Origin of the sequence: Streptomyces sp. NPDC002580 (assembly GCF_042889485.1) — a bacterium.
Taxonomy (GTDB): Bacteria; Actinomycetota; Actinomycetes; order Streptomycetales; family Streptomycetaceae; genus Streptomyces.
This window is the reverse complement of record NZ_JBIAQZ010000008.1, coordinates 391,661-436,660: the sequence shown is the minus strand read 5'-3', so window position 1 is coordinate 436,660 and position 45,000 is coordinate 391,661. Positions and strand designations below refer to the sequence as shown.

43 protein-coding genes, 1 tRNA gene and 1 riboswitch are annotated in these 45,000 nt (G+C 72.8%); of the genes, 30 read left to right on the top strand and 14 right to left on the bottom strand.

What is annotated here, in order from left to right; genetic code table 11:
• Window positions 1–128 precede the first annotated feature (128 nt).
• Together ACFYW7_RS25785 and ACFYW7_RS25780 are read right to left on the bottom strand one after the other, a co-directional pair.
• Window positions 129–257 (bottom strand): hypothetical protein, encoded by a 129-nt coding sequence (locus ACFYW7_RS25785; RefSeq protein ID WP_389506305.1) that lies wholly within the window; start codon window positions 255–257, stop codon window positions 129–131.
• 221 nt (window positions 258–478) lie between these two features.
• Window positions 479–625, bottom strand: a complete 147-nt coding sequence (locus ACFYW7_RS25780; RefSeq protein ID WP_389506303.1) for a hypothetical protein — start codon at window positions 623–625, stop codon at window positions 479–481.
• Window positions 626–915: 290 nt separating this feature from the next.
• Here ACFYW7_RS25780 and ACFYW7_RS25775 point away from each other — a divergent pair, with 290 nt between their 5' ends.
• The 6 genes from ACFYW7_RS25775 to ACFYW7_RS25750 all read left to right on the top strand — a co-directional run bounded on the left by ACFYW7_RS25775 (window position 916) and on the right by ACFYW7_RS25750 (window position 5,794).
• On the top strand, window positions 916–1,359 hold the full coding sequence (locus ACFYW7_RS25775; protein WP_389506301.1) for a hypothetical protein: 444 nt from the start codon (window positions 916–918) through the stop codon (window positions 1,357–1,359).
• 413 nt (window positions 1,360–1,772) lie between these two features.
• Window positions 1,773–1,949: a hypothetical protein gene (locus ACFYW7_RS25770; RefSeq protein WP_266754985.1), complete on the top strand. Its 177-nt coding sequence runs from the start codon at window positions 1,773–1,775 to the stop codon at window positions 1,947–1,949.
• A 230-nt stretch (window positions 1,950–2,179) separates the two neighbouring features.
• Window positions 2,180–2,545 (top strand): PRC-barrel domain-containing protein, encoded by a 366-nt coding sequence (locus ACFYW7_RS25765; RefSeq protein ID WP_389506298.1) that lies wholly within the window; start codon window positions 2,180–2,182, stop codon window positions 2,543–2,545.
• A 373-nt stretch (window positions 2,546–2,918) separates the two neighbouring features.
• Window positions 2,919–3,842 (top strand): YihY/virulence factor BrkB family protein, encoded by a 924-nt coding sequence (locus tag ACFYW7_RS25760; protein WP_389506296.1) that lies wholly within the window; start codon window positions 2,919–2,921, stop codon window positions 3,840–3,842.
• Between the two features lie 77 nt (window positions 3,843–3,919).
• Window positions 3,920–4,198 carry a GlsB/YeaQ/YmgE family stress response membrane protein gene (locus ACFYW7_RS25755; protein ID WP_389506294.1) on the top strand — a complete coding sequence of 93 codons (279 nt, stop codon included), beginning with the start codon at window positions 3,920–3,922 and terminating at the stop codon, window positions 4,196–4,198.
• Between the two features lie 387 nt (window positions 4,199–4,585).
• Window positions 4,586–5,794: a cysteine desulfurase-like protein gene (locus ACFYW7_RS25750; RefSeq protein WP_389506292.1), complete on the top strand. Its 1,209-nt coding sequence runs from the start codon at window positions 4,586–4,588 to the stop codon at window positions 5,792–5,794.
• Between the two features lie 60 nt (window positions 5,795–5,854).
• Here ACFYW7_RS25750 and ACFYW7_RS25745 read toward each other — a convergent pair whose 3' ends face one another.
• The 4 genes from ACFYW7_RS25745 to ACFYW7_RS25730 form a co-directional block, all read right to left on the bottom strand.
• Complete coding sequence (locus ACFYW7_RS25745; RefSeq protein ID WP_389506469.1) at window positions 5,855–6,907, bottom strand: MerR family transcriptional regulator; 1,053 nt, start codon at window positions 6,905–6,907, stop codon at window positions 5,855–5,857.
• 489 nt (window positions 6,908–7,396) lie between these two features.
• Window positions 7,397–8,284, bottom strand: a complete 888-nt coding sequence (locus tag ACFYW7_RS25740) for an oxygenase MpaB family protein (protein WP_389506291.1) — start codon at window positions 8,282–8,284, stop codon at window positions 7,397–7,399.
• Between the two features lie 254 nt (window positions 8,285–8,538).
• Window positions 8,539–9,489: an ornithine cyclodeaminase family protein gene (locus ACFYW7_RS25735; RefSeq protein ID WP_389506289.1), complete on the bottom strand. Its 951-nt coding sequence runs from the start codon at window positions 9,487–9,489 to the stop codon at window positions 8,539–8,541.
• On the bottom strand, window positions 9,486–10,313 hold the full coding sequence (locus tag ACFYW7_RS25730) for an IclR family transcriptional regulator (protein ID WP_389506287.1): 828 nt from the start codon (window positions 10,311–10,313) through the stop codon (window positions 9,486–9,488). The genes ACFYW7_RS25735 and ACFYW7_RS25730 overlap by 4 nt, the downstream gene beginning before the upstream one ends.
• 122 nt (window positions 10,314–10,435) lie before the next feature.
• On the opposite strand from ACFYW7_RS25730, the gene ACFYW7_RS25725 reads away from it, so the two are divergent.
• From ACFYW7_RS25725 to ACFYW7_RS25715, 3 genes are all read left to right on the top strand, one after another.
• The gene (locus ACFYW7_RS25725; protein WP_389506285.1) at window positions 10,436–11,827 is read left to right on the top strand and encodes an amidohydrolase family protein; all 1,392 of its coding nucleotides are present in this window, start codon (window positions 10,436–10,438) and stop codon (window positions 11,825–11,827) included.
• A complete protein-coding gene (locus ACFYW7_RS25720; protein WP_389506283.1) occupies window positions 11,824–12,903 on the top strand; it encodes a dipeptidase in 1,080 nt (359 codons plus the stop codon). Before ACFYW7_RS25725 ends, ACFYW7_RS25720 begins: the two co-directional genes overlap by 4 nt.
• Before the next feature lie 451 nt (window positions 12,904–13,354).
• Complete coding sequence (locus ACFYW7_RS25715) at window positions 13,355–13,579, top strand: hypothetical protein (RefSeq protein WP_389506281.1); 225 nt, start codon at window positions 13,355–13,357, stop codon at window positions 13,577–13,579.
• A gap of 164 nt (window positions 13,580–13,743) precedes the next feature.
• Here ACFYW7_RS25715 and ACFYW7_RS25710 read toward each other — a convergent pair whose 3' ends face one another.
• A complete protein-coding gene (locus tag ACFYW7_RS25710; protein WP_389506279.1) occupies window positions 13,744–14,424 on the bottom strand; it encodes a hypothetical protein in 681 nt (226 codons plus the stop codon).
• Window positions 14,425–14,715: 291 nt separating this feature from the next.
• On the opposite strand from ACFYW7_RS25710, the gene ACFYW7_RS25705 reads away from it, so the two are divergent.
• Together ACFYW7_RS25705 and ACFYW7_RS25700 are read left to right on the top strand one after the other, a co-directional pair.
• Window positions 14,716–16,065 carry a transaminase gene (locus ACFYW7_RS25705; protein WP_389506277.1) on the top strand — a complete coding sequence of 450 codons (1,350 nt, stop codon included), beginning with the start codon at window positions 14,716–14,718 and terminating at the stop codon, window positions 16,063–16,065.
• 52 nt (window positions 16,066–16,117) lie between these two features.
• Window positions 16,118–16,558: an Lrp/AsnC family transcriptional regulator gene (locus tag ACFYW7_RS25700; RefSeq protein WP_389506275.1), complete on the top strand. Its 441-nt coding sequence runs from the start codon at window positions 16,118–16,120 to the stop codon at window positions 16,556–16,558.
• A 196-nt stretch (window positions 16,559–16,754) separates the two neighbouring features.
• Here the strand turns inward: ACFYW7_RS25700 and ACFYW7_RS25695 are convergent, their stop codons facing one another.
• Window positions 16,755–17,417, bottom strand: coding sequence for a DUF4097 family beta strand repeat-containing protein (locus tag ACFYW7_RS25695; RefSeq protein ID WP_389506273.1), 663 nt, complete (start codon window positions 17,415–17,417; stop codon window positions 16,755–16,757).
• A 223-nt stretch (window positions 17,418–17,640) separates the two neighbouring features.
• Here ACFYW7_RS25695 and ACFYW7_RS25690 point away from each other — a divergent pair, with 223 nt between their 5' ends.
• On the top strand, window positions 17,641–18,381 hold the full coding sequence (locus tag ACFYW7_RS25690) for a helix-turn-helix domain-containing protein (RefSeq protein ID WP_389506467.1): 741 nt from the start codon (window positions 17,641–17,643) through the stop codon (window positions 18,379–18,381).
• A 58-nt stretch (window positions 18,382–18,439) separates the two neighbouring features.
• On the opposite strand, the gene ACFYW7_RS25685 is transcribed toward ACFYW7_RS25690, so the two are convergent.
• Window positions 18,440–20,638, bottom strand: coding sequence for an FUSC family protein (locus tag ACFYW7_RS25685; RefSeq protein WP_389506465.1), 2,199 nt, complete (start codon window positions 20,636–20,638; stop codon window positions 18,440–18,442).
• A gap of 364 nt (window positions 20,639–21,002) precedes the next feature.
• Here ACFYW7_RS25685 and ACFYW7_RS25680 point away from each other — a divergent pair, with 364 nt between their 5' ends.
• Window positions 21,003–21,704 carry a GNAT family N-acetyltransferase gene (locus ACFYW7_RS25680; protein WP_389506271.1) on the top strand — a complete coding sequence of 234 codons (702 nt, stop codon included), beginning with the start codon at window positions 21,003–21,005 and terminating at the stop codon, window positions 21,702–21,704.
• A 286-nt stretch (window positions 21,705–21,990) separates the two neighbouring features.
• On the opposite strand, the gene ACFYW7_RS25675 is transcribed toward ACFYW7_RS25680, so the two are convergent.
• The gene (locus ACFYW7_RS25675) at window positions 21,991–23,445 is read right to left on the bottom strand and encodes an MFS transporter (protein WP_389506269.1); all 1,455 of its coding nucleotides are present in this window, start codon (window positions 23,443–23,445) and stop codon (window positions 21,991–21,993) included.
• Window positions 23,446–23,605: 160 nt separating this feature from the next.
• Here ACFYW7_RS25675 and ACFYW7_RS25670 point away from each other — a divergent pair, with 160 nt between their 5' ends.
• From ACFYW7_RS25670 to ACFYW7_RS25650, 5 genes are all read left to right on the top strand, one after another.
• Window positions 23,606–24,058, top strand: coding sequence for a MarR family winged helix-turn-helix transcriptional regulator (locus tag ACFYW7_RS25670; RefSeq protein WP_389506267.1), 453 nt, complete (start codon window positions 23,606–23,608; stop codon window positions 24,056–24,058).
• Between the two features lie 86 nt (window positions 24,059–24,144).
• The gene (locus tag ACFYW7_RS25665) at window positions 24,145–24,732 is read left to right on the top strand and encodes an exonuclease domain-containing protein (protein ID WP_389506265.1); all 588 of its coding nucleotides are present in this window, start codon (window positions 24,145–24,147) and stop codon (window positions 24,730–24,732) included.
• A 192-nt stretch (window positions 24,733–24,924) separates the two neighbouring features.
• A complete protein-coding gene (locus tag ACFYW7_RS25660; RefSeq protein WP_389506262.1) occupies window positions 24,925–25,623 on the top strand; it encodes a beta-glucanase in 699 nt (232 codons plus the stop codon).
• A 197-nt stretch (window positions 25,624–25,820) separates the two neighbouring features.
• Window positions 25,821–25,997 carry a hypothetical protein gene (locus tag ACFYW7_RS25655; protein ID WP_389506259.1) on the top strand — a complete coding sequence of 59 codons (177 nt, stop codon included), beginning with the start codon at window positions 25,821–25,823 and terminating at the stop codon, window positions 25,995–25,997.
• A 240-nt stretch (window positions 25,998–26,237) separates the two neighbouring features.
• Complete coding sequence (locus ACFYW7_RS25650) at window positions 26,238–26,912, top strand: alpha/beta hydrolase (protein ID WP_389506257.1); 675 nt, start codon at window positions 26,238–26,240, stop codon at window positions 26,910–26,912.
• Here the strand turns inward: ACFYW7_RS25650 and ACFYW7_RS25645 are convergent.
• Window positions 26,909–27,139, bottom strand: coding sequence for a hypothetical protein (locus ACFYW7_RS25645; RefSeq protein ID WP_389506255.1), 231 nt, complete (start codon window positions 27,137–27,139; stop codon window positions 26,909–26,911). The genes ACFYW7_RS25650 and ACFYW7_RS25645 overlap by 4 nt on opposite strands.
• 485 nt (window positions 27,140–27,624) lie before the next feature.
• A riboswitch (cyclic di-AMP (ydaO/yuaA leader) is annotated at window positions 27,625–27,797 on the top strand.
• 8 nt (window positions 27,798–27,805) lie between these two features.
• Here ACFYW7_RS25645 and ACFYW7_RS25640 point away from each other — a divergent pair.
• The gene (locus ACFYW7_RS25640; protein WP_389506253.1) at window positions 27,806–29,593 is read left to right on the top strand and encodes an NlpC/P60 family protein; all 1,788 of its coding nucleotides are present in this window, start codon (window positions 27,806–27,808) and stop codon (window positions 29,591–29,593) included.
• A gap of 97 nt (window positions 29,594–29,690) precedes the next feature.
• On the opposite strand, the gene ACFYW7_RS25635 is transcribed toward ACFYW7_RS25640, so the two are convergent.
• Together ACFYW7_RS25635 and ACFYW7_RS25630 are read right to left on the bottom strand one after the other, a co-directional pair.
• Complete coding sequence (locus ACFYW7_RS25635) at window positions 29,691–30,008, bottom strand: hypothetical protein (protein ID WP_389506251.1); 318 nt, start codon at window positions 30,006–30,008, stop codon at window positions 29,691–29,693.
• A 497-nt stretch (window positions 30,009–30,505) separates the two neighbouring features.
• Window positions 30,506–31,738, bottom strand: coding sequence for a SpoIIE family protein phosphatase (locus ACFYW7_RS25630; protein WP_389506249.1), 1,233 nt, complete (start codon window positions 31,736–31,738; stop codon window positions 30,506–30,508).
• 500 nt (window positions 31,739–32,238) lie between these two features.
• Here ACFYW7_RS25630 and ACFYW7_RS25625 point away from each other — a divergent pair, with 500 nt between their 5' ends.
• From ACFYW7_RS25625 to ACFYW7_RS25610, 4 genes are all read left to right on the top strand, one after another.
• A complete protein-coding gene (locus tag ACFYW7_RS25625) occupies window positions 32,239–34,188 on the top strand; it encodes a DUF1996 domain-containing protein (protein ID WP_389506247.1) in 1,950 nt (649 codons plus the stop codon).
• Between the two features lie 297 nt (window positions 34,189–34,485).
• A complete protein-coding gene (locus tag ACFYW7_RS25620) occupies window positions 34,486–34,917 on the top strand; it encodes a hypothetical protein (protein ID WP_389506245.1) in 432 nt (143 codons plus the stop codon).
• A gap of 294 nt (window positions 34,918–35,211) precedes the next feature.
• Window positions 35,212–35,285, top strand: a tRNA-Met gene (locus tag ACFYW7_RS25615).
• Window positions 35,286–35,373: 88 nt separating this feature from the next.
• Window positions 35,374–35,967, top strand: coding sequence for a uridine kinase (locus ACFYW7_RS25610; RefSeq protein WP_389506243.1), 594 nt, complete (start codon window positions 35,374–35,376; stop codon window positions 35,965–35,967).
• 251 nt (window positions 35,968–36,218) lie between these two features.
• On the opposite strand, the gene ACFYW7_RS25605 is transcribed toward ACFYW7_RS25610, so the two are convergent.
• Complete coding sequence (locus tag ACFYW7_RS25605) at window positions 36,219–36,890, bottom strand: class I SAM-dependent methyltransferase (protein ID WP_389506241.1); 672 nt, start codon at window positions 36,888–36,890, stop codon at window positions 36,219–36,221.
• A 33-nt stretch (window positions 36,891–36,923) separates the two neighbouring features.
• Between ACFYW7_RS25605 and ACFYW7_RS25600 the strand changes: the two genes are divergently transcribed.
• The 7 genes from ACFYW7_RS25600 (at window position 36,924) to ACFYW7_RS25570 (ending at window position 44,964) form a co-directional block, all read left to right on the top strand.
• Window positions 36,924–37,286, top strand: coding sequence for an IclR family transcriptional regulator C-terminal domain-containing protein (locus tag ACFYW7_RS25600; protein WP_389506239.1), 363 nt, complete (start codon window positions 36,924–36,926; stop codon window positions 37,284–37,286).
• Between the two features lie 875 nt (window positions 37,287–38,161).
• The gene (locus tag ACFYW7_RS25595; RefSeq protein ID WP_389506237.1) at window positions 38,162–39,535 is read left to right on the top strand and encodes an MFS transporter; all 1,374 of its coding nucleotides are present in this window, start codon (window positions 38,162–38,164) and stop codon (window positions 39,533–39,535) included.
• Window positions 39,532–41,487, top strand: coding sequence for an alpha/beta fold hydrolase (locus ACFYW7_RS25590; RefSeq protein WP_389506235.1), 1,956 nt, complete (start codon window positions 39,532–39,534; stop codon window positions 41,485–41,487). Before ACFYW7_RS25595 ends, ACFYW7_RS25590 begins: the two co-directional genes overlap by 4 nt.
• A gap of 54 nt (window positions 41,488–41,541) precedes the next feature.
• The gene (locus ACFYW7_RS25585; RefSeq protein WP_389506233.1) at window positions 41,542–41,667 is read left to right on the top strand and encodes a hypothetical protein; all 126 of its coding nucleotides are present in this window, start codon (window positions 41,542–41,544) and stop codon (window positions 41,665–41,667) included.
• 82 nt (window positions 41,668–41,749) lie between these two features.
• Window positions 41,750–43,717 carry a RiPP maturation radical SAM C-methyltransferase gene (locus ACFYW7_RS25580; protein ID WP_389506231.1) on the top strand — a complete coding sequence of 656 codons (1,968 nt, stop codon included), beginning with the start codon at window positions 41,750–41,752 and terminating at the stop codon, window positions 43,715–43,717.
• 74 nt (window positions 43,718–43,791) lie between these two features.
• Window positions 43,792–44,454, top strand: coding sequence for a DUF5825 family protein (locus ACFYW7_RS25575; protein WP_389506229.1), 663 nt, complete (start codon window positions 43,792–43,794; stop codon window positions 44,452–44,454).
• Window positions 44,455–44,511: 57 nt separating this feature from the next.
• Entirely contained in the window at window positions 44,512–44,964 is a 453-nt protein-coding gene (locus ACFYW7_RS25570; protein WP_389506226.1) for a flavodoxin family protein, read from the top strand.
• Window positions 44,965–45,000 lie beyond the last annotated feature (36 nt).

The window sequence follows — 45,000 nt, the reverse complement described above, 5'->3', positions numbered from 1 at the left end:
CGGGGCGGGGGGGGGGGACCTCTCTTGTCCCCGCGGGCGGGGGGTGGGGGGGGGGGCCCCCCCGGGGGGGGGGGCCCCCCCCCCTTCATGCCCGCGGTGAAGGAACAGGAGGCGTTCTGGAGTCCCGCCTACTCCCCACGATGTCGCCAGTACCAGATCAGACCCGCGACGAAGGCGCACAGGAAGAAGAGGGGCAGGATCAGTCCGGGGACGCGGGCCGCCGTCATGACGGAGTTCCGGCGGGAGAACAGACCCATGGGGACGGGGTGTTGGCCATTTTCTTTTCGCTTTCGACGAGCTGCCGGCCATCGGGGCGGGCGACGGCGGAAGGTCCGCCGACGGCCGCGCCCAGGTGGCGAGAGCTCAATGATGGCCGGAAGATCCGTCGGCCGACCCGGCCGGGAGCGCCTGGATCTGTGTGCGAGAACACGGCGGGCCGGGGGCGACACCGTGGCACGGACCGGCACGGGCGCGGGGGTCAGCGACGTCCGCGCAGCCTGCCGAGCAGTCGTCGCGCCTGTGCGCGACGACGCGGGTCCGCCGCCGCGCGCCGTATCACCCCGGCGGCGCGCTGCCCCTGAGGGCTCCTGGCGAAGTACTTGAGGCGCTCGATCAGTCGTGGCATGAAAATCCTTCCGGAGCCGGGTCGAGGAAGTGGGTGACGAGACGGTCTTCCCGCGGGCCCGTCCACCCGCAGGCCCGTCTACCCCACGACCGCGAGGTCAGGCCCGGTACGCACGTCGGGGTCGGGGCCGGGGTCGGTGTGCGGTGTTCAGCGGGTGCTCGCGGAGCGGCCCGGGCAGGGCTCGCCCTCCGGATGACGGCGCCCGCCTATCCTTCGAACGGCTGAACTACCTTGTCGCCGTCCGCTCGTTCTCCTGCTGTGAGCATCGTCGAGGCGGAGATGAGGAATCGATGAGCCGACACCGCAAGAGCCGTAGGCACCGCAAGGTGAACATGACGCCGCGTCCGGTCGGACCGAGGAGATCACCGCGGTCCGCGCAGGAGCAGGCGAGCACCGGTGACACCCGGGTGCCACGGGCCGAGTCCCCGATCCCCGGGCAGAACGCGAACGGGGACGAGGTCGGACTGGTCTCCCGGAGGGTGAACGAGAGCGGTCTGAGCCGCCACGCCGTGCGCACCTGGCAGGGGCTGACGGAAGCCGGTTCGGGCGGAGCCGGGGTCGCCGAACTCATCGCGGCCGTCGGCTTCCAGCGGTCCACCGTGCTCGGGCACCTGAAGGGCCTGGCCGAGCTCGGACTGGCCGAGGACCGCGGGGACGTCTGGGTGGCGAACGGTCCGGTGGAGGACGCGTCGGCACGTCAGGGCGTACGGGTTCCGGCCGGGGTCGGTTCCTAGGGCCTGTGGTCACCTTCCCGTCGTCGCCCGGAGGGCGGCCCCGCGGCGTCGGGTGCGTGCTCTGGGGGTCCCCCCGGCCGAAGGCTGGGGGAGTGCCGGGCGGAGCCCCTCGTACCGGACGCGCTCGGGCTTTCGCCCGGTGCGGCGAGTGGGGTGCCCCCTGCTCGCAGAGCTCGGGGGAGCGTGCGTGGCGTCCCGGGGCAGGCGGGAAGGTGACGGCAGGGCTTGGCGCGGTGGCCGGCGAGGGGCGTCCGCCCGGGTGGGCGGCCCGGGCCGGTGCCCCTCGTGCGCGGGCGGACGCGGGGCGAGGACAGGGCGAAGGCGGTCTCGTCACGCGGGATGGTGTCGGGCCGCCTTCTCGGGGCATTCGGATCCCATCGTTTCGGCATTCCGCCATCCACAAGGGAGACCTCATGCTCGGCATCGCCGCCGCCGTACTGCTGTTCATCGCGTTCCTGATCAACGCCGCCGACATCTCGACGAACGATGTGTTCACCTCGACCAACGTCATGCTCATAGGCCTGGCCCTGCTCGCCCTGCATCTCTCCGGAGTCGGCGGGGGCTGGGCGACCCGGAGCCGTCGACGCTGACGACCGGGCCGGGGCCCGATCGCGCACTCGCCCGGCCGTGTCCGGGGGAGTGCGGTACCAACAGGTCCGCTTCTCGGGGCAGTTCCCCCGAGTGGGCGCCGGATGGCGGGGTATCTGCAGCCCTGACGCGGCACGGTGGCGGATCTCGCCCCGGGGACAACGCTTCCTGTCACCTCCCCGGCACGGGCGAGTTGCCGACGGGGAGAACAGGCAAGCTGACGGAGGATGACATGACGGTCCACGGAATCTGGTCGTACGCACCGGAGTTCGACCACCCCGAGGGGCACGACCTGGCCGGCTACAGCGTCGAGGCGACCGACGGGACCATAGGCCACGTCGACCGGCAGGCGGACCATTCCGGTATGCGGCACCTGGTCGTCGACACCGGCGTGTGGGTGTTCGGGAAAAGCGTCCTCGTCCCCGTGGGCGTCGTCGCCCGCATCGACCCGGAGTCGCAGAAGATCACCGTGGAGTGCACCCGCGAGGAGATCAAATCGGCGCCCGCGTTCAAGACCGACCGCGAGACCCTCGACCCCGCGTACCTGTCCACGGTCGGGAGCTACTACCAAGGCCTCCCGCCGAGAGGGCCCGCGTGAGCCGTCGGCGGACGCGGCCGTCCCCCTGACCGGAACGCGTCCGGCACCGCTGCCCGAACCCGGCAACGGAGCACGACCCGTGACACCGCTCGTGCCACGGCGGCCCCCACGATTCCGGCACGGTGCCCGTCGGCTCCGGCCCTTCGGGCCCCCGACCGGTACGACGGCGAGGCTGCGTACGGGGACGCGCCCGTTGAAGGAGAATCCCGGTCGGTACGGACCGACCGGGACCGAGGACGCCGTCGGACCGGTGGTGAGAGGCGAGGGATGAGCGGAACAGACGTCACCATGGCCGCGGACGTACGGGACGAGGCCGCTCCGTACGGAGCCGGAGGCCGGGCACGGACACGTGGTCGCCGGCGACGGGCGGGTCATGTCCGCTGAATCCGGGCCGAACGGCGCCGTGGACACGGTCCGCGTGGTGGGGCCGCGCCGGTACCGGCCACGGGCCCCCGGCCTCTGGTGGCCGGCCCTGCGCCGCACCCCTGTGTCGATGTGGAACGACGACGTGTCCGACTGGGCTGCCGCCCTGACGTACTACGCGATCCTGGCGGTGCTGCCGGCCCTGCTGGTCATGGTCATCGCGTTCGGCCTGATCGGTCCGGACACCGCGGAGCAGTTCATCGCGCACGTCACGGCCTACGCGCCGGCCCAGTCGGGGGCCGAACTGCACCAGGCGCTGGGGGAGATGCTGCGGCGACGGTCCGCCGCCTGGACCCTTCTGATCACCGGTGCGGCGAGCGCGCTGTGGTCGGCCTCGAGCTACCTCGCGGTGTTCCGCCGGGCCCTGCACCGCATGCACGACGTGACGGACCGCCGCTCGGCCTGGCGGACCGCGCCCCGCCTGGTGCTGACCGCCCTGGCGCTGCTCGGGCTGCTCGTCGTGAGCGCACTCGTCCTGTTGCTGACCGGCCCCGTGGCCGAGGCCGTCGGCGGTGTCCTCGGGGTGGACGGCACGGTGGGCGTGGCGTGGAACCTGCTGCGCTGGCCCCTGCTGATGTGCCTGGCGGCCCTGCTGGTCCTCATCGTGTTCCACACCGGTCCGCCGCCCGCCCGCCGACGCCGGCACAGCCTGCCCGGCGGCGTCCTGGCGGCGTTCCTCTGGCTGGCCGTCTCCGCCGGATTCGCCCTGTACGCCTCCGTCCTCGGCGCCTACAGCAGGCTCTACGGCTCTCTCGCCGGCCTCGTCGTCTTCCTCGTGTGGCTGTGGCTGTCCAACCTCGCGCTGCTGGCCGGCGCGCAGTTCACGGCCGAACTGAGCGCGGCCGCGACCGCGAGGAAACGCGCAACGGAATGACTGTCGAAGGTTTGTTCCGGCCGGAACCGTGCACACGGACAGAGGACATCACATCCTGTACGAACGGTGGAGGAACTGTGGGAATCATCGCTTGGATTCTGATCGGGTTGCTTGCCGGTGCCATCGCCAAGCTGCTCCTGCCGGGCAAGGACCCGGGCGGGCTCATCATCACCATGCTGATCGGTGTCGCGGGGGGTCTGCTCGGCGGGTGGCTGGGCAAGGTCGTCTTCGGCGTCGATTCGATCGACGGCTTCTTCGAACTGTCGACCTGGATCGCCGCCATCGCCGGCTCGCTGATCCTGCTGATCCTGTACCGGGTGCTGACGGGCAACCGCCGGTCGCACCGCCACGCCTGACGGGGCGGGTCCTTCCTCCGCACGTCACGCTTCACGGCCTGGGGCCGACACCGGAACCTCCGGTGTCGGCCCCAGGCCGTGAAGCGTTCATCGCGACACCGTCCGGGTGAACCCGGCGAACCTTTCGAGATCGCGCCCGCCGGGAGTGAACCGGCGCACCGGGCAGCGGGTCGGGAACCGGGGTCCCGCCGTCCCGGAACCCATCCGCCGTGCCCCGGCCCTGCCTGAACGGGCGCCCGGAACGCCGTGACCCGCCTTCCCGGCGGGACGGGTGCCCTGCCATGATCACCGGAGAGCGTGTGCCGCCCGACCGCGGGCCGCCGCGCTCGCCCGCCCCGTCCCGGCAGGCCGGGGAGCGGAACATGACACCACCCGTGAGGAGTCCGAGTGCCGTACGACGTCGGCGCGCTGCGCGCCCAGATCCCCGCCCTGCGGTCCGGATTCGCGTTGTTCGACGGCCCGGGCGGAACACAGACCCCGGCCCGGGTCGCCTCGGCGATCGCCGACGCGCTCACCGGACCGCTGTCGATCCGCGGGCGCCTGACACCGGGCGAGAAGAACGCGGAGGGATTCGTCCAGGGGTTCCGTCGGGCCATGGCGGACCTGGTGGGCGGCGACCCCTCCGGGGTCGTCTTCGGACGCAGTGCCACCCAGCTCACGTACGACTTCGCGGACGCGCTCGCGAAGGACTGGGCCCCGGGTGACGAGGTGGTCGTCAGCCGGCTCGACCACGACGCGAACATCCGCCCCTGGCTCCAGGCGGCGGAACGCGCCGGTGCCCTGGTGCGCTGGGCGGACTTCGATCCGGTGACGGGTGAGCTGCCGGCCGAGGCGGTGGGCGGCCTGCTGACCGAGCGCACCCGGCTGGTCGCGGTCACCGCCGCCTCGAACCTGATCGGGACGGTTCCCGACCTCCCCGAGATCTCCCGTCTGGTCAGGCAACACTCGCGGGCCCTGCTCCACGTGGACGGCGTGCACTACGCGGCCCACGCCTTCGTGGATGTCGCGCGGCTCGGTGCCGACCTGTTCGTGTGCTCGCCCTACAAGTTCCTCGGCCCGCACCACGGTGTCCTGACCGCTTCCCCGGAACTGCTGGAGCGGCTGCGCCCGGACAAGCTGCTGCCGTCCACCGACGTGGTCCCCGAGCGCTTCGAACGGGGAACGCTGCCCTACGAGTTGCTCGCGGGCACCACCGCCGCGATCGACGTCCTCGCGGAGCTCGCCACCGTCACGACGGGCGGGCGCAGGGACCGTCTGCGGTCCGCGTTCGCGGCGATCGAACAGCACGAGGGAGCACTGCGGGAGCGGCTGGAGGCCGGGCTGGCGGAGCTGCCCGGCGTCACCGTCCGCTCCCGGGCGGCCGAGCGCACGCCCACCCTGCTGCTGACGTTCGATCACCGGGAGGCGGCCGACGCGTATCCGTTCCTGGTGGACCGAGGGGTGCACGCGCCCGCCGGATCGTTCTACGCGCTGGAGGCGTCCCGGCACCTCGGTCTCGGTGACACCGGAGGCCTGCGCGTCGGTCTCTCGCCGTACAACGACGAGAGTGACGTCGACCGGCTGCTGGAGGGACTGGCCGCCTTCCTGCGGTCGTAGACGACGGGGAAGCGGGCGCGGACGGACGTCCGCGCCCACCCTCGCGTCGGCGTGCGCGCGTCACCCGACGGGCGGGGCGCCGGGCTGCTCCGGCGGCGCGGTGATCATGCGGAGCGCTTCGCCCAGATCGTGCGGACGGAGCAGGCCCGGTCCCGAGCGGCCGGCCCAGCCGGGGCCGCCCAGCAGGACCCGGCTCCGGGTTCGCGCCCCCCGTACTCCCCAGCGCGTCGAGGCGATGTGGCGGGCGAGCGGAAGGTTCGCGGTGGACCACGACTGCGACCACAGGACCACCGCCGAAGGGCCGACGCGCCGTACCGCCGTCTCGAGCGCTTCGGACGGAACGGCGCCACCCAGCGTCAGGACGGGCACCCCCCGTTCGGCCAGCACGGCGTGGAGTGCCTCGAGGGGCAGGGTGTGCATCTCGTCCGGCAGACAGGCCAGCAGCACGGGCGCCGCGCCGGCGTCGTGTCCGCGTCCCGCCGCGGACACGGAGACATGCCGCAGCGTGGCGGTCACGTGCCAGGACAGGAGGTGCTCGACCTCGACGTAACGGTCGCCCGAGGACTCCCACTTGCGGCCCACCGCCCGCAGGGCGGGCACCATGACGTCCTCCCACGCCCTGGGCAGGCCGTAGGTCCGCACCGCGGCCGTCAGGAGTTCCTGCACGGCCGGGGCGTCCAGGCGGACGGCGGCGTGCGCCAGCCCCCGGCAGTCCTGGCGCACATCACCCGGTGGTGGTCCGGTGCCGTCCGGACGCGACTCCGGCGTCAGCGGGTGCGGGGCCGTCGGCGTCCGCTCCGCCGTCCGGAGGCCGTGCCGGGTCCGGACGGCGAGGGGGGACGCCGCACCACCGGGGCCGCGGGCCGCGTCCTTCGCGACGCGGGCGGCCTCGGCGGGAGGCAGCCCGGCGGCGGTCAGCCGGCACATGTCCTGGACCATCGCGACGTCGTCGGGGGACCACCGGCGATGGTGGCCGTCCTCGCGCACCGCGGGCCCGAGCCCGTAGCGCCGGTCCCAGGAGCGCAGGGTCGTGGGCGACACCCCGAGCTTCCGTGCCAGGAAGCCGGTGGTCACCCCGACGTCGGCGGGCACCGCCTCGGGCCGGTCCGTCACCTCCACGGGGCGGCCCCCGGGGAGACGGTGGACGTGGGACCGTCGGCGAGGGCGACCGGGGCACGGGTGGCCGGGCCCGGCGTACGGCGGCGGCAGTTCATGACGGGTACTCGCCTCGATTCCGGAGCCGTCCGGGACCGTCCGGTCCGTCGGGCTCACTGCTGCTTCGGCACGAGCGCGCCCGGCGGATGCGGGTGGACGGGTCCGTCCTCACGACGCCGTCCCGCCACGTTCCTCCCGTGCCGCTTTCTTCCGTGCCGTCCTTCCCTGCGGCTTCCCCCGAGGTGCTGTCGCCGACCGGGTGCTCGGCGCCGGACCGCCGCCGGGGTGGCCTCCCGCGCGTCCTTCGGCGCTGACGTCACCCGTTCGGACGCCGTTCCCCGTGTCGCCGCCGACCGAGGCGTACGGGAAGCGGCTGCACTCGGGCGAGGGGATCTCGGCGCGGACCCGGGGAGGGGAGCGCGGGCGCGTTCCGGCGGACGGTCCCGGTCACGCGATCGGCGCGCCGGTTCGCGCGCGCGAGGGCGCCAGCGCCCAGCGCACGGCCGAGGTGAACGCGCGGCCGAGCGGACGTACACACACGCTGTCCACCAACTGCGGCCGGGGCAGACCCAGTTCGGCCGCGGCCCAGTCGGGCAGCAGGGACACGGCGTTCGCGGCGAGCACCCCGTACGGCAGGCGGGCGACGAACGGCACCGGCGGGTTCAGCAGGAGGAACCGCGCAGCCTCGCGGGCCTCCGGAGTCGACCGCGTCTCGCTGCGGTACGCGGTCAGCCGCTCCCTGAGCCCGGCACGGTCGGTCGGCGGGTCCGGCACGCCGAGCGCGGTGGCGACGCGGGCCGTGTCCGCCACGTACGCGTCGCAGTCGGCGTCGGACAGCGGACGCGCGCCGTACCGCTGATGGGCGTGCAGGAAACTGTCGATCTCCGCGACATGGACCCAGCCGAGGAGATGCGGATCCGCCGCGTGATACGCCGTTCCGTCCGACGTCACCCCGCGCACCCGCTCATGGACCGCCCGTACCCGCTCACAGGCCTCCTGGGCGCTCTCCGCCGTCCCGTACGTCGTCACCGCGAGGAAGGTGCTCGTGCGCTGGAGCCTTCCCCACGGGTCCCCGCGGAAGCCGGAGTGGGCCGACACGGCGGCCATGGCGAGGGGGTGGAGCGACTGGAGCAGGAGTGCGGAGAGCCCGCCGATGAACATCGACGCGTCCCCGTGCACCCTGCGGACGGGGCGGTCCGGGCCGAACCAGCGGGGCCCTGGCGTGCCGTGGATGCGCGCGCGGTTCTTCGGCCCGTCCGGGCCCGCGACCCGAGCGAACAACGCGCTGCCCAGTCGTTCCCGCACATCGAAACCGTCCGGTGCCGTCAGCCTCATGGTGGCGCCGGCCTCCCTCCGCGTCGGGTTCCGGGCGGGCCCGACCTGCCGGGAACCGGCGAGGTCTTTCGACCGGTCCTCGCCGCACCGGGTGCCACCCCCCGGTGGATTCGCCGTCGCGGGGCCCCGGGGACGCGGTTCTCGTCCGTCGGCTCCGAGACCGTGCGCGTCCGGGCGGAAGCTCCCTTCAGCATGGCCGAACCCTCGGGGGAAAGTCCACAGCTCACGAGGTCGCCGCCGGATCGCGGCCCCGCTCACAGGGCGATCCGGGTGCCCCAGTCCCTCTCCCGGGCGACGGCGTGGGCGACGTGGGCGGCCGCGACGTCCAGGGCGGCGTGCCCGGTGGACTTGAAGAGGGTGAGTTCGTCGTCGTCGCGCCGTCCGGGGTGGTCGCCGCTCAGAACCCGTCCGAGGAGCGTCACGGACCGCTCGGGCGGGAGGTCCTGCAACTCATGGGCGCCGGAGGGCGGTCGGGTCGTGGCGGCACCCGGCCATTCCGTGAAGAGGGTGGCGTCCCGGATGGTGTCGGCGTCCAGCTCCGGCCCGTGGGAGCCGCCCACCGAGCTGAGGTGGGTGCCGGGAGCGAGCCAGGCGCGACGGATCACCGGACGCTCGGCGCCGGTGCAGCAGAACACGGTGCCGGCCCCGCGCACCGCGTCCTCGACGCCGTGTGCGGCCCGGCCCGTTGGGTGGAGCGCGGCGGCGCTCTTGGCGCGCTCCGGATCGCGCCCCGCGACGAGGACGGGGGTCCCGGGATCCAGGACCGCGAGCAGCGCGATCTGGGCCCGCGCCTGGGCGCCGGTTCCGACGACGGCGACCGTGGCGGAGTCCGGACGCGCCAGCGCCCGGGCGCTCAGCGTGGCGGCCGCCGCGGTGCGCACCTCGGTGAGGGGCTCGGCGTCCATCAGGGCCAGCGGGCGCCCGTCCGCCGCGTCGAAGAGCGCGACGACGCCCCGGTGACTGCTGCGCCCGGCCTGCTTCGGGTCGGCGAACACCGAGACGAGCTTGGCGGCGAGCCCGAGACCGGGGACGTGGCCGGGCATGGCGCCGAGGAGGCCGCCGGGAGCGTGGGCCGCGATCCGCGGCGGCGCGGAGACCTCGTCACGGCCGATGGCCACCAGGGCCGTCGCGACGGCGTCCAGGAGACGGTGCGGATCGAGCGCGGCACGGGTCCGCGACCCGTCGAGGAAGAGGATCTCGCTCATGCCGGGCCTTCGGTGGAGGTGGACGGGGAGGGGGTGAGGGGCGTGGAGTCGGGCGCGGCCGGTTCCGGCGTCCCGGGCGCCGCCGGGCCGGAGAGGATCCGGGCCAGCTCGTCCGTCGCCTCGCGCAGCCGTTCCCGCAGGACGGGAAGCCGTGCCTCGTCGAACTCCGCGCCGAGACCGACCAGGGTGAGGGCGCAGACGGGCGTGCCCTCACGCGTGACGACGGCGCGGGCGAGCGAGGCGACCGGCTGTTCGTTGCGCCCGTACTCGACCGCGAATCCGGACCGCTCGGCGCGCTCGACGTCGGCCAGCAGCCCGTCGGGTCCGGTCAGCGGGTGCCCGCTCTCCTCCGCGGCGCGCAGGTAGGGGAGCCGGTCGGCCGGGGCGAGCGCGGCGACGAGGGCGAGCGGCCCGGCGAACCGGTGGACGGGCAGGGTCTCGCCGGTCAGACGGCTGATCATCGCCAGCCGGTCAGGGCGCACGGCGTCGATCACGCGGGAGCGGTCGGCCTCCGGCACCTGAAGGTTCACCATCATGCCGGTGCGCTCGGACAGCGCCTCGAGAACCGGCCGGGCGAGCGCCCCGAGGGAGTTCCTGGCCGCCGAGGACGACAGCCGCAGGACCGCAGTGCCGGGCAGGTAGCGGTCACCGGCCCGCAGGACCCAGCCGCGCCGGACCAGTTCGACGAGAACCCGGTAGGCGGTCGCACGGTGCAGTCCGACCTCCTCGGCCAGGTCGGTCAGGCGCGGCGGCCGGGGCGCGCGGGCGACGGCCTCGACCAGGTCCAGGGCCTTGTCCACGGCGGTACGCGGTGCTGCGGGCACTTCCGGACCCTCCTTGTGTCGTCGCGAGATGCGAGCGTACGGTAGCGCATGTTTCAAGAGACGATACGTCTGTTACGTACAGCGTAACAACAGCATCAGGCAGAGCTACGACTGAGGTGAAGATGACGGACGAGGCTTCGGGCGCACCGGCCCCGCACGCGCCGACGGTGAAGGGAACCGTCGCCGTGTACCGCGGCGCGACCCTGTTCGACGGGACCGGACGGCCGGCCCGGCGCTCCACGTCGGTCGTGACCGACGGACCGGTGATCCGCGCCGTCGGGGACGACGCCGTCATCGCCCGGGAGCTGCCCGAGGGCGCCCAGGTCTTCGATCTCGACGGCCGCTTCGTCGTCCCCGGTCTGATCGACGCCCACCAGCACATCGCCACGCCGCCCGACCGGCCCGTCGCCGAGGCGGTGCTGCGCCGGCTCCTCTACAGCGGGGTCACCGCCATCCGGGACATGGCCGACGACCTGCGCCAGGTGGGCGATCTGGCGCGGGCCACGCTCGTCGGCGAGATCCCCGGCCCCGACATCCGCTACGCCGCGCTGATGGCCGGCCCCGGCTTCTTCGACGATCCGCGCACCCATCAGGTGTCCCGGGGCGAGACCCCGGGCGCCGTGCCGTGGATGCAGGCGATCACCGAGGACACGGACCTGCGCCTGGCCGTCGCGATGGCGCGCGGAACCCACGCCGCCGCGATCAAGGTGTACGCGGACCTCGACCACACCACCGTCGCCGCGATCACCGCGGAGGCGCACCGCCAGGGCATCCCCGTCTGGGCGCACGCCACCGTCTTCCCGGCCACGCCCGGCCAGATCGTGGCGGCCGGCGCGGACAGCGTCTCGCACGTCACCCTGCTCGCCTTCGAGGGCACGGACGCACCCCTCACGACCTACAAGAACAAGCCGCCGGTCGCGTACGAGCGCTTCGACGCCGGGGACGACCCGCGGATCGAGGAACTCTTCGCCCTGATGCGGCGGCGGGGCACGGTTCTCGACGCGACCGCGAGCATGTGGGCGAGCGAGGCACTGGCGGGCGAGGGTCCCGAGGACGCGGCGCGGGCGGAGGCCAACACCGGACTCTCCGCGGCGCTCACCGCCCAGGCGCACCGGGCCGGCGTGGACATCGCGACCGGCACGGACTACGAGACCGACCCGGAGGCCCCCTTCCCCGCCCTGTTCGAGGAACTGTCCTTCCTCGTGCGCCGCTGCGGGATGTCCCCCGAACAGGCGCTGCGCTCGGCCACGCTGATCGGCGCCCGGAGCGCCGGTGCCGAGGACGTCATGGGAAGCGTCGAGGCGGGCAAGCTCGCCAACTTCGTCGTCCTGGAGGAGGACCCGCTGCGGGACATCGAGCGGCTGCGCAGCGTCACGCTCACCGTCAAGCGCGGCCGCCGCTTCGAGCGCCGGGACTACGACCTGACCGCCCCCGGCGCCGAACGGCCCGGACGCGTCCCGACCCCCGAGGCCGCGGAGGCCGCCCCGACCCGCCCCGCCGAGGAGACCCGATGACCGCCCTCCCCCTGATCGTCAACGCGCTCGGGCAGCTCGACAATCCGAACGCCCCGCAGTCGGCGGAGGCCGCGGCGCAGCTCAACCCCACCAGCGAGCAGATGACCATCGACGCCCGCACCCTGGCCGACGCCCACGCCTCGGGCCTGACCGCCGTCAACATCACGCTCGGCTACACGATGGGCGACCTGGATCCGTACGAGCACACGCTGCACGAGATCGAGGTCTGGGACGGGATCATCCGGGACAACGCGGCCGACCTCCTCAAGGTCCGCACGGTCGCCGACATCCACCGGGCCAGGCGGGAGGGCCGGATCGGGGTCGTCTACGGCTTCCAGAACGCCGTCGCCGTCGGTGACGACATCGGACGCGTCGGGACCTTCGCCGACCTGGGCGTGCGGGTCGTCCAGCTCACGTACAACCAGGCCAACCACATCGGCGACGGCTCGATGGCGCCCGCCAACGGGGGACTGACCGACTTCGGCCGGAGCGTCGTGGAGGCCCTCGACGAGCACCACCTCATGGTCGACCTCTCGCACAGCGGGGAGCGCACCTGCCTGGACGCCGCGAGGACGGCCCGGCGCCCGGTCTCGATCAACCACACGGGATGCCGGGCACTGGCCGACCTCCCCCGCAACAAGACGGACGAGGAACTGCGCCTGGTGGCCTCGCGCGGTGGCTTCGTGGGCATCTACTTCATGCCCTTCCTGAACCTGTCGGGGCACGCGACGGCCGCGGACGTCGTCGAGCACATCGTCCACGCGGTCAACGTGTGCGGCGAGGACCACGTCGGCATCGGCACCGACGGAACCGTGACGTCCATCGACGACCTGGACGCCTACCGCGCGCATCTCGCCGAGCACGTGGCCCTGCGGCGCGAGGCCGGAGTCGGGGCGGCGGGGGAGCGTGACGACACGTTTCCGTTCGTCCTCGACCTGCGCGGGGTGGACCAGTTCCGGGAACTGGTGCGTCTCCTGGAGCAGCGCGGATACTCCTCCGGCCGCATCGAGAAGATCCTCGGAACGAACTTCCTGGACTACGCGGGCCGGGTCTGGGCTCCGGAGGACTCCCGGTAACCGGCTCGCGCGCGGGACCGGTGGTGCGAACACCCGCCGGGCGACTCCCGGCAGGAGAACCGTCACGTTCGCTCCGGCTCGGTCGTTTCACGTTCCTTCCCCGTCATGCGCTGCGGTGGGGATCTCCCGTGAGGAGACTTCACGCATCGCGGCCCGGCGCGAAGCCCTCTGCCCATGACGGCCGTACGCTCCGGCGGCCGTGACCAGGGGAGGGAACGTGGAACAACCGGTCGACGGGTTCGCGGAGGCGCGGCCCGGCCAACTGACCTGTCTGGATCCGGGGTGCGCCCAGCGTCACCGGCATCAGCCGGGTCTGCGGTGCGTCGGGTGCGGACGCCGCACGAAACACCGTCCGAAGCCCGACCTCTACGCGCAGTTGGGCTATCCGGCCACGGCCGTCCCACCGCGGCCGTCGGCTCCGCCGACGTTCCCCCCGGGGACTCGTCCGGCGATGCCGTCCTCCGCGCCGCCGCTCGGGGGGCGCGAGATCCTGTCCCGCACCCTGTACGGCGGATTCTGGACCGTGGTGGCCGTCGTCAGCGGGTACGTCGCCCTGGCCCGCCTCTCCGACGGGGAGTTCGGGGCGTTCCTGCTGGGATCGGCCGTGGCAGCGGCCGCGGGCCTCTACGCCGGCTACATCTTCCGCGGCGGGCGATTCCGCTTCCTCGTCTACTAGGACCTGTCCATCGCGGGAGCTGTCCCGGGATACGGGGTCCCCATCCCTTCAGAACCGAGTGAGGCGTCCGCCACGAACGGACCCGGGCCCGTGCCCGGCAGGTATCGGGACGGGTCCCGGGACCGGTCCCGCGCGCCGGGCCGAGACGGGCAGGCCGCGTCGCGTCAGGCGGGGACGGGCAGGAGCGCGATCGGGACGCGCGCCGACAGCGCTCCTGCGGTCGCCCCGTCACTCGGGTCCGGAGCGGTCGGCTCCGGCGTCTCCCCGGCCGTCACGCTCGGTGTGGCGGACGGTGTCCCGGAGGCCTCACCCGCCGGGGCGGCGGGCGTGGTGTGCGAGGGCGTCGCCCCGGCCCGGCCGCTCGCCGAGGGAGCGGGCGCGGGGGACGAGGGCTCGTCGCGGTGCCGCGGCCGCTTCCCGTCCCCTGCTCCCGTGGCGCCGACGCTTCGACCGGCGGCGGGTTCGTCCGTCGGGAACTCCGCTCGTCCGTCGGGCAGCTCGCGCGGGTCCGTCGAGGCGGCCGCCCCCGTCGTGGGCGACGGGGAGGGGGTGCGCGGGGCCGGCCGGTCGGCACCCGGCGCGGGACCGACCGCCGAGGAGCCACCGTGCGCCTTGTGCGCCCGGTCCGGCAGGGACAGCCAGGGCGCGGCCGCGTCGCCTCCGCTGACCAGGGCCGTCAGAGCCGTGGCGAAACAGACGCACGAGACCGTCACGAGCCAGCCCATGCCCCGGACCCAGGAGCGCCGCCGCCCGCTCTCGTCCACGAACACGGCCCCTTCGCCCGACGCGACGACCTCGGTCCGGCTCCGTCCCGCGTCCGTCGACGCCTCCGTGGTTCCCGCCATGCCCTGCTCCCTCGATGTTCCTTGTCGCCGGTCGCGCCCGGGCGACCGCGCGCTGGTTCGTGTGGCGACTCCGCGCTGATCCACAGATACGAAGGAGATCGCTTGTCGACTCATTCCGACCGGTTGTGATGCATCTGACACGGGTTCGGACCGGTGAGGTGGCGTCGTCGCATCACGCGTCCATGCGGTGGAATCAGCTGTGGCGACAACTGAATCGATCGCTCTGTCTTGTTCAAACTGCGAATTCGTTCGTACGATGACCGAATCCGTTTACCGACCGAGGAGTCCGCGATGGACCGCACGCGCCTGCAGCAGCTCCTGGCCCGTGAGAGTGCCGAGGCCGAGGGCCGCAACCCGCGGTCCAGAGCCGCGTACGAGAGGGCCGACCACTTGTTCGGCAGGGTCCCGATGACCTGGATGAACAAGACCGCGGGGGCCTTCCCCCGCTATCTCGACACCGCCCGTGGTGCCCGGGTCACCGACATCGACGGGCACGAGTACATCGACTTCTGCCTGGGCGACACGGGTGCGATGGCGGGTCACTCGCCCGAGGTCGTGGCCGCGGCGGTGCGGACCCGCTTCGCCGAGAGCGGCGGCGCGACCGCGATGCTCCCCACCGAGGACGCGGAGTGGGTCGGAGCCGAACTGACCCGCCGCTTCGGGCTCGCGCGCTGGAGCTTCTCCCTCACCGCGACCGACGCCAACCGCTGGTCCATCCGGCTGGCGCGGGCGGTCACCGGACGCCCGAAGATCCTGGTGAACAGCTACAGCTACCACGGCAGCGTCGACGAGTCGCTGATCGTGGTCGGCCCGGACGGACACGGCACCGCCCGTCCCGGGAACGTCGGTGCCCCCTGCGACGTCACCCTCACCAGCCGCGTGGCCGAGTTCAACGACCTGGCGCAGCTGGAGCGCGAACTCGCGCACGGAGACGTCGCCGCCGTCCTCATGGAGCCCGCGCTCACCAACATCGGCATCGTGCTGCCCGAGCCGGGCTACCTGGAGGGCGTCCGCACCCTGACGCGTCAGTACGGAACCCTGCTCATCAACGACGAGACGCACACCTTCTCCGCCGGCCCCGGCGGCTGCACCGCCGCGTGGAGCCTGGAGCCGGACATGCTCACCATCGGCAAGGCGATCGGCGGAGGCATCCCGGCCGGGGCGTACGGGCTCTCGGCCGAACTCGCCGACCAGCTGCTCGGCCGCGCCGATCTGGACCTGGTCGACATGGGAGGCGTCGGCGGCACCCTCGCCGGGAACGCCCTCTCCACGGCGGCGACGCGCGCCACCCTGGAACACGTCCTCACCGACGCCGCCTTCGACGCGATGGCGAAGCTCTCCGAACGCTTCGAGACCGGGGTGCGGGCGGGCATCGACGCATGGGGGCTGCCGTGGTCGGTGAGCCGGCTCGGAGCCCGTACGGAATACCGGTTCGCCGATCCCGCCCCGCGCACCGGAACGGAATCGGCCGCGGCGGCCGACACCGAGCTGGAGGACTTCCTCCACCTGTACCTCGCGAACCGGGGCATCCTGCTGACCCCGTTCCACAACATGGCGCTCATGTGCCCGGCGACGACCGAGGCGGACGTGGACCGGCACACCGACGTCTTCGCCGCCGCCCTGGCCGAACTCGTCGGCTGAACGGCTGAACGGCACCGATAATCTGGGACCGCGTCAGCCGGAGAGGAACAGCGTGGACGAGATCGACCGGGCCATCCTGCGTGAACTGCAGATCGACGGCCGTATCGCCTATGCCGAACTCGGTCCCAGGGTCGGGCTGTCCGCGTCCGCGGCCCGCCAGCGCCTGCAGCGACTGCTCGACTCGCAGGCGGTCCAGGTGGTCGGAGTCACCGACCCGATGGGCATGGGCGGGCAGGCGATGGCGTTGCTCGGCATCGGCGTGGACGGCGATCCGCGGGTGGTCGCCGACGCGCTGGCCGAACGCGCCGAGGTCGTCTACTCGGTGCTGACCTCGGGCGGCTTCGACCTGTTCGCCGAGGTCGTCTGCCCCGGCCCGCGGGACCTGCTGGACTTCGTCAACGACGTCGTACGTCCGATCGAAGGCGTCCGGCAGGTGCAGTCGTTCCCCTACTTCGGGATCCACACGCACCGGTTCCTCTGGAACGTCGGCTGAGCGGAAGGCGCGGACCGAGCCGAACGCGGACCGAGCGGAACGTGGGCTGAGCGGAACGTGGGCTGAGCGGAACGTGGGCTGAGCGCGCCCCCTCGCCGTGCGGAGGGGCGCGCTCAGTGGCCCGGCGGGACCTCGGACCTCGGCCGAGGCCGAGGTCCCGGACGCCGGCCTCGGTCCCGCATCTGTTCCTGTTCCTTCAGAGGCTGCGGGCCGTGATGTCGCCGAGGGAGGTCGTGGCGCGGATCTCGAGTCCGGGGGTGCCGTCGTTCTTGAGGGAGTTGGTGACGCGGCCGAGGTCGGTTCCGGCGTCCAGGGTGGCCGAGACGCCGACCGCGGCGCCGACCGAGATGTCGCCGGCCTGGGTGCGGAGCACGACCGTGCCGCGCACGGCCTCGGAGATCCGGATGTCGCCCCTCGCGGTGCTGATCTCCGCGGGGCCGCCCAGCCGGCCGATCTCGACGTCGCCGTCGACCGCGGTGAGCTGGACGCCCGCCGCCTCGTCGATCTTGATCTGGCGGTACGCGCCGTCGAAGGCGACGTCACCGAGGCGGCCGACCGCCCGGAACTCGGTGCCGGCGGTCTTCGCCTCGACCCGGGAACCGGAGGGCAGTTTGACCGTCACCTCGACGGATCCGGACGGGCCGAGGAGCTGGTTCTTCGACGGGGCCTCGATCCGCAGGACGCCGTCGGCGAATTCGACCGTGGTCTGCTCCGCCGCCTTCACGTCGCGGCTCTTCGAGGCGTCCGCCGGCAGGATCTCGACCGTGGTGTCGGTCCGGTCGGCGGCGATGCACTGGAGGCGCCCGGCGGGGATGCGGACGACGGCGGTGATCGGGGCGGTGGTGTCGAACTTCTGCATCGTGCTCTCCTTGCGAGTCGTTGTTTCTGACAACGGAAAAGCTACGTTGCGTTCGAAGGTCTAGCAACAGGCTTGTTGCGCGAAATCCCTTTAATCGCAGGCCAGTTGCGTGCAAGTGTTGCAATGGCTCTGAGTGCAATGCAACGACGAAGGGCAGGTTTGTTGCAATGGACTGAACGTGAACGCTATGCTCGCGGCCCCACGGAACGCGAAGGAGACCGTGATGCCGGGAGGCAGGCTCACTCAGCAGGAGCGGCAGCGGATCGCGCTGGGGCTGGCCGACGGCCTCGCCTACGCGGAGATCGCCCGAGGCCTGGAACGCCCGACCTCGACGATCACGCGCGAGGTCATGCGGAACGGCGGCCCCGCCGGCTATCGGGCGGAGTCGGCCCATCGCGCCACGGAACGGCGCGCCCACCGGCGCGGGCCCGCCTCGCCCCAGGGCCCGGAACCGGTTCCCCAGCCGCACGGACGCGATCCCGAGGCAGTCCGGGAGTACGAGGAGCTGTTCACCGCCGTCATGATGCAGGCGGGTCTGCCCAGGATGATGTCGCGGGTGATGGTCTGCCTCCTCACCACCGATGCCGGCAGCCTGACGGCGTCCGAACTCGTCCAGCGCCTCCAGGTCAGCCCGGCGACCATCTCCAAGTCGATCGCCTTCCTGGAGAGTCAGACCCTCGTCCGCAGGGAACGCGACGAGCGCCGCCGCGAGCGCTACGTCGTCGACGACGACCTCTGGTACCAGACGATGCTCGCCAGCGTCCGTTCCCTCACCGAGCAGGTCGAGATCGCCCGGCAGGGCGTCGGCGTCCTCGGCCCCGGCACCCCGGCCGCCGTCCGTATGGAGAACATCGCCCGCTTCCTCGACTTCGTCAGCGAGAGCCTCGCCCGCGCCGCGGAGCAGGCCCGCGAGGTCCTCTCCACGAAGCCGGTGCCCACGGCCCCCGCGGTCGGTGACGAGTGACGCGCGACCACTCCTGAAGTGCGGCCCGAAGCCCCCGGGTTCCGGCGGTTCGCACGGCTCAAGCTCCGGGCGCCACGCTCTGCGACGCAGTGCCGCCGGACGCGGCGACCCGTACCCCCAACGGGCGGGCCAGACCGATCACTCCTTCGTCCAGCCGCTGCAAGTGCCGCAGGACCCGGCCCGTGACGCGGTCGTGGCGTGGCGAGTCCGGCGTCCGCGACTCCAGCATGGAGGCCAGGCTCGCACCGGTCTCCGCGACGCCGTCGCCGGCGTCCTCCTCGACCCGCGCGACGAGGACCTCGATGTTGTGGCTGATCCGGCGCCCCGCCAGCTTGAGCCGGGGATCCGCGCCGACCGTCCTGCTGTACGGCAGGAGTTCCGCCGTCGCGGCCAGCGACCGCGCGTGATAGGCACACGTCTCCAGCAGGGCCACGACATAGCGCGCGGTCCGCCGACGGGCCCGCCAGGGCGTGATCGGATGGGTCAGCGGTTTGGTCGACGACCTCAGTTCGTCCAGCGCGATGTCCAGATCCCGGGCCTTGTCCAGGAGGTCGAGGGCGATCCCGCCGCTCAGCTGCTCCACCGCGGCGCCGCTGACCTCCCCGAGCCGGACGAGCACGGTGGCGAGCAGCTCGTCCGTGCGGTGGTCGGTGGGCACCGGGAGGACCAGGGCGGCGGCGACCATCCCGCAGGCCGCGCCGAGGGCGGTCTCCTCGATCCGCAGGACGAGCACCGCCGTGCTGTAGGTGTTGAGCACGGTGTACAGCAGGCCCAGCATCGCCGTGACGAAGAAGGACATCAGGACATACGACAGCGGGGCGGTGAAGTACATGGCGAAGATGAACACCAGCACCAGCGCGAACGCGGTCCAGGTGTGGTCGCCGACCACACCCGCCAGGACGACACCCGCGATGACGCCGAGGACCGTGCCCAGCAGCCGGCGATAGCCCTTGACCAGGATCTCCCCGGTCGACGAGGTGTTCAGGAAGACGACCCAGCAGGTCAGCACGGCCCAGTACCACCGCTGCGGGGAGAGCAGCTCCCCGCCGACTATGGCCAGCGTCGACCCCACCGAGACCTGTACCGCCGCCCTGGTCGTGGGCCGTTCCAGCCCTCGGGGGTCCGACTGGTCGTTCTCCTCCTCCTCGGCGATGGCGACGTCCTCCGCGTCGAGTTCCTCGCGGGAGCGGGTCGTCTCGGGGGAGTCGTCGGACTCGTCCTCGGGCCCGTCGAGCGCCAGCCGCAGCCCGAGGACGGAGCGGGCCGCCTCCCCGATGCCACGGAAGACGTCCTGCACGGCCACCGGTGCGCGGGGCAGGTTCTCCTCGTCCCGGTAGCCGAGCAGCCGGTTGCGCAACTGCGCGACCCCCGTGCCCTGCTCGCCGGAACTCGGCCGGGCGACCAGCAGCCGCAGCGCGTCGAGGTCCCGGCGCAGCATCGTGATGATGTCGTCCCGCGCCCGGAGCTCGTCGCCGGGCGCGGGCAACGGCGCGTGCGGCAGGTGCAGGGCGAGCGTGTCGGCGCGCTCGGCGCTGCGCGCGGTGAGGATCAGGATGCTCAGCCGCTCGGCGGCGATCTCGGCATCGGCGATCCGTCGTTGGAGCAGCGACGCGGCCCTGCTGTCGCTGGTGCCCTCGTCCAGCCGGTTCTGGATCATCATCGCGCTCCCGTGCAGCCGCGCGGTGTGCAGCCGTACGTCGGCCAGGGGCTTCTCGACCCCGTCGGGGTCGGCGTCGAGCAGGTCGATCTGGGCGGACACCAACTGGGCGACCCGAGCCCGGAACGCCTTGCGCAGACGTCGGAGGACCCGCTCGGGCGTCTCGACGACCACACAGAAGCGCACCACCGCGCTGCAGGCGAAGGCGACCACCAGGATGGCGCACAGTCCGGGAAGGGCGGAGGGAGTGACTCCGACGAACAGGGACATGAAGTAGAGCTGGAACCCGATCAGCCCGAGCGCCGTGCCGCGGTCACCGTACCGGCGGCTGTAGACCGCGCCGAAGATGAGCGCGATGAAGCACAGGTCGCCCGCGACGAGGTTGTCGCTCAGCAGCGCGGCCAACGACATCGCCGTGATCGCCACGGGCAGGCCGATGGCCAGCGTGACGGCCTGGTCCCGGCGTTGCTTCTCCTTGACGGCGAACGTGGCGACCATCGCGGCCGTCGCGCCCGTCACCAGGTGGTCGACGGCGACTCCCAGCAGGCCGAGGACGGCGAGGGTGAGGGCGATGGCGCCCACGGTCCGCAGTCCGGCCATCAGGCGCAACAGGCCGGGGTCGGATGCCGCGAACCGGTCCAGGATCCCCTTCCGGTCAGGCGGTTTCACTGTCCTCACGCTGCCACGTTTCCCCGCTTCCGCATCATGATCAGGGGCTCCAGCATGCACGCGGGGGTGCCCGGATCCCCGCCGCCTCACCGTCCGCGGAGCGCGCTCCGCGCGATCGGGCGGACACGGGAACACGGTCGGGTCGCACCGCTGAAACGGTGACGGACGGCGGCCTGACCCGGCAGAGGTTCCCCGCCGCCCGGTTCCTGACAGGACGGCATCCGGCGGCTCCCGTCGGAGAAGGGCCGTGCCCGACATCTTGTGGGAGCGCTCCCAAGGCGTCAGGATGCCGCTCATGGACCCATTGCCGATCATTCGCGCCTACCGGCCCGCCGACCGGGCCGCCGTCGCCGACGTGTGTGTGAGCACCGCGGACGAGGGAGGCGATTCACGTGCCCGGTATCCCGACGAGGAGCTGATGCCGACGCTCTTCGCCGCGCCCTACTGCCATCTGGAACCCGGACTGGCCTTCGTCCTGGACGACGGGAGCGGCCGGGCGGTCGGCTATGTCGTCGGCACCGGGGACACCGCGGAGTTCGTCACGCGGTTCCGCGACACCTGGATCCCGCGCGTCGCGGGGCGCTATCCCGCGCCGACGGCACCGCCCCGCTCACCCAGTGAGGAGATGGTCGGACTGCTGCACCGCCCCGAGCGCATGCTCCTGCCCGAACTCGCTGACTTTCCCGCGCACTTGCACATCGATCTGCTGCCGGAATTTCAACGGCGCGGCCACGGGAGGGCGTTGATGAACACCTTCCTGACCGCCCTGCGCGACCGCGGGGTGCCGGCCGTCCACCTGGGCATGGTCACGGCCAACAAGGCCGCCCGGGCGTTCTACGACCGGCTCGGCTTCCACGAGCTCCCCGTCGAGGACCCCGGACCGCTCACCTATCTCGGCAGGTCGACGATGGCCGACGAACCGGCGCGCGCCGACCGTCCGGTGGCGACGGCGGCGCGGCGGACGGTTCCCGGAGCGGGAGGTTCCGTGCGTCCGTAGCCACTCGGGCGACAGGAATGGAGGGCGGCCCGTCCCGTGGCCTCGGCTTACGCCGGGTGCGTGGCATCCGGAGCGCGGCGGGTGCGCGACTCCGGTTGCTCCGGGCCCGGGAGCGGGGGTGCTCCAGACTTCAGGATTTCGGGTGTTCCGCGTTCCAGGACCGCGGGGTGCGCGATGCCCCGGGCCGTGGATCCCGCCGTACGCCCCGCGTGTTCCGGCGTACGGCGGGAAGCGGCGGTTCGAGCGGTCGGTGACCGCCGGAACCGCCGCGGGTACGACGGGGACCTCAGGGCGCGGCCGGGGCCGGCTCCTGGGCGGCCACGGGATCGGCCTTGTCGCCGCCGACGGCGGCGCGGGCCGCGGGGATCGCGGCCGTGACGGCGGCGGCCACCAGGGCGACGGCGCCGCCGATGATCAGGCCGGTGCGGAAGCCGTTCTCGGAGGTGAAGGTGTAACCGGCGGTGGTCGTCGTCATCTGGGCGAGGATGACACCGACCGCCGCCGCGCCGACCGAGGTGCCGAGGGAGCGCATCAGCGTGTTGAAGCCGTTGGCGGCCGCCGTCTCGGAGAGCGGGACCGAGCTCATGATCAGCGCCGGCATCGAACCGTAGGCGAGGCCGACGCCGCTGTTGATGACCATGCCGACCAGCATGAGACCCCAGGGCGTACCCATGAGGGCCAGTGACAGGCCGTAGCCGAGTGCGATGACGAGGACACCGCAGATCAGCGTGAACTTCGGTCCCTTGGCGTCGGTGAGCTTCCCGCCGAACGGGGAGACGATCATCATCATGATGCCGCCGGGTGCCATCCACAGACCGGCCGCGAGCATCGACTGGCCCAGGCCGTAGCCGGTGGCCTCCGGGAACTGGAGCAGCTGCGGGATGATCAGCATGCTGGCGTACATGCCGAACCCGACGAAGATCGAGGCGACGTTGGTCAGCAGGACCCGGGGACGGGCCGTCGTGCGCAGGTCGATCAGCGGGTCCTCGGCACGCATCTCCCAGGCGCCCCAGGCGAGCAGGACCACCACGGCGGAGGTGACCAGGCCGAGGGTCGCCGCGGAACCCCAGCCCCAGTCGGCGCCCTTGGAGACGCCGAGGAGCAGGCAGACCAGGCCGACGCCGAGCCCGAGCGCGCCGAGCGCGTCGAAACGCTGACCCTTGGCGCTGGCCGGCACGTCGGGGATGAGGAACCAGATCAGCGTTCCGATCGCCACGGCGAGCACGGCGGAGCCCCAGAAGAGGACACGCCAGCTCGTGTACTGGGCGACCGCCGCGGAGACGGGCAGGCCGAGACCGCCGCCGATGCCCATCGAGGCGCTGACGAGCGCGATGGAGGAGCTCAGCTTCTCCGCCGGCACCACGTCGCGCAGCAGGGCGATGCCGAGCGGCACCATGCCCATGCCCATGCCCTGCAGGCCCCGTCCGACGATCATCGGGGTGACGGACGAGGCGAGCGCGCACACGACGGAGCCCACGACGAGCGGGACGGCGCAGGCGAGCAGCATCCGCCGCTTGCCGATCAGGTCGCCCAGCCGGCCGGAGACCGGGACGCAGACGGCCGCGACCAGCAGGGTGACGGTGATCACCCAGGCGGAGTTGGCGGGCGTGGTGTGCAGGATCTGCGGCAGCTCGGCGATGAGCGGAGTGACCAGCGTCTGCATGATCGCCGCCACGGTGCCGGCGAGGGCGAGCGTGGCGACCACGCCGCCCGCTCGGGCGGAGGGCTGAGGGCCGTCCATGGGGAACTCCTGTGATGTGTACGGGGCAAGAGATGTGCATCGTACATGTCTTGTGTATTGCGCATGCGGTGTGGCTCATGCAAGGGGGTGTGGGACCATGGGGCCGGGCCGCACCGGTACGAGCGGCGCGGCCAGGACGACGACGGGAGGCGGCAGGCGGATGGTCAGGCCCACACACGAGGTCGAGTACGAGCAGATGCTGCTGAGCCGCCACGGGCTGATGAACCACAAGGGCCGTACCAAGGACGGCGTCCTGGAACGCAGCGCCTACATCCTGCTGAGTCGTATCCGGGTCCAGGGGCCGATGTCGATCGGCGAACTGAGCGACGCCTTCGGGCTCGACGCCTCCACCCTCAACCGGCAGACCGCGGCGGCGATGCGTGCCGGGCTCGTCGAGCGCATCCCCGACCCCGAGGGCGGCATGGCCCGCAAGTTCCGCATCACGGATGAGGGCGCGCGACTCCTCGACCAGGAACGACAGGGGCTGATCAGCTCCCTGGACCGCGTCATGGCCGACTGGCCCGAGGACGACATCGCGGCCTTCGCGTCCTACCTGCGGCGCTTCAACACCGACATCGAGCGCATCGGCGGCCGTCCCTGGCCGCGCCCGTGAGCCGCAGGGCCGTCCGCGGTCGGCGCGGAGCGCCCTGGCGGAAATCCCGATGACGCGGTGACCCGCCGTCTCCTACGCTCCCTGGGGTGAACACTTCAGGGGGACTGCTGAACGTCGTCGACGTCGAGGCGACCTGCTGGGACGGCCCGCCACCGCCCGGAGCGGTGAACGAGATCATCGAGATCGGTCTGACGGTCGTCGACCTCGATCGGGGCGTACGGGTCGGGAAACACCGCCTGTTGGTGCGGCCCGAGCGGTCGACCGTCAGTGCCTTCTGCACGGAGCTGACGGGACTGACCGCGGCGGACGTCGAGAAGGGGCTCGATTTCGCCGACGCCTGCCGCGAGTTGGCCGCCGTGCATCGCGCGGGGGAGCGGCCGTGGGCCAGTTGGGGCGACTACGACCGGCACCAGTTCACCCGTCAGTGCGCCGCCACGACGGCCACGTACCCCTTCGGTCGGCGGCACACCAACGCCAAGGCCGTCTTCACCGCCGCCCACGGACTGCGCCGACGGCCCGGCATGGCGCAGGCCCTGCGCATCGCGGAACTGCCCCTGGAGGGCAGGCATCATCGCGGCGAGGACGACGCGTGGAACATCGCCGCCCTCGTCCTCGGCCTCGCCGAACGGGGAGCATGGCCCGACGCCGACCCGTCGCGGCCCCGGAGTTCGTGAACCCGGTCCGCTGACGGGTTCTCGTGGTGCCGGAGCCGTCGCCGTCCGGCTGAGCGGAGTCGGATCGGCGGAGTGATCCCGGTTCACCCCGACGGGTTGTTTCGTCGCCGTGTCTCGGTGACCGGGGTGTGGACCGCGGTGACCAGGGGAGAACCTGGGCCGTACAGGCATGCCGACATCAAGGAGTTCCGTGTGTCCGATGTCGTCTTCACAGCGGATTTCACCTCGACCCGCCAATGGGTCGCGGGCCGTTCCTGGGCCTATCCCGACGGCGGTCCGGTCAACCCGGACGACAACAAACTCGACCACCTGGTGGCCGACCCCGCCTACTCCCGGACGGGTACGTTCCGGGCCACCCGGCGACCGGACGGCAACTGGAACGCGGGCCTTCTCACCACCGAGGGCAGCGCGGAGGGGTTCATGGTCCGCACGGGGGACGTGTTGGAGACCCGCGTCAGACTGCCCACGGAGACCGGCGCCTGGCCCGCCGTCTGGACGTGGCGGGACGGCGGTCAGGAGGTCGACGTCTTCGAGTACCACCCCGACAACCCCGACCTCCTGGAACTCTCCAACCATGTGCGCGACTCCCACCGTTACTACCGGGATGAGTCCGTTCGTCCGGGTGCCTGGATCGATCTGGTGGTGGAGTTCGGCGCCCACCGGGTCGTGTGGTGGGTGAACGGAACCCGCGCGTTCGCCGACCGCCGGGGGGTGGGCAGGTCCTGGCACGCCTTCCTCATCGTCAACCTGTCGGTCTGCGCGGGGCGTTATCACCCGGAGCCGCTCCCCGACGTCTCCGAGATGGATTTCGAGGTGGCCCGTCTGCGCGTCCGCAGACCCGAGCCGGACGAGTCGTTCCCGGTGATGGAGGACGTCGGCCTCATTGACTGAGACCGCCCGGCGCACCGCTCCCGGGAGGCGCTCGCCCGTCCGGTCCGCCTCGTCGAGCGGGAGCCTGGGGACAAGCCGGGCACGGTGCGGAGGAATGGGGCCGCTCCCCGTGCATCCGACGCGGCCCTCGGTGCGGAAGCAAGGCATCAGAAGCGACGGTGCGCTCGTGCACGTCGCGCCGACGGGTGCCGAGGGCCATGACGAATCCGCAACCGGGGCGGGACGCCCCCGAGGCCGCCTACGTCAGTCACGTCGGTGGCTGTCGTACCTGCCAACGGGAGTCGGGGCGCTGCCCGCAGGCCGAACGTCTGTGGCGCTTCTACCAGGAATGGCGCAACACCTACCGGGCTCGGCCGCCCGAGGAGAGCGAATGAGGCCACGGTCGCTCGGGCCCCGTCGGCTGCGTCGGTACGCGCCGGCCGCCACCGGACGGCGGCTCGTGATGCCAGGGTCACGGAGGGCTGTGGGAGGATCCCACCTCGGCCGAGTCGAGGCGTGCAGACGCGCCATGAGGGTGGAGAGGTGCCATGCGACGCTCCGCGCGGATGTCCGCCGCTGAGGTGTCCCGAACCGGTGTGTCCCGGACCGGACCGACCGGGGGTCCCGTGGCGCTGGTGCCGTGTCGCGCCGGCGGTCCGGGCGCGGGTCCGGCGCGCGCCGCCGTGCTGATCCTGCACGGCGGCATGGCCGACAGCGCGGACCCGTCACGTCCGTGGCATGCCGCGCGCGTGCGCATGCGGCCCTTCGTGCGCGCGGTGACCCGGGCCCTGCCCGGCGAGGACGTGTTCGTCGGGCAGGTGCGCTTCCGCCACAGGGGATGGAACGGCACGGACGCCGACCCCGTCACCGATGTCCGGCGGGCGCTCGGCGAACTGGCCGACCTGGTGGGAGAGGTTCCGGTCGTGCTGGTGGGTCATTCGATGGGGGGCCGCGCCGCCCTGAGCGCCGCGGCCGCTCCCCAGGTCCGGGCCGTGGTGGCACTGGCCCCCTGGTGTCCGGAAGGTGAGCCGGTGGCCCACCTCCGGGACAAGCGGGTCGTCGTGCTGCACGGCGACCGGGACCGGGTCACCGATCCCGCCGCCTCCTTCGCCCTCGTCCGAAGGGCCGGGGACGCCGGCTCCGCCGCGAGCGCCGTGCGGGTCGAGGGCGGTGACCACGCCATGCTCCGTCGCGCGCTCACCTGGCACCGGGCCACGGCCTCGACGGTCGCCGAACTGGTGAACCAACTCGACAGCGGCCTCGGACCGCTCCCCGCCGGAGGGCCGGGAAGCGAACCCGACGTTCTCTAGAACGCGGTCGGATCCAGCCGGTCGTCGGGGTCCGGGCCGGCCGAGAAGCCGCGGCGAGGGCCGCCCGTCAGCCGTGCGGCGGAGGCGGGAAGCGGTGCGCCCGTCGAGGGATCCCAGCTGAGGATCCACTCGAAGTCGCGTTGCAGCCGACGGGCTTCGCTTCGGACGAGCGTCGGTATGTCGCCGCGTTCGGAGATCAGTTGGGCATAGATCGGCGCATCGTGCACGTGGGGATCCTCGACTCGCTCTCGTGGTCTTCCGTGTCTCGAAGGTAGGGCCGGGAGCCGTTCCCAGTGGTCATCCCGCCGGCTCGGCCACAACCGGTCACGCTGTGACCATCGGGCGCCCTCGATGTCGAACGGGATGTCAGGGAAAGCCAGTTCCGCATGCACTTTCGACCGGTCCCGGGAAGGCCGGCCCGGGGCGACGGTCCCGGGGCGGGAGTCCCTGGTGGACCGTCCGGTGTCGGGCGGCGAAGACCGGCGCGACGTGCGGGTGTCGGGTCCGGGCGGAATCGCGAACGCCCTCAACGGAGTTGCCCGGCCGTCGTTTCGCGTACGGGGTGTGCCCTCACCGTCGCCGTATGAGACGGTGCGATGAAGGTCACGAAAATGTATCGGACATCTGGGACGTGGATCTTCACACAGGGTGCACAACATGGCTAAGTTGGCGACCAGGCCGCCCGATTCCCTCCGGCGAAGCCCGCCGGGCGGCGCGGCCTCCGCCGAGTCCTGTCTGTCCCTGTGGCAGCCGGAGCCGGGGACCCACCGAACTTGGGGTGAATCGGTCCGACTGCCTTACGGGGCAGGGACCGTAGGGCATACCTTCCGGAATCGTCCGCCCGAACCCGACAGCTAACCCGGTAGGCGGATGACGGAAGGAGTACCTCTCCCATGGCGCCGGAACGCACCCCGCCCACCCCGGGCACCAACCTGCCGAGCGTGCGGGACACCGACTCCGCGATGGCCTTGGCCCGCGAGTCGATGTCCGCCGAGGCGCCGGCCGGGCGCGAGGAGCCCAGCGGGGAGGAAGTCCGCCGACGGCTCTCGTCGCTCTACGACCATGCGGAGAACGCGACCGGCAACTTCAACGGGACCCGCGCTCTGGCGAACAGTGGCCGCAGGTCCGAACGCCGAGGTGGCGGCCAGGGGCGCGGGGACACCGATCCCGCGCAGGCCGACCTGATGAGGCAGTGGTTCGACGGAGCGCGCACCCGGCGAGGCCCCTCGCTGCCGGCCGTGCTGCCCGCCGACAGACAGCCGAGCCCCGGCCGGGACACGGCCCGCCCGGCGGCGGGCGGGAGCCGTCCGGCGGACGGCCCGACGACGTATCAGGTGGAGCGGGCCGCCCGCCCCGTGGCCGAGCTGACCGCGGCACCGGCGCGAGAGCTGACCGCGGGTCCGGCTCCCGAACCGACCGCACGCCCCGTCCTGGAACTCACCGCCGGTTCGGCGAACGGGATGACGGCCGGACGCGCCCCGGCCCCGGCACCCCCCGAGGCAGCGGTCCGCGCGGCGTCGCCCGCGGCGTCCGCCCCGGCCGCGGAGGCGCAGACGTCCCCGCTGAAGGTCAAGAAGGACAGTGCCCGGCGCAAGCTGGCCGTGGCACAGGAACTGATGTCGAGACACCAGGCACAGCAGAACCTGCCGGCCGTGCCGGCCCCGGCGATCGAGTACCAGCCGATGGCGGAGGGGCCCCGGCTCACCTCCTTCGAGACGGCGCCCCTGCCCCCTTGGGCCGCGCCCGCCCGCACGCCGTTCGCGCCGGGCCCGCAGCTCACGGCGTTCGAATCGGCGCCCCTGCCCACGGTGTTCCCGCCCGCCCCGTTCGAGCAGGCCCCCGTGCTCCCGTCGTTCGCACCGACCCCCGCGCCCCCGGCCTTCGAGTCGGCGCAGTCGCCGACCGCGTTCCCGCCGCCGGCGTTCGAGTCGGCGCCGCTGCCCACCGTGTTCCCGCCCGCCCCGGCGGCGTTCGAGTCGGCACCGCTGCCGACAGCGTTCCCTCCGGCGCCGGCACTCCCGTCGTTCGCGCCGGGTGCCGCACCCGTCGCGTTCGAGTCGGCGCCCCTGCCGACCGCGTTCCCGCCCGCCCCCGTGCTCCCGTCGTTCGCGCCCGCACCGGTCGAGGCGCCGCAGGTCGATGAGGCGTGGCGGCAGTCGTGGCCCGCCGGGAGCGGTGGCTCGTGGCCCGCGGCCGCGGCCCCCGCGCCCGCCGCCCCCGAGCCCGGGTTCGACATCGACCGCCTCACCCGTGCGGGTGCCGGTACCGGTGGCGGCATCGTCGGTGGTGCCGCTGTCGCCGCGCCACCGGTCGTCGCGCACGACAGTCGGGCCGCGCAGGCGGTCGCCTTCGCCCGTGCCCAGATCGGCATGCCGTGCGTGTGGGGCGCCTCGGGACCGGGCTCGTACGACCCGTCCGGGCTCACCCAGGCCGCCTGGAAGAGTGCCGGGGTGATGCTGCCCCGCGCGACCGGGGATCAGTCGCGGTTCGGCCCCGCCGTCGCCCTGTCCGATATCCAGCCGGGGGACCTGGTCTTCTTCCACGGCAACGTGAGCCACGTCGGTCTCTACATCGGTGACGGCGTGATGGTCCACGCCCCGAGCCCCGGTGCGCGGATCGCGGAGGAGTCGGTCCACTACGCCGGACAGGGGACGATCCACAGCGTCGTACGGCCCGCCTGAGACCCGGCCCGCCTGAGACCCGGCCCGCCCGAAAGCCGGTCCGGTCGGTTCGGTACGCCCGGCCCGGTCGGTCCGGGCGTACCGCGGCGGCGCTCCGTCAGAACTCGCTGTCGATCCCCGTGACGGCGGCCGGTCCCAGCGGGGCGTCGTCCTCGGACAGGCCGCTGTCGCGGAGCGCGCCGGAGACGAGCCGGACGGCTTCCGCCTCGGCGCTCCTGCGGTCCGCCGCCTCGACCTCGAGCCGGACGGAGAACGTGTTGTTCTCGCCGACGGTCAGCAGGCTCAGATCCTCGCTCTCGCCCAGATCCGTGTTCTGCGGGTCCTGAGGGCGAAGCCTGCGCTCCACGTCGGCACGGGAGGCGTCCGGGAGGCCGTGGACGAACGTCCCGGGGACGGTGATGACGTAGGTGGTCACAGGAACTCCTTGCGTGAGCGCCACCGCGGGCGTGAGGTGCGGTCGGCTGCGTGATCGCCCGTGTACCCCGCATTGTGCCGGGCACCCGGATCTTCTTCGCGTCGAGGCACGGCCCCAGCGCCCTCCGTGTCGGTGACCACGGTGCCCTCGCCGAGGAAGGGCGACCTCGGTCGCCCCCACCACCTTGCCGGAAGCCTGCTCGCGGTCGCTCGCTCCCACCGCCTCGCCCATGGACCACCGCCGCATGACGCCGTCCGGGTGATGCCATCAAGCGTCAGCCCGTCAGCCCGTCAGGGCGTCAGGGCGTGAGCCGGTGACCGCCTGAGCTCACGGACTGCCTGAGCCCGCGAGCCCGTCGCCATCGTTCGGCGCCGTCCGCGAGGAGTCCCCGCCGCCGGTTCACGCCGACACCGGACGGTTCCTTCCGCGACCCGCGCCGGAAACCGGCGACCGGACCCCGCCCGCGGATGTCTGCCCCGTCTCCCTCCCGCCGCGGCTCACAGCGGGAGGATCACCAGCGCCGTGTCGTCGGTGGCTCCGCCGGGCGGGAGCAGATCGGACAGGAGGGCGTCGGCGAGGGCGTCGGGCGCCGCCTCCCGGTGCTGGATCAGGGCGTCTGCCAGGCGCCCGAGACCGACGTCGATGTCTTCGCTGCGGCGTTCGATCAGACCGTCGGTGTACAGGACCAGGGTGTCACCCGCGGCGAATTCCGTGGTGGCCTCGGGGCGGGGAACGTGCTCCGGTCGGGCCCCGAGCGGCGGGTCGGTCGCCCGGTCCAGGAACTCCACCCTCCCGTCGCGGCGCAGGAGAGCGGGCGGGAGGTGCCCGGCGCTGCTGTAGACGATGGTGTGACCGTCCCAGTCGATGCGGGCCGTCACCGCCGTGGTGGATTCGGCCCCTTCGACGGAACGCGCGTACAGGCCCAGTACCTCAAGTGCCCGCGCCGGACCGCCGGCGCCCCGCGACGCTGCGCTGAGGGCGCTGCGCAACTGGCCCATGACGCAGGCGGCGGCCAGCCCGTGGCCCACGACGTCCCCCACGGCCACCGCCATCCGGTCGCCGGGCAGGGCCACCAGGTCGTACCAGTCGCCGCACACGTTCAGCGCACTCGTCGCCGGCCGGTACCGTACGGCGGCGTGGTGGGTCCCCACCTGGTGCGGTGAGGGCAGCAGCGCGTCCTGGAGGGCGACGGCCACCTCCCGTTCGCGGGCGTGGGCCCGCCGCAGGCGTTCGTTCACCTCCTGCAGCTCCCGGGCCCGGGTGTACAACTCGGCCTCCATGACGGGGGCCGCCCGGTCTCCGTCCGCGGGCTCGCCGCGGGCGCGGATGAGTTCGGTGACCTCCTCCACCCGATGGACCAGCAGCACCACGGTGCCGTCCGCGTCCAGGACGGGCGCGTTGATCGGGCTCCAGTACCGCTTCTGCCAGACCCCCGGCCTGTCCAAGGACTCGACGTCGTAGCGCTGAAGGGCCATCGCGTCGCGCTCCCCGGTCTCCACCACACGGCGCAGGGACGCCTCCAGGTTCCGCATCCCGTCGGAGGCGGGATCGTCCGGCCGGTCGGGGAACACGTCGAAGAGGTAGCGGCCGATCAGCTGGTCACGGGAGCGGCCCGAGTTGCTCACGTAGTCCTCGTTCGCGTCCACGAAGACCATCTGCGGGGTGAGGAGCGCGACCATGCCGGGCAGGGCGTGGAACACGCCGCCGTAGTCGATCTCCGCTCCCGCCACCTCTGCACCCGCCTCACGTCGTGGCCCTGGTCGTGCCCACGGTGGAAGCGGCGGAGCATCCGACCCTGCCCCACCCGCCCACGTCGTGGTCAGGGCCCGGGCAAGGGGCCCGCGTCCGGTGCAGTCTTCTCATCAGGCCACCGGACCACGGCGGGTGCAACCGCTGGGGAACGGAGCCGCCCCGACCCGCCAGGCGTCTCCGGTGTGAAGTGGCCTTCCGGTGCTCCCGAAGCGGCCTCGGACCGTTGCTCCATACGGTGTTGATGTGAATTCGAGAGACGTTTGAACACACCGGGATCCGCGTGCGTATAGGGCTGGGGGATTTCCATGTCGAGCCGACCACGACGCGTAGGAGCACCACCTTGGGACGCAACACGCGCAGACGCCCAACGGGCGCACGCCGCGCGACCTCTGCAGCTTTCGCACTGATACTGGGCGGAGGCGGACTCGTAGGCATCAATGTCTACGCATCGGCGACCGAGACCGGGGCGGGTGACCCGATGGGGGCGCGCCTGCTGTCCGCAGGCTCCGCCACCATCGACTGCCCTGACGTCGGCGACCAGTTGAAGACGGTCCCGGACGCCGCGAAGGGGGAGGTCGACAAGGAACTCGCTGACCTGGACCAGCAGATCGCCGAGGCGTACCGCCAACTCCAGGCGAAAGCCGACCAGATGCAGCAGAGCGGCGACAGCGGCGCCGACGCCGTCATGAATCCGCTGAAGGAGAAGCGGTCCGAGTCGATCGGCCGCATCGTGGCCGCCATCGACGCCGCCGGCGATCCGCCGAGCGGTCTCGACGGGTTCGCTGCCTGCACGCTGCGTCCTTCCGGCAACCAGCCCGGCACCGGGGCAGACAACGGCCAGAGCGCCGCGCCGCAGGACCAGAACGGCGCGTCGCAGAGCGCCGGCGCGCCCCAGGACCAGGGCGGCCAGCAGGGCGGCGCCGCTCCGGCGGGCAACGGCCCTGTGGTCGCCGACTACGCGGACATCAAGTCCGTCCAGCCCAACGTGCAGAACCCGCAGCCTCAAGGGGACGCCTCCCGGGGCCAGTTCGTCTCGAGCTGCGGCGTGAACGCGAACGGCCTGTTCAACTCGGACAACGTGATCGTGGCTCCCGGTGTCACCAACGGCGCCCACCACTTCCACGACTACATCGGCAACCAGTCCAACACCGCGTTCGCCAGTGACGACGACCTGGCCAAGGCCGACACCTCCTGCGAGGACAAGGGCGACAAGTCCACGTACTACTGGCCCGTGGTGCGGCTCCAGAACGGGAAGCAGGAGCGGGACGCGGGTGCCCCCGGCGGCGGGACCGAGGGCAACGCCGGTCAGATCGTCACGCCCAAGCAGGTCACGCTGACCTTCGTCGGCAGCCCGCGCAGCAAGGTCACGGCGATGCCCCGCCTGCTGCGCATCATCACCGGTGACGCCAAGGCCTTCGTCAACGGGCCCGCGAACGCCAACGCCTCCTGGAGCTGTACCGGGTTCGAGGACCGGCAGCTGAAGGACAAGTACCCGATCTGCCCGCAGGGCAGCGACGTGGTGCGCACCTTCAAGTTCCAGAGCTGCTGGGACGGCGCGAACATCGACAGCGCCAACCACCGTACCCACGTGGCCTTCGCGGACGCCCAGGGCAACTGCCCGGGCACCTTCAAGGCCATCCCGCAGCTGGTGCAGCGCATCGTCTACGACGTCGACGCGCCGAGTCTGCAGGACGGCGGCCGCACGTCGCCGCTGTTCGCGTTGGACTCCTTCCCCGAGAACCTGCACAAGCCGGTCACGGACCACGGCGACTTCATCAACGTCTTCGACGACGACCTCATGAAGGACATGGTCGACTGCATCAACGGCGGCAAGAAGTGCGGCGCGGGCGCCGGTGGCGGAGGCGGAGGCGGGCAGCAGGAGGACCCGCCGGCCACCGACGAGCCGTCGGAGAGCGCCGAGCCGAACCCGTCGGAGGCGGCTCCGAACCCCTCCGAGGCGGACCCGAACCCGTCCGAGGCGGCTCCGGATCCGTCCGAGGCGGACCCGGCCCCCTCCGAGAACCCCTCCGAGGAGCCGGCTCCGACCGCGGACGACCCGTCCGACGGCAAGGGCGGGCAGGACTCCGGTGACAAGGGCGACAAGGGCGACAAGGGCGACGACCAGACGGACGAGCCCTCGGAGGAAGCGCCGGGCACCGAGCCGGCCGGAGACGACACGGCTCCTGCCACGGTGGAGCCCAAGGCCGACGTGACCGAGTCACAGGGGACCGAGGACGACGGCCAGGGCGCCGAGGTGGGGACACCCGCGCAGACGGAGCCCCCGGCCACTTCGGGGATCGAACCGCAGGCGGTCGGTACCGGCAACCTCGCCGAGACCGGGGCGAACCTGTGGCCGGGCGTGATCGGCGGGATCTTCGTCCTCTCCGGCCTGTTCGTGCTCTACCGGATCCGGCGCGCCTACGGGTGACCCGGACGCGTGGTGCTGATGACTCCCGACGGACGAGCCCTGACGGGGGAATCCCGACGGACGAGCCCTGACGGGGGAATCCCGACGGACGAGCCCTGACGGGGGAATCCCGACGGAGGAGCCCTGACGGACGCATTCCGGAGGAGCAGTTTTGAGGGGGCTCGTGGCCTGTGCGAACAGGCCACGAGCCCCCTCGGCCGTTCTCGGGCGGCGATCTCGACCAGCGGTGTGCGCCGATTCACAGCATGCTGGTGGAAGACGCGATCATGTCGTCCACATTGGGGAAGGCGAAGCTCCATGGACGCATCAGAGCAGGCACCGGATGACCGGCCCCTCGACCTGTACCTCGAAATGCTCCGCCTGCGTATGGCTCCGGCGGACTACGCGCTCTTGCTGCGCATGGTCGAGCCCGTACTCGAAGCGATCAGGGAGGAGAGGGTGGGATCGATCGAACTGTGTCTGGACGGCGCGGAACCCGACAGTGTCCCGCAGGAAGTCCGTGACGAGGCGTCTCTCGTGGTCGCCGTGGCCGTCACGGGACGCCTGGACAACCGGATCGTCGAGCTGGAGACCGAGGAGATCGGTGTCGTCAGGGTCGTCACGGACTCGGGCACCGCGGACGATCCCGCGCGGTGCAGGGAGATCGCCGACTTCATCGGTGAGCGGCACCGTCAGGACGAGGAACTGCGCGGCATCGCCGAGGCGAGCGGTCTTCCCACCGATGTGTGACCGGGGCCCGTAGCGCTCCCCGCCCCGCCGCACAGTCGTGCCGCGCCATGACGCTCGCCCCGTAGGGGCGTCTCGCGTCCCGCCGCGGACCGCCCGCTCGGCGCACCGTCGACGCGAACCGTCGTCCGGCCCGCGCCGCCCGAACGCGCCCCGCGGTGTCCCGTACAGGACACCGCACAGGCGGAGAACCCGGCTCGGACGGCTGCCGAGGCGCCGATGACGCCCCCGGCCCCCGGGCGGCCGGCGATCATGGTCATGAGGCCGGGAAAGATGGCGTAGGGTTGAGTTCAACGACGCGGGGTGGAGCAGCTCGGTAGCTCGCTGGGCTCATAACCCAGAGGTCGCAGGTTCAAATCCTGTCCCCGCTACTCGAAGACGAAGAGGCCGACATCATCTGATGCCGGCCTCTTCGCCGTGCGGCGGACGCCTGTCGGGGCGGTCCGGCAGAATGCCCGCATGACGACGATCCCGACCGGCGCCGAGCGTGTCGCGGCCGCCGCCCGGTCCCGCAGCGGCAGGGGATTCGCGCTGATCGCCGTCGACGGCATGGGCGGCTCGGGCAAGTCGACCCTCGCCGCGGCCGTGGCGGCTCTCGGTGGCGCCGTGGTCGTGCACGGAGACGACTTCTACCGTCCGATGGACGCGGGCGAACGCGCCGGACTGACCCCCGCCCAGGGCTACGACCGCTACTTCGACTGGCAGCGGCTGCGCGACGAGGTGCTCACCCCGCTCACCACCGGTCGTGACGCGGCCTACCGACCCTACGACTGGCCGAGCGGGGCCCTCGCCACGGACCGCACCCACACCGTCGCGCGGAACGGCCTCGTTCTCGTCGAGGGTGTCTACACGGCACGGCCCGAACTCGCCGACCACTACGACCTGGTCGTCTACGTCGAGACTCCGCCGGACGAGTCCATGCGGCGGCTTCGTGCCCGCGGCGACGACCACGGTCCCATCGACTGGGAGGCCCGCTGGCGGCTGGCCGAGGAGCACTACCTGACCACGACCCGCCCCCGCGAGCGGGCCGACCTGGTGATCCCCGGCCACTGAGTCCGCCCGAGCGGCGCGCGGTGTCCCACCGGGGCGGGCGCCCCGGTCACCCCGGGCAACCGTGCCCCGGGGCCGGTCACGGTCGCGGCAGACGTACGGTGGTGCCGTCGAAGCGGATGAGCGGCGCCGCGTCCCGAACGCCGCCGCACGGGTCGGGACGGCCCGGGACGAGCGTGTGGTCGGCCATGGTCAAGGCGTGCTCGACCCGGCAGACGACGGAGCCGGCGGTGGCAGCCGGCGGGCCCGGGCTCTCAGCGGGGTCGCTCGGCCATCACGACCAGGCCCGGCCCCGTCAGCTCATCGGCGGGGAGCCGAAGTTCGGCCACCGGACGCAGTCCGGCCCGCTCGATGAGGTCCACCAGCTGATCCGGCTGCCATTGGTGGGTCGTCCAGCGAACCGGCACACCGCCGTAGGCCTCGGTGCGCAGCGCGTCCTCGTCGCCCACGTGCGTCGCGGTGATGAAGTGTCCGCCCGGCTTCAGGGCGCGCGCGAACATGGCGAGAACCTGCGGAAGGACGTCACGGGGCAGGTTGAACAGCGACCACCACCCGAGCACCCCGCCGAGGGACGCCTCCGCCAGGTCGAGTTCGGTGGCGGAGGCGACATCGAAGCGGCATTCCGGATGAAGCCGGCGCGCGTTCTCGATCATGCGGGGGGACAGATCGACCCCGGACACGTCCAGTCCGCGTTCGGCGAGGTAGGCGGTCACCGTGCCGGGTCCGCAGCCGACGTCGAGGACGGGACCGAGGTCGCCCACGGTGGCGGCGAACGCGTCGATCGAAGCCCGCAGCCAGGGGTGCCCCTTGTGGATGTCGCCGAACCCCGTCGTCACCACCATGTGGACGTAGTTGTCGGCCACGCGGTCGTAGGAGTCACGGACCACGTCGAGATCGGACGGACGGTCGATGGGGTGGGTGCGCATCGGCCAACCGTAGGACCACGCCACGGCCCGCCGGTGACTTCGCGCCATTCCGGCTGCCGCCGGTACACGCGGCGACGCGACCCGGCAGGCGGCCGGGTCGCCGTGCCCCCGGCGGGCAAGGTCCTGGTCGCCTCGGCGCGTCCCGGGCTTCCCCTGGGTCCGTTGCCCGCCTCCCGGCACCGGGAGGCGGCCGTCGTCCGGGAGGACGGGGTCGCCTTCGACCGGGAGGAACCGGTGACAGGGGTGTGCTGCGTGGCCGTGCCGCTGAAGGGGCCCGACGGTGTCACGGTGGCGGCGCCGTCGGCCGTCACCGACTCCGCGCACCGGCTGGACCGTCTCGCGGACATCGTCCGGCGTGCCGGACGGACCGTCGGCGCGGGGCTGCGGATCCGCTGACGGCGCGCGACCGGCCGACGGCCCCCGACAGCAAGGCGGGCACGCCCTTCGGCGACAAAAAAGCACCGCCTCCGGTATGACCGGAGGCGGTGCCTGTGGAGCGCCGGGCAGGCCTTGCACCTGCATTTCCCCGCAGGAAGCGGGGCGTCTTTCCTTGGACCACCAACGCCGGGCTCGACACCGGGTTTTCGGTGCGGGCTCAAGATCCAGCATATCAGCTGTCCGGGCCGCCGGGTGTCGCGCCGCGCCGGGCCGAAACCCGCACGGTCAAACGGAGGATTTGGCTGCTGTTTAGGCGGCGGTGGCGTGGATTGTCGGCCAATAACCGCGCGGGCCCTCGGCCTTCGCCGCCCGCCGCCGTCGGGGTCCCCGTGGCCGGAAGGCGCGGGTGCCGGTGCCGCGCCGTCGCGCACCGGCGGGCTCGGCGGTTGCCTCGTGCAACCGGCGCCGGGGGATCACCGCGCCGGGCGGCATGGACCGGTGATACGGGTGTGTGCGCAGGTGGCGTACACCGGAGGGGGTGTCTCGCGCGACACCCGGGCGCCGGGGAGGCTGCGCGGCCGGGAACGGGAACGGGGCCCGGGCGCCCTCACGGGCGACCGGTCGGGTGTCGGCCGGACCCGGTCCCGCCGGGACGGTCATGACCCGTCGTCCTCCGGCCAGAACCGGCTGCCCCGGCCCCCGGTTCCGTTCCGTAGGGCCCTTGTCGCTGTCGGTGGCCGGTGATTAGGCTCCGGCTCACTTTCGCACTTCGTACACATTTTCTGCACTTGCGGGCCGCCCGGACGGGCCGGTCCGTCGGTTCCTGGCGTGTCACGCGGCCTCCTCGACCAGGAGCGTCGCCGACCGGCACGGGAAGCACGGGGGAGGTGGAGATGGACGACGAGTGTGCCGTGCCGCGGCCGGCCACGGGCTCCGACGGCGAACGGGGGAGACGCGCCGCCCCCACCACCCGGCCACCCGCCGGCCCCGCCCGGCGCGACGCGCGGCTGCTGTGGCTGACCAACGCGGTCGACGGACTCGGCACACAGACCTCGGGCGTCGTGTTCCCCCTGCTGCTCCTGCACCTGGGACACGGCCCCGCGGTGGCAGGCGCGTTCGCCGCCGGCGCGGCGCTCACGGGCCTCGCCCTCGGGCCGCTCGTCGCCGTCCCCGCCGACCGGGGCCACCGGCGGCGCATCATGATCGCCTCCGCGGTGCTGGCCGCCGCGGCGATGGCGGGCCTCGCGGTCGCCGCGGCCCAGGGACGCCCCCCGTTACGGATCCTCGTGGCCCTCGCCCTCGCCGAGCGGCTGTGCGCGGTGACCTACGAGGCCGCCGCGCGCGGGGCCCTCGCCCATCTCGTCACCGGACCGGACGAGTTGCCGCGGCTCGCGGCCGGGATCCAGACGGGGGACCAGGTCGCCCTGGTCGCCGGCCCCGCCCTCGGCGGCGTGCTCTTCCAACTCGCCCGGCCCCTGCCCTTCGTGGCCGACACACTGTCGTACGCCGTCACGGCCCTGGGCGTCCGCGCGATCCGCACCCCCGTCGACGAACCGCGCGGGGAACGCGGCCCTGGTGGCCCCGGCCTCCTCGGGACACTGCGCGCGCTCCCCGGTGACGTCGGAGCCGGACTCGCCCTCGTCGGACGCTCCGCCGTGCTGCGGCTCGTCGTCACCTGGACCGCGGTGGCGAGCGGAGTGGTGACCCTGCTGTCCTTCACCGCCCTGTTCGTGCTCGGCGCGGACGGCGGCACGGCCTCCACCGGCCTGGTGCTGGCGGCCTCGGGAGCCGCGGGACTGCTCGGCTCGTTGTTGTCGGTGCGGGTCGTGAGACGGTTCGGCCCGCGCCGGGCCCTCGTCACGGCCACCTGGCTGCTGATCGTCCCGACCGCCGCGCTCACCGGTGCCGATGGCCCGTGGGCGTACGGAGCGGCCTTCGCCGCGCTGTGCGTCCTGGTGCCGGTCGTCACCGTCGTCCTGTCCAGCGCCGCCGTCGCCGCCGTCCCGCGCACGGCGCAGTCGCGGGCCGGCGCCGCCATCGGGTCCGCGGCCGCGCTCGCCGCGGCCGGCGCGCCGGCCGTCGCCGCGGCCCTGGTCACCGAAGTGGGGCCCCGGGCACCGGCGTCGCTGTGCGTCGTGGCGCTGGCCGCGCTCGCCGCGTACACCCACGTCGCCGCCCGCCGGACGTTCCCCCCGGCCCCGGCCGGGACGACCCACCGGCCCCGTCGCGCGACCGGACCCCTCGCGGCGAAGGAGCGGCGGCCATGACCGATCCGTACCAGGTCTTCCGCGGCTCCCTGCCGGACGTCTGCCCGAGCGACCCGGCGCGCATGGTGTTCGCCGGTGACGCCGAGGGGCGGTGCGAGGTGTTCACCTGGGACGCGGGCACCCGCACCGCCCGGCAGGTCACCGACCGCGCCGACGGGACGGCGCACTGCGCGATCGACACCGACGCCTACGTGTGGTGGTTCGAGGACGACGCCGAAGGCAGCGGCCGCTGGTGGTTCCGGGCGTTCGACGGCGGACCGCGGCTGCCCGGCCTGCCCGGCGCGCCCGCCGGACAGCCGCGCGGTCTGGCCATCGCGCCGGACGGAACGGTCGCCGCGGCCGTCGCCGACTCCGAGGCCACGACCCTGCTGGTCGGCCGCCGCGGGCGCGCCGCACGCACCCTGCTGCGCACGCCCGTCCCGTTCCGGCTCGCCGGCGTCAGCGCGGACGGCGGCCTGCTGGCCGTCGCGACAGCGCCGGGGGACGCCGCGGCCGTCACCGTCCTGACGCCGTGGGGCGACACGGTGGCCGTGCTCCCGGGACAAGGCACGGAACCCGCCCTTCCGGGAGACGGCGACCCGGCCCCGACCACCGCGGCGGACAGCGCCTCCGCCCGCTCCACGACCCCGCCGACACCGGCTCCGTCCGGAAGCGGACGCGCGCCCGCCGCACCCGGACCCGACGAGACCGCCCGCTCCGCCGGGCGGAGCGCGACGGGACGGCTGTGGTGCCTGGGATTCTCCCCCCGGCCGGGAGAGCCGGAGCTGCTGCTCGTGCGCGAGACCGGGCACCGCTACGTCCTGGCGACCTGGACGCCCACGGGCGGCGAACGAGCCCACGCGTGGTGCTCCTTCGACACCGAGATCACCGCCCGCTGGTACCCCGACGGCCGCGCGGTGCTGGTCCGGCAGGAACGGCACGGCCGCTCCCTGCTGCACCGCGTCGAACCCCGCACCCGGCGCCGCACCCTCCTGCGCACCCCGACGGGCAGTCTGCTCGACGCCGCGCCCCGTCCGGGCGGGGCCCTGCACTACGTGTGGACCGACACCGCGCATCCGCCCGTGGCACACGCCACCGACGCGACCCCGCTGCCACCGGCCGGCCCCGCCGCCGTCGTGCCCGGCCGGCACACCGACCTGTGGACGCCGGTCCCCGACGGCCGGGTCCACGCCCTGCTCAGCCTGCCGGAGCGGCACACGGCCGTACCGCCGCCGGCCGTCTTCCTCGTCCACGGGGGACCCGCCGACCACGACCGGGACGCCTACGACGCCACCGTGCACTCCCTCGTCGCCTCCGGCTACGCCGTGGTCCGCGTCAACTACCGCGGCTCCACCGGCTACGGGCCGACCTGGCGAGGGGCCTTCACGGACGGCGTCGGACACACCCAGGTGCGGGACCTCGCCGCCGTCCGCGCCCAACTCGTACGGCGCCGCCTGATCACCGGGGACGCCACCGCGCTGTGGGGCGTGTCGTGGGGCGCCTACCTGGTCCTGCTCGCGCTCGGTACCAGCCCCGGCCTCTGGCGGGCCGGCGTCGCCGTCAAGCCCGTCGCGGACTGGGTCGCCGCCCACCGCTCGACCACCCCCGCGCTCCGCGCCCTGGACGTACGGCTGTTCGGCGGCACCCCCGAGGAGATGCCCGAACGCTACGCGCGAAGCTCGCCCCTCACCTACGCCGCGGAGGTCGTCGCGCCGCTGCTCGTGGTGGGCGCCACGAAGGACACCAAGTGCCCGCCCGGACAGATCCGCGGCTACCTCGACGCCCTGGAACGGGCGGGGGTGACGCACGAGGCGATGTGGCTGGACACCGGCCACGACGGCTACGACGGCGCCGCCCATGTGTCCGTGCTGCGCCGGGCCCTGGGCTTCCTGCACACCCACCTGCCCGCCGGACACCGGACGGCGGGCCCACAGCGTCCCCCGGCACGGATCGGGGGATCCCGGTCCCACTGACGCACCAGTGGGACCGGGCCACGCACAGCACCGCCTACCGAAGGAGGAACCACCGTGCAGAAGGACATCATCCACAACGACCCGCTCGCGGGCGACGAGGAGAACCGCAAGCCGGGCATCGGCATCACCATCACCATCCCGTTCCGCAACGCCGAAGAGGGCGGGGACGACGAAGAGTGACCCACCGCCCGGCCGGCCCGTGGTCCGCCACGGGCCGGCCGGGCTCCCCTCCCGTGTCCCGCGCCCTCACAAGGAGTCGTCCGTGCGCGTGCTTCTGGTCAACATGCCCTGGTCGCCCATCGACCTGCCCTCACTGGCCCTCGGCATCCTCAAACGCAGCGTCGACGAGCGGGTGCCCGGCGCCACCTGCGAAGTGCTGCACGCCAACCTGGAGTTCACGGACTGGATCACCAGCCGCACCGAGTTCACGGCCGAGGACTACGAGTACTACGCGCTGTCGTCCTACTTCCTCGGCTGCGGCGACTGGGTCTTCTCCTCGGCGCTGTACGACGACCCCGGCTGGAAGGACGCCGAGTTCGCCGAGGTCATGCGGGGCAAACTGCGCAAGTCCCGGATGCGGATGACCCGTCGACTGCACGAGCAGGTACCCGAGTTCGTCGCCGACATCGCCCGCCGCGTGGTCGAGGCCGAGCCCGACGTGGTCGGCTTCACCTCCACCTTCCAGCAGAACACCGCGGCACTGGCCGCGGCCCGCCAGGTCAAGCGGCTCGCCCCGCACGTCATCACGGTCATGGGCGGCGCCAACTGCGACGCGGAGCAGGGCGCTTCGGTCCACCGCAACTTCCCCTTCGTCGACTACGTCGTGCGCGGCGAGGGCGAACGGGCCTTCCCCCAGCTGCTGGCCGCACTCCAGGACGAGAAACCCGAACCGGCCGCCGTCGCGGGACTGTGCCACCGCACCGCCGACGGGATCTCCGTCGCCAACCCGATGCCGAGCGGCCCGCTGCCGCCCGCCGCGATCCTTCCCCCGGACTACAGCGGCTACTTCGAACGCCTCGCGGCGTCCGTGGCGCGCAACTGGGTCGAGCCCAAACTCGTCGTCGAGGGAGCCCGCGGCTGCTGGTGGGGCGAGAAGCACCACTGCACGTTCTGCGGACTCAACGGCTCCTTCATGGAGTTCCGCAGCAAGAGCCCCGACGTCTTCTACGACGAGATCATGGACCTGGCGACCCGGCACCGCGTGCTGGACATGTACGTCGTCGACAACATCCTCGACATGCGCTATCTCAACACCGTCCTGCCCCGCATCATCGACAGCGGCCACGACCTGCGCATGCACATCGAGATCAAGGCCAACATGCGCCGCTCGCAGCTCCAGGTCCTCGCCGACGCCGGGCTCATCTACGTCCAGCCGGGCATCGAGAGTCTCAACAGCCGTGTGCTCGACCTGATGGACAAGGGCGTCAGCGGCTGCCAGAACGTCCGGATGCTCCGCGACGCCGCCGAGACGGGCCTGTCCGTGTCATGGAACTACCTGCACGGATTCCCCGGCGAGACGGCGGAGGACTACGAGCCCGTCATCCGCCAGCTTCCGGCCCTGGAACACCTCAACCCGCCCGTCGACCTGTCGGCGCGCATCGCCATCGAGCGTTTCAGCCCCTACTTCAAGCAGCCCGAACTGGGCTTCACCGGCCTGCGCCCCGAGGAGCACTACCGCTTCACCTACGACCTGCCCGAGGCCGAACTGTACGACCTCGCCTACGTCTTCGAGGCACCCGCGCGCGGGATCACCGAGGAGACCGTCGGCAGGCTCAACGACGGGATCGCGGCGTGGAAGAAGCGCCATGTGGACGCGCGCCTGACCCACACCGATCTCGGCGACCGGATCGTGCTGGTCAGCCGGCGGGAGCGGTTCGACTGGCGGACCCTGTGCCTCACCGACCCCTGCGAGATCGCCGCCTTCCGTCTCCTGGACCAGCCCCACACCGCCTCGGCCCTCCTGCGCAAACTGAACGACGGCACGCCCGGTGGTCCGGACCTCACCGACGCCGACGTCCGGTCCCTGCTGGACTCCTGGGTCGAGCGGGGCCTGGTGTTCACGGACGCCGGGAGCTACGTCCACCTCGCCCCGGCGGCCGTCAACCAGGACCTGCTCCGGCTGGACTACATGGCGCACACGCACCGGCGCCCCCGCTCCGAGGAGCCCGCCACCCCCAGCCCCGCGCAGCGCGACCGCCCGGCACCGGAGCCCTCGCCCGCCCTCTCCTGACGGTCCACGGCGGCCCCGCGCCGCCACCGACCGGAACCCGACGACCCCCATGACCCCGACGGAGACCGCACACGATGACAACGCAGACCGCATCGAACCCGGCCGTGCGGGCGTGGCGCGACCACGACGCCGAGGCCCGCCTGCTGCCCGGCATGTCGTTCGGGCGGGTCCCGATCCCGTTCGGGGCCGCCGACGCCGACCGCCTCTGGGAGATGGGCGCACGGCTCGTCGAACTGGAGGAGCCGGTCGATCTGGCCGCCGGGAGTACCGCCGGACAGCGCCGGGCCGTGGACCTGCTCTGCCTGATCCGCGACCTGACCGCACGGGCCGTCCAGGTCGACTGGGACCTGCGCCTGCCGGCCGAGGGCAGCGCCGAACACTGGAAGCTGCTCTCCCATCTGCACCCGCCCCGCCGCGTCACCGGTCTCACCGACGGCGACGAGGCCCTGCACGCCTGGCGGACCCGTCACTACCTGTGCAAGCTGGTGTGGCGTCAGGGCCCCGGTTTCGTACAGATCCGCGACCGGCGCTGGGGCGATCTGCGCCGCTTCACCGCCGACGAGCCGCACTACAGGGAGGCCATCGCCCTCCTGGACCGAGGGACGGAACGAACCGCCGTACCCGCCGACGTGCTCGCCGACTTCACCGCCGAACATCTGGTCCTGCGGGTGGGAGAGTTGGTGTGGTGGCTGCCGTACCGCGTCTCCCGGTGGCTGCAGGAGGCCATGGCCGTCTGAGCGGGGGGAGGGCGTGGCGCTTGCGGTGCCGGTGGGCGGCGCGGCAGGGTGCGGGTCGTGCCTACTCTGCTGATCGTGCATCACACGCCCTCGCCCAACTGCCAGGCCATGTTCGAGGCCGTCCTCTCCGGTGCCACGGCACCCGAGATCGAGGGTGTCCGGGTGGTGCGGCGGGCGGCGCTCGACGCGACCGCCTCGGACGTACTCGCCGCGGACGGCTACGTGCTCGGGACCCCGGCGAACCTCGGCTACCTGTCGGGCGCTCTCAAGCACTTCTTCGACCAGGTCTACTACCCGTGCCTGGACACGACGGCGGGGCGCCCCTTCGGCTCCTACGTGCACGGCGGCAACGACGTCACGGGGGCGGCACGGGCCCTCGAGTCGATCACGACGGGCCTCGGCTGGCGGCGGGCGGCCGAGGCCGTGGAGGTGACCGGAGAGCCGGGCAAGGCCGACCTCGAGGCGTGCTGGGAACTCGGCGCGACCCTCGCCGCAGGGCTGGTGGCCTGACCCCGTCGGAGCCGGGAGCGGCGCGGGACCGCACCG

Bases quoted from the DNA above. Each gene is read 5' to 3' on its own strand.
- ACFYW7_RS25785 (WP_389506305.1), bottom strand. From the start codon at position 257: ATGGGTCTGTTCTCCCGCCGGAACTCCGTCATGACGGCGGCCCGCGTC.
- ACFYW7_RS25780 (WP_389506303.1), bottom strand. From the start codon at position 625: ATGCCACGACTGATCGAGCGCCTCAAGTACTTCGCCAGGAGCCCTCAG.
- ACFYW7_RS25775 (WP_389506301.1), top strand. From the start codon at position 916: ATGAGCCGACACCGCAAGAGCCGTAGGCACCGCAAGGTGAACATGACG.
- ACFYW7_RS25770 (WP_266754985.1), top strand. From the start codon at position 1,773: ATGCTCGGCATCGCCGCCGCCGTACTGCTGTTCATCGCGTTCCTGATC.
- ACFYW7_RS25765 (WP_389506298.1), top strand. From the start codon at position 2,180: ATGACGGTCCACGGAATCTGGTCGTACGCACCGGAGTTCGACCACCCC.
- ACFYW7_RS25760 (WP_389506296.1), top strand. From the start codon at position 2,919: ATGTCCGCTGAATCCGGGCCGAACGGCGCCGTGGACACGGTCCGCGTG.
- ACFYW7_RS25740 (WP_389506291.1), bottom strand. From the start codon at position 8,284: ATGAGGCTGACGGCACCGGACGGTTTCGATGTGCGGGAACGACTGGGC.
- ACFYW7_RS25735 (WP_389506289.1), bottom strand. From the start codon at position 9,489: ATGAGCGAGATCCTCTTCCTCGACGGGTCGCGGACCCGTGCCGCGCTC.
- ACFYW7_RS25725 (WP_389506285.1), top strand. From the start codon at position 10,436: ATGACGGACGAGGCTTCGGGCGCACCGGCCCCGCACGCGCCGACGGTG.
- ACFYW7_RS25720 (WP_389506283.1), top strand. From the start codon at position 11,824: ATGACCGCCCTCCCCCTGATCGTCAACGCGCTCGGGCAGCTCGACAAT.
- ACFYW7_RS25715 (WP_389506281.1), top strand. From the start codon at position 13,355: ATGCCGTCCTCCGCGCCGCCGCTCGGGGGGCGCGAGATCCTGTCCCGC.
- ACFYW7_RS25710 (WP_389506279.1), bottom strand. From the start codon at position 14,424: ATGGCGGGAACCACGGAGGCGTCGACGGACGCGGGACGGAGCCGGACC.
- ACFYW7_RS25705 (WP_389506277.1), top strand. From the start codon at position 14,716: ATGGACCGCACGCGCCTGCAGCAGCTCCTGGCCCGTGAGAGTGCCGAG.
- ACFYW7_RS25695 (WP_389506273.1), bottom strand. From the start codon at position 17,417: ATGCAGAAGTTCGACACCACCGCCCCGATCACCGCCGTCGTCCGCATC.
- ACFYW7_RS25690 (WP_389506467.1), top strand. From the start codon at position 17,641: ATGCCGGGAGGCAGGCTCACTCAGCAGGAGCGGCAGCGGATCGCGCTG.
- ACFYW7_RS25685 (WP_389506465.1), bottom strand. From the start codon at position 20,638: ATGGCCGGACTGCGGACCGTGGGCGCCATCGCCCTCACCCTCGCCGTC.
- ACFYW7_RS25680 (WP_389506271.1), top strand. From the start codon at position 21,003: ATGGACCCATTGCCGATCATTCGCGCCTACCGGCCCGCCGACCGGGCC.
- ACFYW7_RS25675 (WP_389506269.1), bottom strand. From the start codon at position 23,445: ATGGACGGCCCTCAGCCCTCCGCCCGAGCGGGCGGCGTGGTCGCCACG.
- ACFYW7_RS25670 (WP_389506267.1), top strand. From the start codon at position 23,606: ATGGTCAGGCCCACACACGAGGTCGAGTACGAGCAGATGCTGCTGAGC.
- ACFYW7_RS25655 (WP_389506259.1), top strand. From the start codon at position 25,821: ATGACGAATCCGCAACCGGGGCGGGACGCCCCCGAGGCCGCCTACGTC.
- ACFYW7_RS25640 (WP_389506253.1), top strand. From the start codon at position 27,806: ATGGCGCCGGAACGCACCCCGCCCACCCCGGGCACCAACCTGCCGAGC.
- ACFYW7_RS25625 (WP_389506247.1), top strand. From the start codon at position 32,239: ATGGGGGCGCGCCTGCTGTCCGCAGGCTCCGCCACCATCGACTGCCCT.
- ACFYW7_RS25620 (WP_389506245.1), top strand. From the start codon at position 34,486: ATGGACGCATCAGAGCAGGCACCGGATGACCGGCCCCTCGACCTGTAC.
- ACFYW7_RS25610 (WP_389506243.1), top strand. From the start codon at position 35,374: ATGACGACGATCCCGACCGGCGCCGAGCGTGTCGCGGCCGCCGCCCGG.
- ACFYW7_RS25605 (WP_389506241.1), bottom strand. From the start codon at position 36,890: ATGCGCACCCACCCCATCGACCGTCCGTCCGATCTCGACGTGGTCCGT.
- ACFYW7_RS25595 (WP_389506237.1), top strand. From the start codon at position 38,162: ATGGACGACGAGTGTGCCGTGCCGCGGCCGGCCACGGGCTCCGACGGC.
- ACFYW7_RS25590 (WP_389506235.1), top strand. From the start codon at position 39,532: ATGACCGATCCGTACCAGGTCTTCCGCGGCTCCCTGCCGGACGTCTGC.
- ACFYW7_RS25575 (WP_389506229.1), top strand. From the start codon at position 43,792: ATGACAACGCAGACCGCATCGAACCCGGCCGTGCGGGCGTGGCGCGAC.